The sequence below is a fragment of the Verrucomicrobiia bacterium genome, assembly GCA_035495615.1.
Lineage (GTDB): Bacteria > Omnitrophota > Omnitrophia > Omnitrophales > Aquincolibacteriaceae > DATJFP01.
The window spans coordinates 1-56,843 of sequence record DATJFP010000020.1 but is presented as its reverse complement, the minus strand read 5'-3'; the positions used below and the strand labels follow the sequence as shown (position 1 = coordinate 56,843).

General features: G+C 57.5%; 58 protein-coding genes (1 of these 58 running past the window's edge). 53 read left to right on the top strand and 5 right to left on the bottom strand.

Annotated features, from left to right (window positions below):
• The 5 genes from VL688_02440 to folE all read left to right on the top strand — a co-directional run.
• Positions 1–577: the 3' end of a polysaccharide biosynthesis tyrosine autokinase gene (locus VL688_02440; GenBank protein ID HTL46904.1), read on the top strand. The gene continues 1,247 nt to the left of window position 1, outside the view; the window shows 577 of its 1,824 coding nt (coding positions 1,248–1,824); the start codon falls outside the window, past its left edge; the stop codon is at positions 575–577.
• Positions 577–2,535, top strand: coding sequence for an O-antigen ligase family protein (locus VL688_02435; GenBank protein ID HTL46903.1), 1,959 nt, complete (start codon positions 577–579; stop codon positions 2,533–2,535). The genes VL688_02440 and VL688_02435 overlap by 1 nt, the downstream gene beginning before the upstream one ends.
• Before the next feature lie 125 nt (positions 2,536–2,660).
• On the top strand, positions 2,661–3,839 hold the full coding sequence (locus VL688_02430) for an aminotransferase class V-fold PLP-dependent enzyme (protein HTL46902.1): 1,179 nt from the start codon (positions 2,661–2,663) through the stop codon (positions 3,837–3,839).
• A gap of 10 nt (positions 3,840–3,849) precedes the next feature.
• Complete coding sequence (locus VL688_02425; GenBank protein ID HTL46901.1) at positions 3,850–4,872, top strand: Mrp/NBP35 family ATP-binding protein; 1,023 nt, start codon at positions 3,850–3,852, stop codon at positions 4,870–4,872.
• Positions 4,869–5,492 carry a GTP cyclohydrolase I FolE gene (folE, locus tag VL688_02420; protein ID HTL46900.1) on the top strand — a complete coding sequence of 208 codons (624 nt, stop codon included), beginning with the start codon at positions 4,869–4,871 and terminating at the stop codon, positions 5,490–5,492. The genes VL688_02425 and folE overlap by 4 nt, the downstream gene beginning before the upstream one ends.
• Here the strand turns inward: folE and lpxD are convergent.
• Positions 5,489–6,538 (bottom strand): UDP-3-O-(3-hydroxymyristoyl)glucosamine N-acyltransferase, encoded by a 1,050-nt coding sequence (gene lpxD, locus VL688_02415; protein ID HTL46899.1) that lies wholly within the window; start codon positions 6,536–6,538, stop codon positions 5,489–5,491. The genes folE and lpxD overlap by 4 nt on opposite strands.
• Before the next feature lie 154 nt (positions 6,539–6,692).
• Between lpxD and VL688_02410 the strand changes: the two genes are divergently transcribed.
• The 20 genes from VL688_02410 (at position 6,693) to mutL (ending at position 24,970) form a co-directional block, all read left to right on the top strand.
• The gene (locus VL688_02410; GenBank protein HTL46898.1) at positions 6,693–6,944 is read left to right on the top strand and encodes a hypothetical protein; all 252 of its coding nucleotides are present in this window, start codon (positions 6,693–6,695) and stop codon (positions 6,942–6,944) included.
• A 172-nt stretch (positions 6,945–7,116) separates the two neighbouring features.
• Entirely contained in the window at positions 7,117–7,335 is a 219-nt protein-coding gene (locus VL688_02405) for a hypothetical protein (GenBank protein ID HTL46897.1), read from the top strand.
• 87 nt (positions 7,336–7,422) lie between these two features.
• On the top strand, positions 7,423–7,719 hold the full coding sequence (locus VL688_02400; GenBank protein ID HTL46896.1) for an FmdB family zinc ribbon protein: 297 nt from the start codon (positions 7,423–7,425) through the stop codon (positions 7,717–7,719).
• Positions 7,716–8,225 (top strand): 2'-5' RNA ligase family protein, encoded by a 510-nt coding sequence (locus VL688_02395; protein ID HTL46895.1) that lies wholly within the window; start codon positions 7,716–7,718, stop codon positions 8,223–8,225. The genes VL688_02400 and VL688_02395 overlap by 4 nt, the downstream gene beginning before the upstream one ends.
• On the top strand, positions 8,222–8,797 hold the full coding sequence (locus VL688_02390) for a toxin-antitoxin system YwqK family antitoxin (protein ID HTL46894.1): 576 nt from the start codon (positions 8,222–8,224) through the stop codon (positions 8,795–8,797). The genes VL688_02395 and VL688_02390 overlap by 4 nt, the downstream gene beginning before the upstream one ends.
• A 93-nt stretch (positions 8,798–8,890) precedes the next feature.
• Positions 8,891–9,337, top strand: a complete 447-nt coding sequence (locus VL688_02385) for a hypothetical protein (protein ID HTL46893.1) — start codon at positions 8,891–8,893, stop codon at positions 9,335–9,337.
• On the top strand, positions 9,334–10,626 hold the full coding sequence (locus VL688_02380; protein ID HTL46892.1) for a glucoamylase family protein: 1,293 nt from the start codon (positions 9,334–9,336) through the stop codon (positions 10,624–10,626). The genes VL688_02385 and VL688_02380 overlap by 4 nt, the downstream gene beginning before the upstream one ends.
• A gap of 436 nt (positions 10,627–11,062) precedes the next feature.
• Positions 11,063–12,742 (top strand): ABC transporter substrate-binding protein, encoded by a 1,680-nt coding sequence (locus VL688_02375; GenBank protein ID HTL46891.1) that lies wholly within the window; start codon positions 11,063–11,065, stop codon positions 12,740–12,742.
• A complete protein-coding gene (locus VL688_02370) occupies positions 12,739–13,719 on the top strand; it encodes an ABC transporter permease (GenBank protein ID HTL46890.1) in 981 nt (326 codons plus the stop codon). The genes VL688_02375 and VL688_02370 overlap by 4 nt, the downstream gene beginning before the upstream one ends.
• Positions 13,716–14,705, top strand: coding sequence for an ABC transporter permease (locus tag VL688_02365; GenBank protein HTL46889.1), 990 nt, complete (start codon positions 13,716–13,718; stop codon positions 14,703–14,705). Before VL688_02370 ends, VL688_02365 begins: the two co-directional genes overlap by 4 nt.
• Positions 14,702–15,424 carry an ABC transporter ATP-binding protein gene (locus VL688_02360; protein HTL46888.1) on the top strand — a complete coding sequence of 241 codons (723 nt, stop codon included), beginning with the start codon at positions 14,702–14,704 and terminating at the stop codon, positions 15,422–15,424. The genes VL688_02365 and VL688_02360 overlap by 4 nt, the downstream gene beginning before the upstream one ends.
• Positions 15,421–16,203 (top strand): ABC transporter ATP-binding protein, encoded by a 783-nt coding sequence (locus tag VL688_02355; protein HTL46887.1) that lies wholly within the window; start codon positions 15,421–15,423, stop codon positions 16,201–16,203. Before VL688_02360 ends, VL688_02355 begins: the two co-directional genes overlap by 4 nt.
• A complete protein-coding gene (locus VL688_02350) occupies positions 16,200–17,135 on the top strand; it encodes a hypothetical protein (protein HTL46886.1) in 936 nt (311 codons plus the stop codon). Before VL688_02355 ends, VL688_02350 begins: the two co-directional genes overlap by 4 nt.
• Before the next feature lie 43 nt (positions 17,136–17,178).
• Positions 17,179–18,156, top strand: coding sequence for a sterol desaturase family protein (locus VL688_02345; protein ID HTL46885.1), 978 nt, complete (start codon positions 17,179–17,181; stop codon positions 18,154–18,156).
• On the top strand, positions 18,153–19,031 hold the full coding sequence (locus tag VL688_02340) for a creatininase family protein (protein HTL46884.1): 879 nt from the start codon (positions 18,153–18,155) through the stop codon (positions 19,029–19,031). The genes VL688_02345 and VL688_02340 overlap by 4 nt, the downstream gene beginning before the upstream one ends.
• The gene (locus tag VL688_02335) at positions 19,028–19,567 is read left to right on the top strand and encodes a hypothetical protein (GenBank protein ID HTL46883.1); all 540 of its coding nucleotides are present in this window, start codon (positions 19,028–19,030) and stop codon (positions 19,565–19,567) included. The genes VL688_02340 and VL688_02335 overlap by 4 nt, the downstream gene beginning before the upstream one ends.
• A gap of 13 nt (positions 19,568–19,580) precedes the next feature.
• A complete protein-coding gene (locus VL688_02330; protein ID HTL46882.1) occupies positions 19,581–19,916 on the top strand; it encodes a hypothetical protein in 336 nt (111 codons plus the stop codon).
• A gap of 13 nt (positions 19,917–19,929) precedes the next feature.
• Positions 19,930–20,460, top strand: a complete 531-nt coding sequence (locus tag VL688_02325; GenBank protein HTL46881.1) for a hypothetical protein — start codon at positions 19,930–19,932, stop codon at positions 20,458–20,460.
• Positions 20,461–20,519: 59 nt separating this feature from the next.
• A complete protein-coding gene (gene mutS, locus VL688_02320) occupies positions 20,520–23,180 on the top strand; it encodes a DNA mismatch repair protein MutS (GenBank protein HTL46880.1) in 2,661 nt (886 codons plus the stop codon).
• Positions 23,138–24,970 carry a DNA mismatch repair endonuclease MutL gene (mutL, locus tag VL688_02315; protein HTL46879.1) on the top strand — a complete coding sequence of 611 codons (1,833 nt, stop codon included), beginning with the start codon at positions 23,138–23,140 and terminating at the stop codon, positions 24,968–24,970. Before mutS ends, mutL begins: the two co-directional genes overlap by 43 nt.
• A 17-nt stretch (positions 24,971–24,987) precedes the next feature.
• On the opposite strand, the gene VL688_02310 is transcribed toward mutL, so the two are convergent.
• The gene (locus tag VL688_02310; GenBank protein HTL46878.1) at positions 24,988–25,467 is read right to left on the bottom strand and encodes a CBS domain-containing protein; all 480 of its coding nucleotides are present in this window, start codon (positions 25,465–25,467) and stop codon (positions 24,988–24,990) included.
• 154 nt (positions 25,468–25,621) lie between these two features.
• On the opposite strand from VL688_02310, the gene VL688_02305 reads away from it, so the two are divergent.
• The 7 genes from VL688_02305 to VL688_02275 are packed head-to-tail and all read left to right on the top strand — an operon-like array spanning position 25,622 to position 31,998.
• Entirely contained in the window at positions 25,622–25,816 is a 195-nt protein-coding gene (locus tag VL688_02305; protein ID HTL46877.1) for a CPXCG motif-containing cysteine-rich protein, read from the top strand.
• Positions 25,817–25,832: 16 nt separating this feature from the next.
• Positions 25,833–26,240 (top strand): response regulator, encoded by a 408-nt coding sequence (locus VL688_02300; GenBank protein ID HTL46876.1) that lies wholly within the window; start codon positions 25,833–25,835, stop codon positions 26,238–26,240.
• A gap of 7 nt (positions 26,241–26,247) precedes the next feature.
• Entirely contained in the window at positions 26,248–27,813 is a 1,566-nt protein-coding gene (locus tag VL688_02295; GenBank protein HTL46875.1) for a DUF4301 family protein, read from the top strand.
• Position 27,814: 1 nt separating this feature from the next.
• Positions 27,815–29,356: an AAA family ATPase gene (locus VL688_02290; GenBank protein HTL46874.1), complete on the top strand. Its 1,542-nt coding sequence runs from the start codon at positions 27,815–27,817 to the stop codon at positions 29,354–29,356.
• On the top strand, positions 29,346–29,786 hold the full coding sequence (locus VL688_02285) for a secondary thiamine-phosphate synthase enzyme YjbQ (protein ID HTL46873.1): 441 nt from the start codon (positions 29,346–29,348) through the stop codon (positions 29,784–29,786). The genes VL688_02290 and VL688_02285 overlap by 11 nt, the downstream gene beginning before the upstream one ends.
• 28 nt (positions 29,787–29,814) lie before the next feature.
• Complete coding sequence (locus tag VL688_02280; protein HTL46872.1) at positions 29,815–30,036, top strand: hypothetical protein; 222 nt, start codon at positions 29,815–29,817, stop codon at positions 30,034–30,036.
• 42 nt (positions 30,037–30,078) lie between these two features.
• Positions 30,079–31,998: an IGHMBP2 family helicase gene (locus tag VL688_02275; protein ID HTL46871.1), complete on the top strand. Its 1,920-nt coding sequence runs from the start codon at positions 30,079–30,081 to the stop codon at positions 31,996–31,998.
• On the opposite strand, the gene VL688_02270 is transcribed toward VL688_02275, so the two are convergent.
• Positions 31,995–32,684, bottom strand: a complete 690-nt coding sequence (locus VL688_02270) for an HAD-IA family hydrolase (GenBank protein HTL46870.1) — start codon at positions 32,682–32,684, stop codon at positions 31,995–31,997. The two genes, VL688_02275 and VL688_02270, sit on opposite strands and share 4 nt — an antisense overlap.
• 54 nt (positions 32,685–32,738) lie before the next feature.
• Between VL688_02270 and VL688_02265 the strand changes: the two genes are divergently transcribed.
• The 10 genes from VL688_02265 to VL688_02220 all read left to right on the top strand — a co-directional run bounded on the left by VL688_02265 (position 32,739) and on the right by VL688_02220 (position 43,833).
• On the top strand, positions 32,739–34,607 hold the full coding sequence (locus VL688_02265; GenBank protein HTL46869.1) for a lipase maturation factor family protein: 1,869 nt from the start codon (positions 32,739–32,741) through the stop codon (positions 34,605–34,607).
• Between the two features lie 182 nt (positions 34,608–34,789).
• A complete protein-coding gene (locus tag VL688_02260) occupies positions 34,790–37,408 on the top strand; it encodes an EAL domain-containing protein (GenBank protein ID HTL46868.1) in 2,619 nt (872 codons plus the stop codon).
• Between the two features lie 69 nt (positions 37,409–37,477).
• Positions 37,478–38,593, top strand: coding sequence for an FAD-dependent oxidoreductase (locus tag VL688_02255; GenBank protein HTL46867.1), 1,116 nt, complete (start codon positions 37,478–37,480; stop codon positions 38,591–38,593).
• Positions 38,590–39,459 (top strand): cation diffusion facilitator family transporter, encoded by an 870-nt coding sequence (locus VL688_02250; GenBank protein ID HTL46866.1) that lies wholly within the window; start codon positions 38,590–38,592, stop codon positions 39,457–39,459. The genes VL688_02255 and VL688_02250 overlap by 4 nt, the downstream gene beginning before the upstream one ends.
• Positions 39,459–40,133 carry a two-component system response regulator RppA gene (rppA, locus tag VL688_02245; GenBank protein HTL46865.1) on the top strand — a complete coding sequence of 225 codons (675 nt, stop codon included), beginning with the start codon at positions 39,459–39,461 and terminating at the stop codon, positions 40,131–40,133. Before VL688_02250 ends, rppA begins: the two co-directional genes overlap by 1 nt.
• Positions 40,130–41,614, top strand: coding sequence for a HAMP domain-containing sensor histidine kinase (locus VL688_02240; protein ID HTL46864.1), 1,485 nt, complete (start codon positions 40,130–40,132; stop codon positions 41,612–41,614). The genes rppA and VL688_02240 overlap by 4 nt, the downstream gene beginning before the upstream one ends.
• Before the next feature lie 137 nt (positions 41,615–41,751).
• The gene (locus VL688_02235; GenBank protein HTL46863.1) at positions 41,752–42,102 is read left to right on the top strand and encodes a hypothetical protein; all 351 of its coding nucleotides are present in this window, start codon (positions 41,752–41,754) and stop codon (positions 42,100–42,102) included.
• Positions 42,080–42,577 (top strand): PTS sugar transporter subunit IIA, encoded by a 498-nt coding sequence (locus VL688_02230; GenBank protein ID HTL46862.1) that lies wholly within the window; start codon positions 42,080–42,082, stop codon positions 42,575–42,577. Before VL688_02235 ends, VL688_02230 begins: the two co-directional genes overlap by 23 nt.
• A gap of 173 nt (positions 42,578–42,750) precedes the next feature.
• Entirely contained in the window at positions 42,751–43,092 is a 342-nt protein-coding gene (locus VL688_02225) for a hypothetical protein (protein ID HTL46861.1), read from the top strand.
• A gap of 9 nt (positions 43,093–43,101) precedes the next feature.
• Positions 43,102–43,833, top strand: a complete 732-nt coding sequence (locus VL688_02220; protein HTL46860.1) for a hypothetical protein — start codon at positions 43,102–43,104, stop codon at positions 43,831–43,833.
• A 6-nt stretch (positions 43,834–43,839) separates the two neighbouring features.
• Here the strand turns inward: VL688_02220 and VL688_02215 are convergent, their stop codons facing one another.
• Complete coding sequence (locus tag VL688_02215) at positions 43,840–44,547, bottom strand: trypsin-like peptidase domain-containing protein (protein ID HTL46859.1); 708 nt, start codon at positions 44,545–44,547, stop codon at positions 43,840–43,842.
• Positions 44,544–44,912, bottom strand: coding sequence for a hypothetical protein (locus VL688_02210; GenBank protein ID HTL46858.1), 369 nt, complete (start codon positions 44,910–44,912; stop codon positions 44,544–44,546). Before VL688_02210 ends, VL688_02215 begins: the two co-directional genes overlap by 4 nt.
• A 92-nt stretch (positions 44,913–45,004) precedes the next feature.
• Between VL688_02210 and VL688_02205 the strand changes: the two genes are divergently transcribed.
• From VL688_02205 to VL688_02155, 11 genes are all read left to right on the top strand, one after another.
• Entirely contained in the window at positions 45,005–46,531 is a 1,527-nt protein-coding gene (locus VL688_02205) for a hypothetical protein (GenBank protein ID HTL46857.1), read from the top strand.
• Positions 46,485–47,003, top strand: a complete 519-nt coding sequence (locus VL688_02200; GenBank protein ID HTL46856.1) for an HIT domain-containing protein — start codon at positions 46,485–46,487, stop codon at positions 47,001–47,003. The genes VL688_02205 and VL688_02200 overlap by 47 nt, the downstream gene beginning before the upstream one ends.
• A gap of 126 nt (positions 47,004–47,129) precedes the next feature.
• The gene (locus tag VL688_02195) at positions 47,130–48,701 is read left to right on the top strand and encodes an HD domain-containing phosphohydrolase (protein HTL46855.1); all 1,572 of its coding nucleotides are present in this window, start codon (positions 47,130–47,132) and stop codon (positions 48,699–48,701) included.
• Between the two features lie 119 nt (positions 48,702–48,820).
• On the top strand, positions 48,821–49,492 hold the full coding sequence (locus tag VL688_02190; GenBank protein ID HTL46854.1) for an OmpA family protein: 672 nt from the start codon (positions 48,821–48,823) through the stop codon (positions 49,490–49,492).
• Positions 49,493–49,505: 13 nt separating this feature from the next.
• Positions 49,506–49,949 (top strand): hypothetical protein, encoded by a 444-nt coding sequence (locus VL688_02185; GenBank protein HTL46853.1) that lies wholly within the window; start codon positions 49,506–49,508, stop codon positions 49,947–49,949.
• Between the two features lie 38 nt (positions 49,950–49,987).
• Positions 49,988–51,472 (top strand): UDP-N-acetylmuramoyl-L-alanyl-D-glutamate--2,6-diaminopimelate ligase, encoded by a 1,485-nt coding sequence (locus VL688_02180; GenBank protein HTL46852.1) that lies wholly within the window; start codon positions 49,988–49,990, stop codon positions 51,470–51,472.
• Positions 51,456–52,862, top strand: coding sequence for a UDP-N-acetylmuramoyl-tripeptide--D-alanyl-D-alanine ligase (gene murF, locus VL688_02175; GenBank protein HTL46851.1), 1,407 nt, complete (start codon positions 51,456–51,458; stop codon positions 52,860–52,862). The genes VL688_02180 and murF overlap by 17 nt, the downstream gene beginning before the upstream one ends.
• A gap of 102 nt (positions 52,863–52,964) precedes the next feature.
• Positions 52,965–54,047 carry a phospho-N-acetylmuramoyl-pentapeptide-transferase gene (mraY, locus tag VL688_02170; GenBank protein HTL46850.1) on the top strand — a complete coding sequence of 361 codons (1,083 nt, stop codon included), beginning with the start codon at positions 52,965–52,967 and terminating at the stop codon, positions 54,045–54,047.
• Positions 54,047–55,324 (top strand): UDP-N-acetylmuramoyl-L-alanine--D-glutamate ligase, encoded by a 1,278-nt coding sequence (gene murD, locus VL688_02165; protein HTL46849.1) that lies wholly within the window; start codon positions 54,047–54,049, stop codon positions 55,322–55,324. Before mraY ends, murD begins: the two co-directional genes overlap by 1 nt.
• A 30-nt stretch (positions 55,325–55,354) precedes the next feature.
• Positions 55,355–56,455 carry a putative lipid II flippase FtsW gene (gene ftsW / locus VL688_02160; protein ID HTL46848.1) on the top strand — a complete coding sequence of 367 codons (1,101 nt, stop codon included), beginning with the start codon at positions 55,355–55,357 and terminating at the stop codon, positions 56,453–56,455.
• A gap of 16 nt (positions 56,456–56,471) precedes the next feature.
• The coding region (locus tag VL688_02155) for a glycosyltransferase (GenBank protein HTL46847.1) at positions 56,472–56,843 on the top strand (372 nt) is incomplete at its 3' end.

Here is a 56,843-nt window from a genome sequence, read left to right as displayed (position 1 = left end):
GCACGAAGGAAAGTCCTTCGTCAACCACAACATCGCGGCGTCTCTCGCGCTGGACGGCAACAAGACGCTGCTCGTCGACGCGGACTTGAGGCGGCCGGTCGTGCACCGCAGCTTCCGCCTCGACAATGCCACCGGGCTTTCCAACTATCTGACGAGCAGTGTTTCCTTCGAGTCGGTGACGAAGCAGTCTTTCGTCGAAAATCTGACCATTATTCCCAGCGGCCCGATCTCGCCGAATCCTTCCGAAATTCTCGGCTCGGAACGCATGAAGCAGTTTCTGGAGGAGGCCCGCAAAAGATTCGACCGCATCATCATCGACTGCCCGCCGCTTACGGGCATCGGAGACACCTACGTCATCGGCAATCTCATCGGACATGTCATCCTGGTCGTGGCGGCAGGAAAAACGCCTTCCGACCTGATCAAAAAGACCATGCCGCAGCTCGACAAGTCCGGCATCAAGATCATCGGGGTCGTTCTGAATCAGGTGGACATGGACAAGGAGCGCCTAGGCGGCTACTCCAAGCATTACTATCATACGTACACGCGCTATTACAGGCGGTCGGACGGAGGGGATTGATGGCGTGGTCAGCCCCCCTGATCCGCGGCGTCTTCAGAATTTATCTCTGCCTTGTCGTCACCGCGGTCCTTCTCTCCCTGGGCAACCTGTCGTTTCTCGCTTCAAACGGGCTCCATTTTGTTTCCGGAATCGTTCTGCTTCTTTACTTCCTGCTGCGCGTGGCGGAAAGAAAACGCGTCCATCCTTCGCTGCTGCTGGGCAGCTTTGCCGCGCTGCTCTTGTGGCTGACGCTGCAGCAGGCGGGTATCGCGCTGGGTTTTCCGCTTTTTGAAATCCCGTCCGCCTGGTCAAACTGGTTCTCTTTTTTCGGCCTCCTCGCGACCGGGGTCATCGTTTACGCCGTGGCTCTGGAAACGTTTACAAGCCGCGAAGAGCTTGCTTTTTTCCTGAAGTACCTGCTTTTTTCTTCCACCCTGCTCGCGGTCTACTTTATTTACATCTTCTACACATCAGGCGTATCCGTGGAAAAGATTCAGCCGCCTTTTCCGCTGTTGAGCTATCTCGGGCCGCTCAGCGGCATCAGCCTGCAGCCGAACAATCTCGTGGACCTTTTCATCCCCGGATTTTTCGTCGCGCTGTCGCTGATTTTTTATAACTACCGCCGCAAACTCAATCATTCCGATCCCGGAAAAGCTTACAGCGAGATCATTCTTCAGCTCTGCTGTGCCTGCGTGCTGCTAGCCGCCGTGCTTTTTACGAAATCGCGCGCCGGCATTCTTTCGTTCTTCGTCGCACTTGCCTTTTATTTTGTGAATTTTTATCTCTCCCAGCACAGGAAGCGTGGCCCGGTCAAATTTTTGGCATTTGTGTTTGTCATAGCGATCCTTTTTGTCAGCGCGCTTGGCTTGAAGGACGTGGTTCGGGAGCTGGGGACCCTTAAGGAAACATGGGGCACGGAAGTCCAGACCATGGGGGTGCGCAGCATGACGATGGGCGCCAGCTGGCAGCTTGTCCGAATCAAAGGCTGGTTCGGAGTGGGGCTGGGCAATTTTCAGATGGGATGGCTTTTGTTTCACGAGCCGCCGTTCACGGCTTTTCCCATGCGTTCCTATAATGATTTCCTGTGGCTCTGGGCGGAAATGGGAGTTCCCGGCATGCTTTTTTTGATGGGAGGCTTTTTGCTCCTGCTGCTGAAAGGATTGCGCACGGCTTTCAAGACGTCCAGCTGTTTTATTTCCTACACGATCCTCGCTTCGTTGTCGACGCTTGCCTCTTACATGGCGCATTCCATGGTCGATCCGACGCTGTACGTCGAAGCCCTGTTCGTCATGCTCTGCGCCATGCTGGCGGCCGGAGCGGCGTGCATTCATCTCGAAACGCTGGAAACCCAGGAAGAAGCGGTGATCCAGCCGCAATCTAAAGCGAAATTAGGCGTGCCCTTGGTGCTCTTCGCGCTTTCTTTGCCGGTGACCGTTTTTACCGTAATGCAGGTCATGGCTTTTTTTACGGCAGGGCATTCGGATGACATTGCCGTGCTGTCCCGCGCCATGCAGATGGATCCGACCAATCCGAATTATCCGCGGCAAATCGCTTTCCGCTATTACGCGGACTATGCGCAAAAGAAGGATCCCGAGGTCTTCAAGAAAGCCTTGAGCGCCCTGGATGAAGCCATTCGCCGCGATCCTTTCAATCTCAACTCATACCGCAAGCGTGCCGAGATGTTCTTGTCGAGCGGCGACCTGCAGGGCGTGAACCGCTCCATCGAACTGATGCAGGAGAGGCTGCCGGACTTTTATCAGGGAGAAATGACGGCGGCGGCCTTTTACATGGATGCGGCCATGGCCTCGGCGGCGGAACAGGCCGCGAAATTCAAAGCGCTTGCCCTTCGTTACTATGCCCGGGCCTTGGATCTCAATCCCGCCGCCTCAAAGTGGCGCGATCTCTATCCTCTCATGGCCGAAGCCTCCTCGCAGGAATTCGAAAATCTTCTTACGCAAAAAGCCCCTCCCGCCGCCTAGAGTGCCCCCAGGCTTGACATTGCCGGAGCGCATGGCATAATGATGGTTTAAATTCTTCAGGTCAATCCTAACCCCATTGGTTACAAGGGTTAAGAAAAACAAAAACGGTTCAGCCCCGCTTCCTTATGAAAACCTACTACCTGGACAACAATGCGACGACTCCCTTGGCCGAAGCTGTTTGGCGCAAGATGGAGCCGTTTCTGAAATCGGAATACGGAAATCCTTCCAGCCTGCATCATCGCGGGCGTGGGCCGGCCAAGGCCTTACGCGAATCCCGGGCCATGACTGCCGCACTGCTCGGAGCCGCTGACGAACGGGAGATCATCTTCACCAGCTGCGGGAGCGAGAGTAACAATGCGGCCATCCTTTCCGCCCTGGCGACGGCGCCGGAAAAACGCAGGATCGTGACAAGCGCCGTGGAGCATTCCAGCATCCGCAAGCTTTGCCGTTTCCTGGCGAAAAAAGGTTATGACGTCGTAGAAGTCGGCGTGAGCGCTCAGGGATTTTTGCTGATCGATGAGCTGCGCCGCGTGCTCGACGACAAGACGGCCATTGTTTCCCTGATGCTTGCCAACAACGAAACGGGCGCGCTTTTCCCGATCGACGAAATCGGCGCGCTGGTCAAAGAACGCGGGGCTCTTTTTCATGTCGACGCCGTGCAAGCCGTGGGCAAATACCTTCTCAACGTCAAGCAGAGCCCGGTTGATTTTCTCTCGCTTTCCGCGCACAAGCTCTACGGCCCCAAAGGCGTCGGCGCGCTTTACGTGCGCCAGGGAACGCCCTTTCAGCCTTTTTTGATGGGCGGCGGGCAGGAGCGGGGGCGCCGGGCCGGCACCGAAAACGTGGCTGGCATCGTGGGGCTCGGAGCGGCCTGCGAGCTTGCGCTTTCGGACCTGCCGAAAGAAATCGAACGCCTCAAGAAACTGCGCGCTTCTTTCGAAGAGACGCTTTGTTCGCAGTTTCACGCGGTCGTGAATGGGGACCTGACGCGCCGGCTGCCCACGACCAGCAATCTCCGCTTCCCGGGCATGGACGCGGAAGCGTTCATGATGGCGCTGGACCAGCGGGGAGTCTGCGTTTCCAGCGGATCCGCATGCATGAGCGGTTCGCCGGAACCTTCTCACGTCCTGAAAGCCATGGGGCTTACGGACGAAGAAGCCAATTCTTCCCTCCGTTTCAGCTTTGGCCGTTTCACGACCGAGCACGACATCCAGGACGTCGTCAAGATCATCCGCGAGACGCTGGATTATTTCAAGGAAGTTGATCGCGGATCGCGGCTTAATTCCAACAAGGCAGCTTTGTAAGAGGATGCAGATGACACGGGATGAAATTTTAACGGCGCTCAAAGCAGTCATGGACCCTGAGCTCAAGCGGGACATTGTCGCGCTCGGCATGGTGCGTGACGTCCAGTTCGAAGGCAGCAAGGTGTTTGTCCAGCTTGAGGTGACGTCGCCGTCTGCGACTTTTCGCGAGAGTTTGAAAAAGGCCGTCCGCGACAGCCTGATGAGTTTGAAGGGCGTGGAGGACGTGACCGTGCAGTTCGCGGCCGCGACAAAAGCCGGCACGCCTTTCGCCGCGAAATTTCCCATTCCGGGCATCAAGCACATCATCGCCGTGGCCAGCGGCAAAGGTGGCGTGGGCAAGACCACGGCTTCCGTTAATCTGGCGCTTGCCTTCAAAAATCTGGGCTACCGCGTAGGCCTCATGGATGGCGACATTTACGGGCCGAATGTTCCGCTGATGCTGGGCGTGTCCGCGGATGCCCGCCCGCAGGTGAGCAGCGAAAACAAACTCATTCCCCTCGAAGCGTACGGCATCAAGATGATCTCGATGGGCGTTCTTGTTCCGGCCGACCAGCCCATGGTCTGGCGCGGGCCCATGCTGCACAGTGCGGTCACGCAATTCCTGCAGAAAGTCGATTGGGGCGAGCTTGATTTCCTTTTCGTCGATCTGCCGCCCGGCACGGGCGATGTCCAGCTTTCGCTCGTCCAGACCGTACCGCTGACCGGGGCCGTCATCGTCACGACGCCGCAGGAAGTCGCGCTGATGGACGTACGCAAAGGCGTGCTCATGTTCCGCAAGACCGAGGTTCCGATCCTCGGCGTCGTGGAAAACATGAGCGGCGAGATTTTCGGCAAGGGCGGCGGAGAAAAAGCCGCGGCCCAGTTTGAAGTTCCTTTTTTAGGCTCGGTGCCGCTGGACCCCCAAGTGCGCATCGGCGGTGACGCCGGCAAACCCGTCACCGCGGTCGATCCGGACCTGGAGGTCAGCAGGGCCTTCAGGCATGCGGCAGATCTGCTCGCCGGCAAACTTCGAAAAGCGGAGGTTCCGTCATGAATTCGGATCACGATCCCGTTTATTTTCCTCATGAATTGAAAGTAGCGAAAGACGCGGAAAAAATAGCCCGCATGCAGGAGCTTGTTCACGAACTGCTGCAGAATTTGGGCGAGGACCCGTCTCGGGAAGGCCTTGCCAAGACGCCCCGGCGGGTGGCGGAGGCCCTGTCTTTTCTGACGCAAGGCTACGACTACGATTTGGACAAGGTGCTGAACGAGGCGATTTTTGCGGAACCTTACGACGAGATGGTCGTGGTGAAAGACATCACGCTTTTTTCCCTCTGCGAGCACCACATGCTGCCGTTTTACGGCAAGGCGCATGTCGCCTACATTCCGAATGGAAAAATCCTGGGGCTGAGCAAGATCCCGCGCGTCGTCGAGATCTTTGCCAAGCGGCTGCAGGTGCAGGAAAGGCTGACGAGCCAGATCGCTGATGCCCTCATGAAGGCCTTGAATCCGCGGGGGGTCGGCGTCGTGATCGAAGCTCTCCATCTTTGCATGGCTATGCGCGGGGTGGAGCAGACCAATTCGTACACGATGACGAGCGCGATGCTCGGAAGTTTCCGCGAATGCGACCGGGCGCGGGCGGAATTTCTGAGCCTGATCGGGAAAAAGGGTTAAGCTTTCGCGTCCTGGGCGGACTTATTTTCCAACTCTTCGAGCCGCTTCCTCAAGGCCTTGATTTCCTCGAGCATTTCCGCGGAACGGAGCTGCGCGGCAATCTGCCGGCGGGCTTCGGCGTAAGGGCGGGCGGGTTCGCCGAAAAAGACTTGTTTGGCCGGGACTTTCTTGCCGCTGGGAAAACCCGAACCGGCGCCCACCATGGTCCAATCTCCGATTTCGACATGATCTCCGAAACCGGCCTTGCCTCCCACGGTCACGTGATTTCCGATCTTGGTGCTTCCGGAAATGCCGGTCTGGGCTGAAATCACGGTGTGCTTTCCGATGCTCACATTGTGGCCGACCTGGACCATGTTGTCGATTTTAGAGCCTTCTCCGATGCGGGTTGAGCCGATCGTGGCGCGGTCGATGGTCGCGCAGGCGCCGATCTCGACGTTGTCTTCGAGGACGACATTGCCGACCTGCGGGATTTTCTGCTGTCCCTGCATCGTGGATACGTAACCGAAACCGTCCGCGCCGATGACCGAACTCGCATGGATGACGACGTTCTTGCCCAGCACGGTGTCATGATAGAGTTTCACTCCGGAATGCAGGACCGTGCCCGCGCCGACTTGGCAGTTTCTGTCCACATAGCATTGGGCGCGGATCACGACGTTGTCTCCGATCACCGCATGATCCCCGATGTACGCGAAGGGTTCCACCGTGACGCCCTTGCCGATTTGGGCGGAAGGGGACACAAAGGCTTGTTCGGAAACAGTCCCGGGATAAGTGCGGGGAGGAAAGAATTTCTCTAAAAGCCTGGCCCAGGCCAGCTTGGGCTCGTCGACCTGGATGAGCGTCTTGGCGGAGGTTGTGACGCTTCTGGGAACGATCAGGCAGTCGATCTCCGAAGATTCGAGCTTCTGGGCCAGAACCGGAGTCTGAGCAAAGGTAATGTAGGCTTTCCGGGGAGTTTCGCTGTTGGTGATGCCTTCGATCCGGATGTGGGGGTCGCCGATGACCGTGCCGCCTACGAAGTGGGCGAGTTCTCCTACCGTGGATGTCATAGTCGGGTGAGTATAACAACGGCCCCGGCCTTTGTCAATCAAGGCGGGCAGTATCATTTTGCTTGTTTTTTTTAAATTCGATTTGTATAATGCCATGCTTTTTGTGAAATTGCCTGACGTTTTCATCTGTTTCGTAAGAGAAAAGCAGTCCGAAATGCCCAAAAAACACAGTCAGTTCTGGGAAAAATTCAAAGCCCGCCTGAAAGAACGCTGGGAAGACCTCCAAGACGACGAAATCGATCTTTGCATCAACGATTTCGACCTTCTCTCCGTGAAAATCCAGCAGCGTTTCCATGAATCCCGGGACGTGGTTCAGGATTACGTCGACAATCTCTGGTTTGAGATCTTTGTCCGCAGCGCCCGCCAGACCTACCCGCAGGAACAGGGCTCGCCGGCCCTTTTTTAATCTTTTAACTCCTTTCCTTTTCGTCACTTGTGCCCATCTGTCAGGGATTTTCCTACATTTTCTATTTTAAATTCTTGGCAAAATTCTTTCTCCTCCTTTGATCTCCGCCTAACAATTAAGTATACTTTTTATCAAAACCTCATCCCTAAACCTATCGCTTTAAGGAGACTCTATGGCAAATGATGTGGAAGCCCAGAAGCAATTCGAGGCGGAACTCCAGCGGCTGACGCAGGCCCAGCAAGAAGAAATGAAGAAAAAATGCAATCCTCTCTTCGCCAAGATGCATGGCATGTCCGATGAAGAAATGGCCGATTTGAAAAACGAACTCCAAAAAGTCCATGACATGCAGAAACAGGAATTGGCCCGCAAATTCGGCGTTTCCCTTCCTTGAACTGATCCCGGTCCAATCCCGGCAGCGATTTTCAATTGCAGGTTTATCGTTTAAAAATATAATAATCCCTCTTTAAGGGAGATTCTCATGCCGACTTACGAATACCTTTGCGAGTCCTGCGGTCACCGGTTTGAACAGTTCCAGTCGATCAAGGCCGAGCCCCTCAAAAAATGCCCGGCCTGCAAAAAGAAGGTGAAACGTCTTATCGGCGGGGGCGCGGGGATCATTTTTAAGGGCTCGGGGTTCTATCAGACCGACTACCGTTCTTCTAAATATAAGGAAGCGGCAAGCAAGGACGCTCCCGCCCCCCAAGGCGGCTGCGGGCCCGAGAGCTGCAAGTCCCCGGAAGTCTGCAAGCCGGCACCCAAAAAGAAAAAGGGATGAACCGCCTCCGGGGCTATTCCCTTTGGCTGGATCCGGCAGACCCTGCCCAATCTTTTTTTTCCGGCCTTATCCGCTCCCTGAGTTCGGCCTTCCAAACCCCTGTCTTCGAACCCCACGTGACGCTCGCAGGACAAATCCTGCTCCCGGAAAAAGAGGTCCTTTCCAAAGCCAAGGCGCTCAGCGCGGGGCTTAAGCCTTGCGAATTAACTTTCGAAGGATGTGAAACGAGCGCCGCTTATTTTAAAGCGTTGTTCCTGGCGCGGCCGCAGCCGATGGCCTGGCTCAGGGCCGCACGGGACATGGCCGTAAAACTCTTTCAAATGCCCGACGCTTCGTATGACCCGCATCTCAGCCTTGCCTACGGCGAAGGGATCGAATTCAAAGAAAAGTTTCCGGCTTTGAAATTTCCGGTCCGGGTTCCGATCGAGAGCTTGTCCGTCATGAAAACGGAAGGGCCGGTCCCGGAGTGGAAGCCGACGGGTCGTTATCTGCTGGGGGAGGCATGATGCGCAGGATTTTTTCCGTAACGTTTCTCGCTGCGGCTTTTCTTTTTCATGGATGCGCGAAAAAGGATGGCCTGCACAAGGAATATTACAAAAGCGGCAAGCTGATGGCGCAGACCAACTACGAGGACGGCAAGCTGCACGGCAAAATGACGTCTTATTACGAAAACGGAAAAGTCAAAGAAGAGCTCCATTACACCCACGGCCAGAAAGACGGCGAGTACAAATCCTACTACGACAACGGCAACATGGAATCCCAGGCCACCTACGTGAAAGGTAAAATTCACGGCACCAACCGGCAGTATTATCCCACGACCAAACCCAAGGCCGTCCTCGAATACCGCATGGGCCAGCTGCAGGGGCCTGCCAAATGGTTTTACCCCACGGGAAAGATCCAGGCCGAAGGCACGTACCGGGACGGATTGCGTGAAGGCGAAACCAAGGGCTACGACGAGCAGACCGGGGCTCTGGCTTACATCGAGACTTACCGCAAAGACAAAAAGATCCTCCGGAAGGAAGTCGACGTGGACGGGAACGTGGTCCGGGCCCAGCATTCCGACTCCTCTTGGGGCTGACCCGGATAAGCCTTGAAGAGCACCGCCGCCACCTGTTAGTATCCTTTTAGTCCAGGAGAGGAAGAGTCCGGGCACCGGCCTCGAAACGGGAGCATGGTTCACAAAGACAGGCTTTTTCTGGGGTTTGCTTTCTCGCTGTCGGTCGTCATAGGAGCTGCCGCGGCGTTATCGCTGAAGCCCGCGGACGTTCAAACCGTCGAATACCAATTCCTGAATCCTTTAACCGGGAAGATCGTGGATGTGAAATTACTCGCCCGCGATGAAGAAGATTTCAAAAGCATTCTGACCAAAGACACGGGCGTCCTGGCGCTCCGTTCTCCCGCCACGGCCAACCCGCTCCGGGAAAACTCGCGCTTCATTCACCTGAATACCCGCACGGAAACTCCCGTTCAGCCTTACCTGTCCTTTTTCTTCCGCGGCTTCATTTTGATTTGGATGATTTATTTTGCCGTTAATTACCTGGTCAAACATTTGATCGTGCGGGAATTCCGCGAGACTTTGAACCGGGAACGAAAGACACGAAGGGGAAGGAAACGATGAGACAAAAACGCCGCGCCGTTCCGATTTGTTTGCTGGCCATGGGGGCCTCTTTCTTTCTTTCCGTGCCGCGTCCGGTTTTCGCCGAGGCCGTGCAAAATCCCGCCCAGGTGCTGAGCGAAGACGACAGGACGTATCTCCTCGGCGTTTACAAAGACACCTGGAAATACATTGCCGACCACGTGGAAAAACTGACGGGGCTGCCTTACGATGCGAGCAACCGCCAGCCGCCGACGTCTTTATCCAACATCGGTTTTTACCTGGCGACCACGTCGATCGCCTACCGCACCGGCCTGATCTCGGCCAAGGAAGCGGAGCAGCGCGTCACGCAGTGCCTGGACAGCCTCGACAAGATCGAAAAATGGCGCGGCTTTCCCCGGCCGTGGGTGCTCATTCGGACTCTGCAGCCGACCTTCGGCGACGAATTTACTTACGGCCCGCATGTCTCGGTTCTGGTCGGCGGCCTTCTCGTCGCGGAATCGACATTCCCTGAAATCGTTTTTGCCGACATCGCGCCGCGCATCCGCAAGATGCTGGTCGCCATGGATTTCAAAAGCCTGTACGAGCCCCGCAACGGCTGGCTCAAAGGCGGCTACAACGTGAAAAACCAGGACTTCGCGGTTTATCAGTCCTGGGGCCACTGGTACTACAAACATTTCGCGTCCGAGATCCGGCTGCTCAGCTATTACATGATCGCGCGCGGGCTCGTCCCCAAAAGCCACTGGTTCAGCCTCATCCGTCCCATGCAGCAAATGGAAGGTGAGACTTTTTTCGTTTCGGGGTTGGAAGAAGGCGGGCTTTTCGTCCAGTACCTGCCCGGTCTTTTCCTCGATGAACGGGGCACGGAAATGGGGGACTCGCAAAAGGCCTATGCCGCGTACCAGATCAAGCACGCCACGAAGATCGGCGCGCCTATATGGGGCTGGTCGTCCTGCCTGACGCCGCAGGGGAAATACCTGGCTTACGGCGAATTGCGCGACGACATCGTGACGCCTTATGCCTCGATGCTCGCGTCCATCTACTTTCCGAAAGAGGCCGTCGAAAATTTAAAGAAGATGGAAGGCATGGGGCTGCGCCCCAAACGCGAGACGACCGCCGGCGAGATCTCTTACGGCTTTCTCGATTCCGTGAGCTGGAAGACGGGGGACCTGGCCAAGCATTACCTGACGCCGAACCAGGCCATGGGCTTTCTTTCGCTGGCCAACCTGCTTTTCGACGGCGTTGTGTGGAAGAGTTTCAAGGAAGTGCTCCCCGCGGAAGGTGTTCTCCAGGAAGTCCCGCTGCGTTCTTAAATCACAATCCCCAAAAAGACAAAAAAAAGGCCTGGCATTGCGCCAGGCCTTTTTTCCAACAAGAAAATAACAAAGAAGTTACTTGCGCTTCTTCGTCGCCTTCTTTTTCTTGGCTTTCTTTTTAGCTGCCATTTAAGGCTCCTTTTCGTTTTGATTAATCTCGGAACACACGGGTGACGTGATTCCGATAGTTAATCTACGGCTTCTTCTAGATTATTTTTAACTTTTTTTCAAGAAAAAAATCAAGGTTTGCAAAAATAAATTCCAACGGCGTTTTCCCGGCCGGATTTTTTCGGCGGGTCTTGCGATTGTTTTTCGCGCGGTCGCGTATTACACTAGGCCTGTTTTTTCCACGTTTCGCACAAAAAGGAAAAGAAAATGACGTCGAAGCTTCAATCTATCGCGCTGCCGCGCACGCGGCTGTGGATCGGCCTCGATGCCTAAAGCGCGCGCCGCCGCCGTGGTTTTGGGATTTTTCCTGCTCGCCCCTGCCGCCCCGCAAGCCGCTGCCGGTGATAAGCCGCCCAAGACCATGGTCTTTTCAGTCCCTTCCGATCCCAAGACCTTTAATGAGATGGTGGCGCAGGAAACAACGTCCTCCGCGGTCACGCAATTTCTTTTCCAGGGCCTGACCCGCTACAATCCCGCGACCGGCGAGGTGCTGCCGCTTCTCGCCGAACGCTGGAGCGTTTCCGCGGACGGCCTGGTCTGGACCTTCGATCTGCGGCAAGACGTGAAATGGTCCGACGGCGAGCCTTTTACCGCGGAAGACGTCCTGTTTACTTTCAAGGATCTGATCTACAATCCCAAGATCGTGACGCCGGCGCGCGACATCTTCACGCTGCAGGGCAAACCGATCGAAGTGCGGCAGGAAGGCCCTTACCGGATCGTCTTTACGCTGCCGGTTCCGTTCGCGCCATTTCTCCTGGCCTTGAACCAGGCCATCATGCCCAAACATGCGCTTGCCCCATCCGTAACTGACGGAACGTTTTCAAGCGCGTGGGGTACGGATGAAAATCCGGACCACATCGTGGGCACGGGCCCTTACCGCCTGAAACGCTACGTGTCCGGAGAGCGCATCGAACTCGTGCGCAATCCTTTCTACTGGCGGAAAGACAGCCAGGGGCAGGCGCTCCCTCGCGTGGACAGGATCATGCTGGTCGTGGTCCCCAGCGCCGAAGGACGGCTTCTCAAATTCCTCCAGGGCGAAACCGACGCGTACGGCGTGACCGGCGACGACTATCCGGTCCTGAAAGAGAAGGAAAAGCAGGGACGCTTTATCCTTTATAAAACCGGACCCGGCTTCGGCTCTAATTTCGTGGTCTTCAACCAGAACGCCAAGGACCCGGCAAAGAAGCGCTGGTTTCAAAACAAAAAATTCCGCCAAGCCATGGCGCACAGCCTGGACCGGCCCAGCATGATCGACATCATTTACAACCGGCTCGGCGCGCTGCAGTGTTCGCCGGAAAGCCCGTCCACGCCCGTTTTCTACAACCCGGCCGTGAACTGCTACGATTACGATCCTCAGGCCGCACTTTCCCTTCTGAAAGAAGAAGGCTTCGAAGACCGGAATAAAGACGGCATTCTCGAAGACGCGGAAGGGACACCGCTCGAATTCGTCCTTCTGACCAACGCGGACAATCCCGAGCGCCTGAAAATCGCGCAGATGATCCGGGAAGATATCGCGCGGCTGGGCATCCAGGTCCATCTTCTTGCGCTGGATTTCAACGCGCTGGTTTCGAAACTCATGGTCACGCAGGACTGGGACGCGGTCCTCATCGGACTGACCGGCGCGCCGGACCCGCATTTCGGCGCCAACGTGTGGCGCACCACCGGCAGCCTGCATTTTTGGGAAAGCAAAGAAAATCCGCCGCCGTCCCAGCAAAGGATCGACACAATTTTCGAGCAGGCCTCCGAGATCCTCGACAAAGACGCGCGGAAAAAACTCTACGACGAATGGCAGGAAATCGCGGCCGAGGAGCTGCCGCACATTTATACGGTCCTGCCCGAAGTGATTTATGCGGTGAACAGCCGGCTGATGAACATCAAAGCGTCCGCTCTGGAAGGGCCGTTTTATGAAATCGACGAAATCGACGTGGCGGAGAGGCCCGCATGAACTTCTCATCGTTCCTCTTCAAACGATTCCTGGCCGTGCTGCCGCTGGTTTTCTTTTTGCCGCTCATGACGTTTGTGCTCATGCATTACGTGCCGGGCAATTATTTCGACAGCCTGCGCCTGAACCCGCAGATTTCTCCGGACACCATCAAGCGTTACGAAGAGCTCTATCATTTGAATGAACCCGTGCTCATGCAATACGGCCACTGGCTGAAAAGCATCCTGCGTCTGGATTTCGGCTATTCGTTTTCTTACAAGCAGCCGGTGCTGAACCTCCTGGCCTCCCGTTTCTGGAACACGCTTGCGCTCACCGGAACTTCGTTTTTACTGGCCTGGTTCCTGGCCGTGGCGCTGGGGCTGAACGCGGGGCTCAAGCGGGGAGGGCTGCTGGACAAAAGCTGCCGGCTGATGGCCTACCTGGGACTTTCCATTCCTGGATTTTTCCTTTGCCTCCTCCTCATGGCCGCGGCCGCGACGTGGACGCGCCTGCCGCTCGGAGGCATGGAGTCCGCGCTCTATGAAGACCTGTCCTTCGGCCACAAAATCCTGGACCGGCTGAGCCACATGGTGATCCCGGTTTCGGTGCTCACGTTTTCGTCCTTTGCGTATCTCTTCCGGTTCATGCGCGCCCAAACGCTCACCGTGACCGAAAAAGACTTTGTCTTTTACCTGCGCACGCTGCGGGTGCCCGAACGCAGCATCCTGTATAAGCACGTGGCGCGCAACGCCGTCAATCCCATGATCACGCTTTTCGGCCTGGAACTGCCCGCGCTGTTCAGCGGCGCGGCGCTGGTCGAGATTTTCACGGGCTGGCCCGGCCTGGGCTCCATGATGCTCCAGGCCGTGCGCGCGCAGGACTTGTTCCTTGTCCTCGGCAACATGATGATCTTGTCGGTCCTGCTCGTCGCCGGAAACCTGATCGCGGACATTCTTCTCGCGACGCTCGATCCGCGCATCCGTCTGGAGGGCAAATCATGAAGAAAGCCGGAACCGCTTCATGGCTTGCGGTGCTTTTTCTGGGCGGCATTATCTTTCTCGGCGCTGCCGCCCGCTGGGCCGCGCCTTATGCGCCCAACGACGAAAACCGGACACTGCCGTACCATCCCCCGGCGAAGATCCATTTCCGCGACGTCCAGGGTCATTGGAGCCGCCCGTTTCTGTATGCGACCACGCCGCGCTTTGATGAAAACAACCGGCGCTTCTACGACGAAGACACGAGCCGCAAATACCCGCTTCGTTTCGGCCTGTGCCCCTGGCTTCAGGTGGATGCGCCGGCCCGGCTTTTTCTCCTGGGCACGGATTCCCGCGGCCGCGATTTATTTTCGCGCATTCTCTACGGCGGACGCGTGTCGCTTTCGATCGGTTTTCTCGGAGCGCTGCTGGCGGCGCTCGCCGGATGGGTGATCGGCGCGATTTCCGGCTATTACGGCGGCCGGACGGACGCGGTGCTCATGCGGCTCGCGGAGTTCTTCATCATGGTGCCGGGATTTTATTTCCTGCTGGCGCTCCGCAGCGCGCTTCCGCCCACCCTGGGCTCGCGTGACGTTTATCTGATGACCATTCTCGTCCTCAGCCTGATCGGCTGGGGCGGCATTGCCCGCGTGGTGCGCGGCCTTGTGCTTTCGCTTAAACAAAGCGAATTCATTCCGGCGGCGAAAATCCTGGGACGTTCGGATGTAAATATTCTTTGCCGGCACGTTTTGCCGCACACGGTGCCGTACCTTCTCGTGCTGCTCAGCGTTTCCATTCCGTCTTACATCATGACCGAATCCGCGCTGAGCGTCCTGGGCCTGGGCATCCAGGAACCGGACATCAGCTGGGGCAACCTGCTCAGCGAATCGCTCTCGGTCGCGCACCTTTATTTGAGGCCGTGGGCGCTTTTTCCCGGCCTTTTTCTCTGCCTCACGGCCTGGAGCTTCAATGTGCTGGGCGACACGATGAAACAAGGAAAGGGGGCAGGGTGAAAAATCTTGTGCAGGCGCGCGGCCTGGAGCTTGTTTATAAAACGGAAAAAGGCGGGCAGGCGGCCGTGGGGCCTTTGAATCTCGACATCCGCGAGCATGAAGCCCTCGGCATCATCGGCGAATCCGGCGCCGGCAAAAGCACGCTGGGCTTTGAACTTCTCGGACTTTTGAACCATAAAAACGGCATGAGGACCGCGGGCACGCTCGAAACGTCGCTGCGTCCGGAAGATATCGCGTTTGTGCCGCAGGACCCGCTGTCATCGCTGGACCCGCTTTTTTCCATCGGCAGCCATTTGAAAGAAGCCGGAGGCACGAGGGAAACAATCGCCGAGACGCTGCAGAAAGTGCATCTGCCGCTGGAAAATATCAGCCTGCGCAGTTACCCCCATGAGCTAAGCGGCGGCATGCGCCAGCGGCTGATGATCGCGCTGGCGCTTTTAAGGCGGCCGAAGCTCCTCATCGCGGACGAACCCACGTCGTCGCTCGACATGACGCTGCAGGCCGAGATCATGAAACTGTTCGGCGAGATCCGCGGCCAGGGCCTGACTTTTCTTTTCATCACGCACCACGTTCTTCTCGCGGCGTCGTTCTGCGACCGCCTCGCGGTGATGAAGGACGGCAAAATCGTGGAGACCGGGACGCCGGAAGAAATCATGGAAAGGCCGAAACAGCTTTATACGGCGAAGCTTGTCGCGGCCGTGCCGGCGCTGAAATCATGACGGACGCTTATTTCGAGCTCAACAATGTGACCCGTTCCTTTCGCGTGCGCGGAAGCCTCTTCAGGGCCGGGAAGCAATTCCAGGCGCTGGACGCGGTGTCGCTGCCGTTGCGCGCGGGCGTTCTGACCGGGCTGGTCGGGGAAAGCGGGTCCGGGAAGACTACGCTGGCCCATCTGCTCACCGGCCAAAGTCGTCCCACGGCCGGTGAAATCCTTCTCGAAGGCCGTCCGCTGTTCGGCCTGCGGCGCCGGGATTATGCCCGGCGCGTCCAGATGATTTTCCAGAATCCCTATCTCTCGCTCGATCCTCTGTGGAAAGTGGACAAGATCCTGCAGGAAGGCATCCAGGAATTATCGTCCGGAGAAAGGCGGCAGCGGATCTTCCGCGCGCTGGAACAGGTTCATCTTCCGTCAAATTACTTGTCGCGCTATCCCTCGGAGTTGAGCGGAGGCGAGAGGCAGCGCGTGGCCCTTGCCCGCGCGCTGGTGGTACGGCCCGAATATTTGATCCTCGACGAGCCCACGTCGCAGCTCGACGTTTCGGTCCAGGCGCAGATCGTGGAGCTCCTGCGACAGATCCGGCCTTCGCTGCGCGGCGGCATGCTTTTTATTTCCCATGACCTTGCGCTGGTGAGCCAGCTCGCGGAAGAAGTCGTTGTGCTGCGGCACGGCAAAGTCGTGGAGCAGGGAGCGACGTCCGCGGTTTTGGGCCGCCCCGCGGATCCGTACACGCGGCAGCTCATCCAAAGCGTGCCGGTCTGGAAAGGAAGGCGGGGATGACGCGGCTTCTGGGCGGTTTTATTTTCTCGCTTTGCCTGCTCGCCACCGCGAACATCGAAATGCCGAACCCGACTCCGGATTGGGCCGGCGAATTTTCGGAAATCATCACGCACGCAGGCATGAAGCTCCAGGATGTCGCCGCCAAAAGACCGCACAAGCTCAAGGCCATGAACGATTCGGTGCGGGACATGGCCCGCGCCGCGCTCGGCATGGCCAGCCATCAGCCGCCGGAAGAATCGGAGCAGCTCCTGGAATCCTCGATCCATCATTATCCGGACAATGCCTTCGCCTACCTTCTCCTTGCGATCGTGAAAAACGCCCGCGGCGATCCCGAGGCCAACAAGTTGTTTGAATCTTTCCTGCTGAGAAGCCGCACTTATACCGAATTCGAGAAGCCTTTCCTTTCGTGGGATGAGTTTCATAAGCTCAGGCGGGTGGTGTATGCGCTCCTGGAAAGCCGCGGCGTTTCTTTCAAGGGCCGCGAAAAAGAAATCCAGGTCCGGATTCCGTTTGTCGCGCTGGCCGAATACATCCGGCATCCTTCACGCGAGGACAAGGTCATGAACGTGGGCTTTATCGCGGTCATTTTCGGCGGCCTGATCGGCATTGCTTTGGCTTCGCTGATGGGCGCGGATTTTTCGCTCCCGTTCCTGCGGAGCCTCGTGATGTTTTATCTCGCGGTGTGGGCGGCTTACGGCGTCTGGCTTTTTGATCTGGCATTCGGGCTGCCGGGCGGATTTTCGCGCTTCCAGGCCGTGCCGCTCGTGCTGAAGGCAAGCGCCGGGCTTTTATTCCTGCGCGAGCTTTGGCATTTTTACATGCGCCGCCGCGTCCGCCTTGCGGAAGGCTACGAACGGTGCCCGTATTGCCGTGAGGTGATCGTGAAACTGCTCGTGGAATGCCCGCGCTGCCGCAGGCGTCTTGCTCGCTGACCCTCCGTTACCCGAGGCCTGACCTTATGTTATACTTTTTGGCATGAACGAAATCTTACACCGTTTGTGGATTGGCGCGGCCGTTCCGCTTTTTCATCCGTTTTCTCCGTCCGAGCGGATTTACTGGCTTTACATGGTTTCGTCCTACCTTCTCGCGTTTTTCGTCTTCCTTCTGGACGCATCGCTTCGCACGGGCGGCCGCGGCGGCTTCTGGGGTTATGCCTTCCCGAAAAGCGTTTACCTTCATCCTTCGGCGGTCCTGGATTATGCGTACTTCCTCGTCTACAAAATGTTTTTCTTCCTCATCGTCGTCCCGTTCCTGATCACGGACGATTCGGTACGGAATTTCTTTTCGGGCGCGTTCGGCAAGATTCATGCGCCGCTCGCGCTTGCCGCGCCGCCGGGCGCGGCGGCCACGGTGCTATACAGCCTCGCGGCTTTCATGGTCGCGGACTTCGGCATCTTTCTCGCGCATTACCTCCAGCACAAAGTGCCGGTGCTCTGGGAATTCCACAAAGTCCACCACTCGGCCGAAGTGCTGACGCCGATCACGGTGTACCGGATGCATCCGGTGGACGATATTCTGACCGCGACGCTGGTCAGCGCTTTTGCCGGGGGTTTTGATGCCGCGTGGAATTTCGTGTTCCAGGGCGGAAGCCATCCCGCGATGCTGATGGGCGTGAACCTGTTTACGTTCGGCTATTATCTTTTCGGTTACAACCTCCGTCATTCGCATGTCTGGCTGTCGTACGGCCCGGCCGTGAGCCGGGTGTTCATCAGCCCCGCGCAGCATCAGATCCATCACAGCGCGGCCAAGGAGCACGTGGACAAGAACATCGGATTCGTTTTTTCGTTCTGGGACATGGCTGCCGGCACCCTGTGCATTCCGGACCGCAAGATGGACATTCAATTTGGGCTGCGGCACGGAGAAGAAAAAGAGTACAACTCGCTGGCCCGGCTTTTTTTCCTGCCTTTTGTTAAAACCGCCAGGCTTTTCACAAAACGCCGCAGCGCCGTATGAAAAAAACAATCTTCGCTTTGGCGGTTGCGGCAGGCGTTGCCTTCGGGGGCGCGCGTCTCTTTGCCGGCGGTCCCGCCTTCTGGGCCAAGACCGCTCATGCCGCCAAACCGGATGCGAAGCTTCCTTCGGTCTTTCTCGAAGACCTCACCTGGGTGGAGGTGCAGCAGGCGCTCGACCGCGGCATGACGACGGCGATTCTTCCCACCGGCGGCACGGAACAGAACGGCCCGCACATGGTGCTCGGCAAGCACAACAAGATTGTCCGCGTCACGTCGGAAAAAATCGCGCAGGAACTCGGCGACGCGCTGGTCGCGCCGGTCCTGGGCTACGTGCCGGAAGGCAAGCCGGGGGAAGGCCATATGCGATTCCCGGGAACGATCAGCATTCCTCCGGAAGTCTTCGAGCAGGTCCTCGAGCACGCGGCGCGCAGCCTCATCTCCAAAGGCTTCCGCGAAATCTATTTCCTGGGCGACAGCTTCGACAACCAGGAACCGCAGGAGCGCGTCGCGCAGAAACTGCGCAAGGAATTCGCGGCGCAGGGAACGAAGATTTACAACGTCTCGGATTACTACGGGCCCGGCAACGGCCAGATCGAATGGCTGAAGTCGCAGGGCGAGACCATGGAATCCATCGGCAAACACGCGGGCATCCGCGATACGTCCGAACTCCTGGCCGTCGATCCGAGCGGCGTGCGCCGCGATCTTGCCAAGCGCGACGGCGGCGGGCTTTCTTTCCTGACCGGCGTGGCCGGCGATCCCACGCGAGCCAGCGAAGAGCGGGGAGAGAAGCTCCTGGACTTGAAAATCCAGGCGGCTTTGAAACAAATCCGTGATCTCCGCAGCAGAACGCCCCAAACGTCCGCAAGCCCGTCATGATGCGCTATGTTTTTTTGCTGGTGATCGCGCTGGGTCTGGTGGCGTATTTGTTCGGAGTCCGCCGCCAATTCGACATCTTGTTCCAGCGTTTTGCCGCGCACCGCGCCTCCGAGGCCGCGGTGGTTACCGCTCCCGAAAATCCGGAGGAAGTGCTCGTCGCCATCCTGACCCAGTGGGACTTCGAGTCTTTCGAGAAACATATTCATCCTCAGCTCGCCAAGCGGATTCCCCACGAAGACCTGCGGGCGCTCTTCGAAGCCTCGGCGGTCCGGCTGGGGCCGTTGAAGGAATGGCGGGGATGCGGTTATACCTCCAATACTGAGGACGGAGTTCTGGTCTGCGATGCCAAGGCTCTTTTCATGGGAGGTGAAGCCGCGATCACGGCCAAGCTTGTGAAGGACGGCGGGGGGGTGTGGATCCTGGATCTCAGCGTCCAGGCGGAAGCGCTTGAGACGGTGCGAGCCGCAGCCGAAGCGGCTTCTGACGAAAAGGGCTGGAGCTCTGAAGTTTTCCGCGAAAATATTAAAGGGTTTTGACGATACATAGTTTATGCCCGACGACGAAGACCATCCCAAGCCCTCGGCTAAAAAGAAGAATCTGGACGGCCCGGACCCGCTGGGTTTGGACAAGTACACGGACGCATTCTATTATTTCGCGGGTTTTTTCTTCGTGGCTTTCGGTTTTTTCAAGGTGATCGTCGGATCCATGGCCTATCCCTACGGCAGCCTGCTGGACTGGGGCGTTCTCCGCAGCATGGCCATCGGCTGCTTTTACGCGTTTTGCGGCCTGGGGATTCTTGTCGTGCGGCCCAGCTTCGAATGGATGGCGGGCACCTTGTTCCTGATCCTTTTTCTCGAACTCATGCAAGTCGGCGGCGGTTATTAACTTTTCCTGAGTCATGGAACCCAAACTCGATTTCAAAGCCCAGGCGCAAAAAATGCTTTCCACGGTCTACGACGACCAGGAGCATGGCGCGCTTTTGGAGCTCATGCGTCAGAATAATCCCGGCCTCGCCGGCATTTCCAAGGACCAGTTTGCGCTGGAATACCTTCCGGTCAAGCTGGCACTGGCCGCCCGCGCCTGGGACGCGCTCTGCCAGGAGGCGGGCGCCGACGACGCGGTGACGCGTAAGCTTTTTTTTCAGGCCGTGATGGCCAATTTCCAGACACCCAAGATGACGGGCCTGGCTGCGTCGTTCAGCGATTATTTTTACGCGCCCGATGATGCGGAAGAAGAGTCGGTATCCGCCGTGCTCGCGGGCCGCCTGATCCAGCGTCTTGTTCCTGCGCCCGCTTCCGCGTCCGGCCGCCAGGCCGCGCTCGCGGCTCTCAGCCGTTCCATTCTCGTTCTCGTCGAAACGCTCGAGGCCTTCCGCAATTCCTTCGAAGACGAGTTCCACGATTTCATTCTTTCCGGCTTCGGCAGCTGATTTTCCTCAAAGAAGTTCTTTTGTCCGGTCTTGGGCTTCGGCTATAATGCTCCAACCTCATGACGGACCTTACCATGCCCCAGGACACGATCGAGCATCTCAAGTTGTCTCCGATGATGGAGCAGTACCGTTCCATCAAAAAAACCCTTCCAAAGGATACGATTCTCTTCTTCCGTCTGGGCGACTTCTATGAAATGTTCCTTGACGATGCCGTGCGCGCTTCCGAGATCCTGGACATTACCCTGACCGGAAGGGAAGGCGGCGAAGCCGGGCGCGTTCCCATGTGCGGCGTGCCCTACCATTCCTACCAGGGCTATGTCCGCGTCCTGCTGGAACACAACCTGAAAGTGGCGATCTGCGAACAGGTCGGTGATCCCAAAGCGGCGAAAGGCATCGTGGAAAGAAAGATTACCCGGATCGTGTCGCCGGCGACTTACCTGGAAGACGAAGCCAAGTCCAACAGCCAGGAATACCTGGCCTGCCTTGTCGCGGACGGCACGCAATGCGCGTTCGCTTACCTCGAGCTCAGCACCGGCGAATTTTACGTGCGCCAGATCCCGGCCGAGCGCATGCTGAGCGACCTCACGCTGCTCGCGCCGCGCGAAGTAATCCTTCCTTCAGGCGCAGCCAAGGACGAGAGCCTCCTGCGTTTTTTGAAGACGGGGCTCGGCGCCAGCGTCACGGTCTACGACGACTGGATTTTCGAACGCGACGAAGGCGCGCGGCTTTTGAAGGAATCGTTCAAGCTGGTTTCGGAAAAAAGCATTCCCTTCGCGGACCGCCCGCTCGCGGTTTCCGCGGCCGGCGCCGTGCTTTATTATCTCCGCGATCATCTTCACTCGCAGATCGGGCACGTGCGCGTGCCGGTCATGCTCGACACGAGTGAATACCTGGCGCTCGAACGCAGCACGCAGCGCAGCCTCGAGATCGTCACCACACAGCAGGGCAAAAAAGGCGCCGAGACCTTGCTCGGCACCGTGGACCAGACGCTGACTTCCATGGGCGGCCGCACGCTTTATCAGTGGATCACGCATCCGCTGCTTTCCGCGGCGGAAATCGGGAAGCGCCAGGACGCGGTCCAGGAGCTGGCCGCGAAGGCGGACGCCATGCAGGCTTTGCGCGAGCTCATGCGCGGCGTGAAAGACGTGGAGCGCACGCTTTGCCGCCTGAATTACGGCGTGGCCAATGCGCGCGACCTGCTCAACCTCCAGCTTTTCCTCACGCGCGTCCCTGAAATCCAGAAACAGCTGGCGGGGTTTTTCAACGTGCTCCTTGCCGACGTGCTCAAGGTCCTGAATCCATTTCCGAAGCTTGCGGAGCTGATCGGCCGCTCGATCGTCGAGAATCCGCCGCTTACGCTGAAAGAGGGCGGAATGATCCGCGACGGCTATGACGCGGCGCTGGACGAACTGAAGGCGATTTCGCAGAAAGGCAAGTCCTGGATCCTGGAATTCCAGCAGCGGGAAATCGAGCGCACGGGCATCAAGACGCTCAAGGTCAAATATTCTCAGGTGTTCGGCTATGCGCTGGAGATCAGTAAAGGCAGTCTGCACCTCGTACCGCCCGATTACATCCGGCGCCAGACGCTGGCGAATGCCGAGCGCTTTGTGGTGCCGGAACTGAAAGAATGGGACGAGAAAATTTCCGGGGCGCAGGACAAGATCAAGGCGCTCGAATACGAGATCTTCAGCCGGATCCGCGAAACAATCCTGCAGGAGCTTCAGCCGCTGCAGGCCATGTCGCGCGGCATCGGCGTGCTGGATGCGCTGGCGTCGCTGGCCATCACCGCGTTGAACAAACGCTGGGTACGGCCCACGGTCGTCGAAACCGGCGAACTCATGATCGAAGGCGGCCGCCATCCCGTGGTCGAGGCCATGCTGCCTTCCGGGAAATTCGTGGAGAATGACGCGTTTCTGGATAGCGCCGAAAACCAGCTTGTCGTGCTGACCGGTCCGAATATGGCCGGTAAATCCACTTACATCCGCCAGATTGGGCTGATCGTGATCCTTGCGCAGATCGGTTCTTACGTCCCCGCGAAAAGCGCGCGCATTGGGCTCGTGGACCGCATTTTCACGCGCATCGGCGCGAGTGACGACCTGGCCTCGGGCGAGAGCACGTTCATGGTCGAGATGGTGGAAACCGCAAACATCCTGCAAAAGGCGACGTCCCGCAGCCTTCTGATTCTCGATGAAGTCGGGCGCGGCACGTCCACGTTCGACGGCGTGAGCATTGCCTGGGCCATCTGCGAATACCTGGTGCAGGGAACGCATCGTCCGCGCACGCTTTTTGCGACGCATTATCACGAGCTCACGCAGCTTGAAGACCATTTTTCCAGCATCAAGAACTACAACATCACGGTCCGGGAAACCAAGGACGACATCATTTTCCTGCGCAAGGTCGTGCGAGGCGGCTCCGACCGCAGCTACGGCATCCACGTCGCGCGCCTGGCCGGTATTCCCCAAGTTGTGACCCAGCGCGCCCGCAAGATTCTCGACGTTCTTGAAAGCGAGAACACGGAAGCCACGCAGATCATCGAAGGCAAGAGAAACAAAAAGAAGGCCGAGACCCAGCAAACGCTTTTCGAATGGTCGCAGCAAAACCATCCCGTCCTGGAAGAGCTCCGGAACATGACGGTCGAAGGGCTCACGCCGCTGCAGGCGCTCAACAAGCTTGCGGAATGGACAGACCGGCTGAAGCCGGATTCGAAAGGCGGCGCGTGATGGGCATTATCCGCGTGCTTCCCGAGCACATCGCCAACAAAATCGCGGCCGGCGAAGTCGTCGAACGCCCCAGCTCCATCGTGAAGGAGCTTTTGGAAAATGCGCTGGACGCGGGGGCTACGGCCATCGAAGTCGAGATCAATCACGGCGGCCGCAGCTTCATCCGCGTGGCCGACAACGGATGCGGCATGAACGCCGAAGATGCGGAGCTGGCCTTCAAGCGCCACGCGACAAGCAAGATCACGGATATCTCCGACCTGGACGCGATCGCGTCTTATGGCTTCCGCGGGGAGGCCTTGCCGAGCATTGCCGCGGTCTCGCGTGTCAAGCTCGTCACGCGTCCTGCAAAAGCGAATGCGGCCACGGAGATTGCGATCGAAGGCGGCCATATCCTGCACGTCAAAGAAGCGCCTGCCGCGCCCGGCACATCGGTCGAGATCCGTGATCTTTTCTTCAATACGCCCGCGCGCCGCAAATTCATCAAGACCGATTCCACGGAAATGGGGCACGTTATGGATGTGGTCCAGAACTTCGCCCTTTCCTACCCGTCGCTGCGCGTGCAGTTCAAGTCTTCGGGCAAAACGATTTGGGACCTTTCTCCGGCATCGGATTTCATGGCGCGCGCGGAAAAAGTCCTGGGCGGCGACACGGCCAAACATCTTTTGCGTCTCGATGCCGAAGTTCCGGGCATCAAGATCCACGGCTTCATCGGCAAGCCGTACGTGGCGCGCGCCAACCGCTCGGGCCAGAGCTTCTTCGTGAACCGCCGCTGGGTGCGCTCGATCGGTCTTTCGCATGCGCTTCAGGCCGGCTACCACGGACTTCTGATGCACGGGCAATTTCCCGCGGCCGTTTTGTTTTTGGAGCTCGATCCCGCGAAAGTCGACGTGAACGTGCATCCCACGAAGCAGGAAGTCCGGCTTTCGCACGAATCCGAAGTCAAATCCCTGATCAAGAAGGTCGTGGCCGAGAGGCTGATCGAGGAAGGGGACATCAGCCCGGAGCTGCGCCCGTTCAAAGAGCCGGTTTCGGGTGAAATCCCGGCGGGCCTCCCGGCATTTTCCGGCAAGAGCGATCCCGTGTCGCTTTATAAATCCGAGCTCGGCACGATCCTGGAAGTAGGAGAGCCTGCCGTGATGTCCGGCGCGCCGGCCGCCAAGGCGCGTCCCGCGGAACCCGAGCCCATGATTTCCATCCGCAACCAGCTGAAGATCACCAAAATCCTTGGCCAAGTGCACGCGACATTCATCGTCACGGAAACGGAAGAAGGGTTCATGGTGATCGATCAGCACGCAGCCCACGAGCGCGTCATGTTCGAGGCGCTGCTCAAGAATTTCGACGGCGCAGGACCTGTCGCGAGGCAGAACTTTCTGATGGACGAGATCCTGGAGCTGCACCCGCGCCAGGTGGAAGTTCTGCAAAGTTCGCTGCCGCTGTTGCGCAAGGTGGGCTTCGAGATCGAGGAATTCGGGGAACGGGCTTTCGTGGTCCGGTCTTATCCGGCAATTCTCGAAAAGGAAGATCCTCTGGCATTTCTGAAGGCCTACGTCGAAGAACGCGAAGACGGACAAGTCAAGACGCGGCTGGAAGAACACCGCGAGGATGTAGCGGCGCTGATCGCCTGCAAGCGCCAATCCGTGAAAGCGCATGACGCGCTGACTTCCGTCCAGCTGCAGGCCCTCCTCGAAAGGCTCGCGCAGTGCGAGAATCCCTTCTCGTGCCCGCATGGGCGCCCTACCTTTTTCAAGAAGACATTTTCCGAGCTGGAAAGACAATTCAAGCGGAAGTAAGAGGGAAGAAGCAGCCCTTATTTCGCCGGCGTTTTGGCTTCCGGAGAGGCTGCCGCCTGGGGATGGCCTTTGGGAAGAATGCCCAGCGCCGCGCAGGTCACGTCGTGGCGGCCGATGACGCCGTGCAGCAGGGTCTGGTCTTCATTCATCACGGGAATCGTATGGATGTTTTTGTCGAGCATGAGGCCGACCACGACTTCGATCGGAGTGTCGGGGAGCACGCTGTACATCTTGCGGGTGTAAATTTCTTTGACCGTCATGGTCTTCTTGCTGAACATGAAGTTCGAAAACCAGTTCCTCTTGCCGCCCACCTTGCGTACGATGTTCATGACGTTGAAGAGATCCGTCACCGTGACGATGCCGACGATTTTATTATTTTCGTCGACCACAGGAACGCCGCCGATTCTTTTTTCCCGGAGAAGGGTCGCGAGATCCGTGATGAGCATGTCACGGTGAACCAGTACGGCGGTTTCAGTCATGAGGTCCTTCGCTAACATAACTTCTCCTTTTCCGGGATTTTGAAAGTCGAGGTTCCGGGCGCCCTTGTAGGGGCCGGGACTACCTAAGTAATTTACTCCATGTTTATCGGCATAGCAACCCTTCATCCTTGATAGAAAATAAGTTACAATACTAGGGACCCAGGAGGCGGCCATGCTTGAAGATGCCTTGGAGTTTGAATGCCCCTATTGCCTTGCGGCCATGAGCATTTCCGTGGACCTTACCGAAGGGCGGCGGCAGAAGTTCGTGTACGACTGCCAGACCTGCTGCCGGCCCATCCACCTCGAGGTGAGGGTGGGCGAGGAAGGGCTTATCGAGGATTTCCAGGCCCTGGCCGAAAATGAATAGACCGTAGGAGATATCCGTGAGCAAGAAAGCCAAGATTTTGGTGGCGGACGACGAAAAGTCGATTCTCAAGATGGTCGAGGCGCGCCTGAAGTCGAATCACTATGACGTCGTGACCGCCGAAGACGGCGTCCAGGCCCTGGAAAAAATCAAGGCCTCGAATCCGGACCTCATCATCCTGGATCTGGCCATGCCGCAGAAAAACGGGCTTCAGGTGTGCAAGGACCTGAAGCGCGACCCGCAGTATGCGGCATTCAAAAACATCCCCATCATCATCCTGAGCGCCTGGGTTCGCGACAAGGTCGGGGAAGAAAAGGCGCTCGCCGACGCGTACGTGTCCAAGCCGTTCGAGCCGGAAAGCCTGCTGAACGAAATCCGTTACCTTCTCGAAAATCACGGCAACATCAAACGCCCCGCCATATCCTGAAATCTTCATGGACTCTTCCAAAACCGAATCTCCATTGCTGACCGCGGACGACCTCAAAGAACTCAAGGCCCGCGGTGTTTCTCCCGACCGAGCGGCTTCCCAGCTCAAGGCGCTGACTGATGGATTTCCCTTCGTCGAGCTTGCCGCGCCCTGCGTCCCGGGAAAAGGGATCGAAGCGGTGAACGCCGCCGAGGCCTCGGCGCTTTCCGCGCTTTACGAACGCGAACGCCTGGCGGGCCGCGTCACGGTTTTTGTGCCGGCTTCCGGCGCGGCCAGCCGCATGTTCAAGTCCCTGCTGAGCGTTTATGGCCGCGATGCCAAAACTCCGGAAAAAAAGCCGTCCGAATTGCGCGCGGACAAATCCGACGACCGCGCGGTTGCGGAATTCGCAGCGCATGCCGCCGAATTCGCGTTTTGGGGAGAGCTTGCCGCGTCTTGCCGCAAGGCCGGAAAGGATCCCGAGCGCCTTCGCAAAGAAGCGTACGTTCCGCTGCTCGAACGGCTTCTCACGTCTCAAGGCTTGGATTATGCCAATCAGCCCAAGGGCCTGATTCTTTTCCATGACTATGGATCTTTTCAGCGTTCGGCTTTCGAGGAACATCTGGTCGAAGCCTCGCAATACGCGGCCGGTGCCAAGGGGAACGTGCGCCTTCATTTTACGGTATCGCCGGAACACGAAGACCGCATCCGCGAGCATGTCCAGAAAGTGCTGCCGCGCTGCCAGGCCGGCGGAGCGCGGCTCGAAGTCGGCTTTTCCAATCAGAAACCTTCGACCGACACGCTCGCTGTCGATTTGGAGAACCGTCCGGTGCGCGAAGCGGACGGCCGCCTGCATTTCCGGCCCGCGGGCCATGGCGCCTTGCTGGAAAACCTTCAGGATCTGAAAGGGGACATCGTCTTCATTAAAAACATCGACAACGTCGTGCCGGACCGGCGGCGCCAGCCTGTCCTCGACGCGCAGCGGCTGCTCGGCGGTTATCTCGTCAAAATGCAGCAGCGGATTTTTGAATTGCTGTGCGCCCTGAATGTGTCCGAAGTTCCGTCCGCGGTTTTGAAAGACGCCGCGGCTTTCGCGGAGTCGCTGGGCTTCGTGGTGCCGCAATCTGGCGCGGAGCAGAAGGCCTTTTTGATCCGGGCGCTCGACAGGCCTGTGCGCGTGTGCGGCATGGTCAAAAATGTCGGTGAACCGGGCGGCGGGCCCTTTTGGGTGAAGAACCGGGACGGCGCGCTTTCCAAACAAATCGTGGAAAAATCCCAAGCCGATTTGAAAAACGAGAAGCAGCGCAAGCTGCTGGAAGGGGCCACGCACTTCAACCCCGTCAACCTCGTCTGCGGCGTGAGGAATTGGCGCGGCGAGAGTTTTGATCTTGCCCGCTACGTGGACGCGGACACGGGTTTTATCGCGCAAAAATCCAAGGACGGCCGGGATCTCAAGGCGCTGGAGATGCCGGGTCTCTGGAACGGCGCCATGGCGCATTGGATCACGTTTTTCGTGGAGATCCCCCTGGAAACTTTCGCCCCCGTGAAAGAAGTGAACGATCTTCTCAAGCCGGAGCACAGGCAAAAGGTGTGATATGAGCGAACCGTCGGAATTCGAAAAGACGCAGAAAGAAATCATGGAAGCCATGAAGCGCATGCTGTCACAGGCCGCGCCGCAAAAAGACCCGCAGGCCGAGCGCGTGGAGAAAGACCACGAAGAGAATCAGAAAAAGAAGCGGCTCAAAATCCTGGATTTCCAGCTCAAGCCCAAAGACGTGAAGCAGCACCTCGACCGTTTCGTGATCCGCCAGGACGACGCCAAGCGCGTGCTCGCGACCGCGGTGTGCGATCACTACAATCACGTCCGGCTTTACGAGCAGGACCCGCAGGCGCACAAACATTACGTGAAACAGAATGTCCTGATGCTCGGGCCCACGGGCGTAGGAAAAACCTACCTCATCAAATGCCTGGCGGAACTCATCGGCGTTCCTTTCGTGAAAGCCGATGCCACCAAGTTCAGCGAGACCGGCTACGTGGGCGGGGACGTGGAAGACATCATCAAGGACTTGGCACGCAAGGCGGACGATGATCTCGAGCTGGCCAAATACGGCATGGTGTACATCGATGAGATCGATAAGCTGGCCTCGCCGCCGCACGCCATGGGGCGCGACGTAAGCGGCGCCGGCGTCCAGCGCGGCCTGCTGAAACTCATGGAAGAAACCGACGTGCCGCTGCGCGCCTCCCACGACATCCAGTCGCAGATCCAGGCCATGATGGAATACCAGCAGAAAGGCAAGCTGACCAAGCCTGTCATGAACACACGCCACGTGCTGTTCATCGTAAGCGGCGCTTTCGGCAGCCTCGCGCCGATCGTGGACCGGCGCCTCCGGAGCGCGAACATCGGGTTTGCCGCGCAGAAGACGGAAAGCGTTCCCGCCTCCCAGCTTTTCCGCAAATCGCGGACCGATGATTTCGTGCAGTTCGGTTTCGAGCCGGAATTCGTCGGGCGCCTCCCTGTCCGCGTGGTCTGCGATCCGTTAAGCGAGGACGACCTCTACACCATCCTCTCGGAATCCGAAGGCTCGGTGATCCGTCAGTACCAGGCCAGCTTTCTCGCTTACGGCATCCAGCTCGACGTGCGTGAAAGCGGCATGCGCGAGATTGCCAAACAGGCGGCGCTCGAAGAAACCGGCGCGCGCGGCCTCATCACGGTCTGCGAGCGGATCTTCAGGGATTTCAAATACGAACTTCCTTCGGGCCATGTGAAGCGTTTTACGCTCGACGCGCAGCTCGCGCGCGATCCTGCGGGCGTCCTGCGCGGGCTTCTGGAAGAGGACCGGCACGAGGCTTCGCAGAAACTCGCGGCTGAAATCGTCCAGTTTGAAAAGAATTTCGACGCGAAAAATGCGCTCGCCATCGAATTCGACGCCGCGGCCCGCGAAGCGCTGGCCGGTAAAATCCTCGATTCCGGCGGGGAAGCGGCCGTGGTCCTGGAAAAAATGTTCGGCAATTACGGTTATGGGCTGGGACTCATCCAGAAAAAGAAACCCCGCGGCAAATTCATCCTCACGGCCGAAGCTGTCCGCGATCCGGATCACGTGCTGGAGCGGTGGATCAAGGAATCTTATGAAGGCTAAAAGCGGCGAGTTTAAGGTCGAAAATTACAGCCTGGAGCTGCGCACGCAGGGTTTCTGCGACATTCACGACATTACGGACGCGGGCCGCGAAAAAGTCGCTTCCAGCGGAATCCAGAACGGCCAGGCGGTTTTTTTCGCGGTCGGTTCGACCGCCGGCATGACCACCGTGGAGTATGAGCCGGGCCTCATCCAGGACCTTAAAGTTTTCTTCGAGAAAATGGCACCGCAAAATGAGGTTTATCATCATGAAGAAACGTGGCATGATGGAAATGGTTTTTCGCACGTGCGGGCTTCTTTTTTGAAGCCTTCGGTAACGGTACCGGTCGTGGACGGCAAGCTTGCGCTCGGGACGTGGCAGCAAGTGGTCTACATTGATTTCGACAACCGCCCGCGCACGCGCGAGGTGATCGTGCAAGTGCTCGGGGTATGAAACCGAATGTGTTAGAATTGAGTTGGTTATGAGTCTGCCCTCTGACAGTCCTAAAAATAAGCTTTGGCTTGCCGCAGGCGCCTGCCTGTTTGTGTACCTCTTTTTCAGCCGCAGCATTTTTCTGTTCATTCCGGTGTTTGCCCTTGTCCTGCTCTCGCTCTGGAAACGGGGCGGCGGCGACCTGGGCGCGTGGGAAGACGACGATCCCGCGGACTGGTGGAAAAAAGGCAAGCGGTCGGAAGAACGTTAACCTTCCCATTTCCATCCTGCGCTTTCCGGCGAGGACCTGAGTTTGGAAGAAGAAATCCAGAAACATTTTGAGCGTCTGCAGCGCCTGATCGATCTCGAAGAAGCCGAAGAGGTCGAGGCCTTTCGCGAGGACTTCCTCAAGCTTTCCCCGGACGAACGCGAACATACGGGCAAAGCCCTTCTCTTTCTGAAAATCACAGAATCTCATTTCAGCCCCGCGGGCCACCGCCTCCTGACTTTTTCTTACCGTTCGGGCCGCGAACTGCCTGTCTTTTCTCTGGCAGTCGGCGACATCGTGAGCCTTTCTGCCGAAGGCGTGGAAATCATGCGCTATCCCACAGGCACGGTTTACGAAAAAGACCGCGAGAGCATTACGGTCGCGTTCGACTGGCTGCACGAAAACTGGCTGGACGAAACCGGCACCTATCACCTGAACCGCTCGGGAAGCCGTGCGACTTACAAGCGCATGGGCGAGGCCCTTGGAACCGTGCGCGATGCCGAGCATTCGCGTCTCGCGCTTTTCCGCGACGTGACGCTTGGCCTCAAGCCTCCTGAAAAAGGGGATCCGGTCCCGCTTTCGAAGCTCCCATTTTTCAATGCCAACCTGAACGAATGGCAAAAGAAGGCCGCGGTCATGGTCCTGGAATCGCCACTCGTATCGCTCATCCACGGGCCGCCGGGAACGGGGAAGACGACGGTCCTGGTCGAAGTCATCCGGCAAACCGTGGCCCAGGGGAAATTCGTTTTCGCGACCGCGCCAAGTAATACGGCCTGCGACAACCTGCTCGAATGCCTGGTGAACGCCGAGGTTCCGGTCGTGCGGCTCGGCCATCCTGCCCGCATCATGGAGCACCTGCGTGATTACACGCTCGACTTCAAGACCGCGCAGCACCCGCATTCCAAATGGATCGACGAGCGGGAACGCGAGATCGACGTGCTGTACCGCCGGCTCGACCGGCACAAAGAACGGCGCACGCTGCACGAAATGGAAAAGAGGGAAATCCGGGATCAGATCCGCGCGCTCAAAGCCGACGTGCAGGCCCTGGAATCCGAAGTGCTGCAGCAAGTCCTGGCCGAGGCGCGCGTTTTCGTGGGCACGCATGCCGGAGCCGCGGATTATCTCCTGAAGAAAAGGACCGTGGATCTACTTGTCATGGACGAGGCATCGCAGGCCACCGAACCCAGCTCCTGGATCCCGCTGCTCAAAGCGCAAAAGGCCGTGCTCGCAGGCGACCATTTCCAATTGCCGCCGACCGTGCGGTCTAAAGAAGCCGAGGAAGGCGGTCTGGCCGTCACGCTTTTCGAAAAGCTGCACAAGGTCCTCGGCGAGGAATATAAAACGCTTCTCCGCGTGCAGTACCGCATGCACGAAAAAATCATGAACTTTTCCTCGCGCCAGTTTTATCAGGGACAGCTCATTGCCGACGATTCCGTGCGGCGCCACGTGCTCGCGGATCTTCCGGGCCTTACGCGCGATCCGGAAACCGAGGAGGCTTTCGTGTTTCTCGATACGGCCGGCCGCGGCTTCGAGGAAAAACTGGAGCCGGGCAGCGAGAGCCGGTACAACCCCGAAGAAGCGGAACTCGTGGACGCGCAGGTGAAGCGGCTGCTCAGCCTGGGCGTCAAGCCGGAGGACATCGCGGTCATCAGTCCGTACAGCGCGCAGGTGCGCTATCTCACGCTGAAAATCGGGCAGCCGCGCATCGAGGTCGACAGCGTAGACGGATTCCAGGGCCGGGAAAAAGAAGTGGTGATCCTGTCGCTTGTGCGCTCTAACATGGAAGGCGAGATGGGATTCCTGGCCGATACGCGGCGCATGAACGTGGCCATGACGCGCGCCAAACGGAAACTTTTCGTGATCGGTGACAGCTCGACCTTGTCCGCGATTCCGTTTTACCAGAATTTCATCCAGTATTCGGAATCAATCGGGGCCTACCGCAGTTCTTGGGAATACGGCGGCTAGTTAAGAAGCGAAAGAAAACGCGGCAGATCGGTCAGGTCTTCAAAAATATGGGCGGGATCTTTTTCGCGTAAAGCCGCGGCTTTTGTCGAGCCGGTGCAAACGGCAATCGTATGCGCGCCGATGTTTTGCCCGGCTGTGATGTCGTGGATGGTATCGCCGATCACAAAGACATTCTGCGGCGGGATTGTTTCGCCCGCGGCTTTCAACCCCCGCTCGTAGGCTATGCGCGTCAATTCTTTGCGGCAGCGGGCGTCCGAGGCGTAGCCGCCGAAGCGGAAAAAGGAGTGGAGGCTTCCTTTTTTCAGCTTCATCAATGCCGCGGGTTCGAAATTTCCCGTGGCCAGGCCGATGATAAGGTCCTGTCGTCCGGCGAGAGCGCCGAGCAGTTCCCGGATGCCCGGCATGAGGCGGAAATTAAAAGCGCTTTCGATCTCGCGCTCGAAATGATGGTGATACCGGTCGCAGATCGTTTGATACTCCTGCGCGGAAAGCGGGCGGCCGAGCAGCCGTTCGCAGATTTCGTCGATGATGGCCGGGTCGGTTTTGCCATCGGGATGCAATTCGCCCCAGGAATCGGGAAAGCCGAACAGTTCCAGGATCGCGGCCTCGAGCGCGACCTTGCCCGTGCCGCCGGTCAGAAGCAGCGTGCCGTCGATGTCGAAAAGAAGCATTTTTTTGGCGGACATGGGGTGGTATTCTAGCACGACGCTTCCAGGAAACCAGAGAGATTCCGGGCCTTTATGGAACAAGGGACAGCAAAACCTGTTTTGATCTTCGACGGCGACTGCGGCTTTTGCCGCCGCTGGATCGCCGGATGGAAAGAAATGACGGGGGAGAAAGTCGAATACGCGCCCTATCAGGAAGCGGGCAGCCGGTATCCGGGCATTACCGAAGAACAATTCCGGCGCTCGGTGCACCTCATCGAAGAAGACGGCCGCCGTTCTTCCGGCGCAAAGGCGGTTTTCAAAACCCTGGCCTATGGCGGCCGCCGCGGATGGCTTTGGGCGTACGAGAAAATTCCCGGCTTTGCGCCGCTGGCCGAAGTCTTTTACCGCCTCGTCGCCGCCAATCGCGTCCTTTTTTCCCAGCTCACCCTTTTCTTTTTCGGGTCCGAAGCTCCGGAACAGAATTACCGCGTGAGCCGCTGGGTTTTTCTACGCGGGCTGGGACTCGTGTATGCCGTCGCGTTCTGGTCTTTCGACATTCAATTGGACGGCCTGATCGGCGAGAATGGCATTTTGCCGGCACGCGATTTCCTGAATGCCGTGGCCGAACGGTTCGGGGCCGAGCGATTTTATCTTTTGCCGACGTTCGCATGGATTCATGCCGACAATGCCTTCCTTCACCTGATCTGCAGGCTGGGCATTTTTTTCTCCGCCTGCCTGAGCGCGGGGCTGCTGCCCGTGGTTTCGGCCATCTTTCTCTGGGCCGCTTATCTTTCGCTGGTGGGCATCAGCCGCGACTTTCTCGGCTTCCAATGGGATATCCTGCTGATCGAAACGGGATTCCTCGCGCTTTTCCTGCAGCCGCTTCATTTCTGGAAAGAGCCGCCCGTCACGTACCGGCCGCCGCGCGCAGTCTTGTTCCTTTTCTGCTGGCTCGTGTTCCGGCTCATGTTTTCTTCGGGCTTCGTGAAGCTCTCGAGCGGCGACCCGGCCTGGCGCCACCTCACCGCGCTGAGCTACCATTACGAAACCCAGCCCTTACCCGCGTGGACAAGCTGGTACGTGCACCAATTAAGTCCCGCGTTCCAGCGCTTCTGCACCGGAACCATGTTCTGCATCGAGCTTGTCTTCCCATTTTTCATTTTCGGCCCGCATGTTCTGCGCCGGATCGGGGCCTTCGGCTTGATTGGGCTTCAGGCCGTCATCATGATGACCGGCAATTATTGTTTCTTCAATCTTCTTTCGATCCTGCTTTGCCTGTTTCTCATCGACGATGGAATCTGGGGAACAAAGCTGCTGAAAAAAATCGAAGAAGGGGAGCAGGCCTGGGACAAGCTCCGGGTTCCGGCGTTTTGGAAATCTTCGCGCGCGCGTCCCTGGCCTCGCTTCGTGCTTTGGCCCGCGGCGGCCTGCCTGTTTCTTTTGTCGCTGAATCCGTTTTCGCGCACGCTGGACGTGAAGATTCCCTGGCCCGCGCCGGTCCGGGCCATGATCCAGGCGGCGTATCCTTTTCATCTGACGAGCGGCTACGGCCTGTTCGCGGTCATGACGACCGAACGGCCGGAAATTACGGTGCAGGGATCACTGGACGGCACGAATTGGAAATCCTACGAATTTAAATACAAGCCGGGCGACTTGTCGCGCTCTCCGGTTTTTGTGGAACCGCATCAGCCCCGGCTGGATTGGCAAATGTGGTTTGCGGCGCTCGGCGGATACCAGAACAATCCGTGGTTCATGAATTTTTGCGCGCGTCTCATGCAGGGAAGCCCGGATGTTCTCAAGCTTTTGAAGAGCGATCCGTTTTCCGGCGCGCCGCCCCGCTACATCCGCGCCCTGATCAGCGACTACCGCTTTACCGATGCCGAAGAACGGTCCCGCACCGGGCACTACTGGAAGAAGGGGCCCGAAAAAATGTACCTGCCCGCTATTTCCCTTCGCCGTTAACCGCAAGTTCTTGCTTTTCAAGGGGATAGAAGGCCCGCAGCGCTTTCCGCCGCTTTGTCGGAGCCGTGCGCAATCTTACATAAATCCATGGGATTGTTTGACTTGTTGGATTTATGGGCTAGTCTTTATGTTAAGAACAGTACAGTAACCGATGACTCACTTTCCCACATAAGGGAATAGGAATGGCCCACAAACCGGCGCAGGTCGTCATCATCGGAAATGACGGGACGGAAACCACCCGCATTCAAAAGATTCTTTCCGATGACCCCCAATACCGATTCAAGGCGCATGTGTGCAAAACACTGGCCGAAAGCGCTTCCCTTTTGAAGACGGTCACGCCGCAGCTTGTTTTTCTTGATCTCGTCCTGCCTGACAGTCCCGAAGCTGAAATTTATCTGCAGTTGAAAGAATCTTTCAAGCAATCTCCCGTTCTCGTCTTTATCAAAGCAGGCCAGCAAAGCCTTGCCCGCGATGCGATGACGCTCGGCGCCCAGGATTATTTCGTCAAAGGCCAGTGGCAGCCGGATGTGATGCGCCATGTCATTCACCGCATCCTGGAAAAAAACCGCGAGCCGCGCGGCCAGCAAGCGCCGCTGGATTTCGAAGAAATGATCGCTTCTTTTTCCACCTTATTCCTCAGTCTTCACCACGATCAGCTCGAACAGGCTTTGCGCGAAGCCATCGCGCGTCTGGGAGATACGATCGACGCGGACCGTGTGCATTTGTACATTTTTACCCGCGAGGGTGAATCGACGGAATTTGTTTACGATTGGAATCAGGAGGACGCGCCTTCCCTCAGACCGGCGGATAAAAAAGTCTGCTTGAAAGACCTGCCTTGGCTTTACCGGAGGCTGAAAGCCTTCGAACCCATCACGATCACCAGTTCCGAAGACCTGCCCCAGGAAGCGAAGGAAGAGCTCGCCTACGTTGAGGCCCAGAAGATCCAGTCCATGGTCCGGATCCCGCTGAATTACCGGGGAAAGCTCGTCGGATGTCTGGGCTTGGATGCGGTCCAGCAGGTCAGGGTGTGGCCGGATTGGATGTGGCGGGACCTGAAGCTCATGGGGGAGCTGTTCGTAGGCGTGCATTACCGCAAAGAGACCGAAGATCGTCTGCAGAAACTCTCGCTTGCCGTCGAGCAAAGCCCGAGCATCGTCATGGTGACCGACTGCGAAGGGCATATCGAATACGTGAACCCGAAATTTACCGAAGTCACGGGCTATGCCCTGGAAGAAGTCGCAGGCAAGACGCCGAGTTTTCTGAATTCCGGCAAGATTCCAAGCGAAGAATTCAAGAAGTTGTGGCAAGTCATCAAGGAAGGCAAGGAGTGGCAGGGCGAATTCATCAACCGCAAGAAAAACGGCGAGCTCTACTGGGAAAAGGCCGTGATCAGCTCCATCCGCAACTCCGAAGGCAGCATCACGCATTTCCTCGCGGTGAAGGAAGACATCACTAAACGCAAATGGGCCGAAGAAACCATCCAGCACATGGCCTATTACGATCCGCTGACCGATCTTCCGAACCGCATGCTGTTTAATGACCGTCTTGGCCAGGCGCTTGCGCAGGCGCGCCGCAAAAACCAGCTGGTCGCGATCTTGTTCCTCGACCTCGATCGGTTCAAAGTCATCAATGATACGCTTGGCCATACCATGGGCGACCTGCTTCTGCGCTCCGTGGCGGAACGGCTGAAGAAGTTCACACGCGAAGGCGACACGATCGCGCGCATGGGCGGCGACGAATTCACGTTCCTTTTGACCGGCATCAACCAGGTCGACGAAGCCGTGAAAACCGCACAGAACATCCTGGATGTCCTCAAGCATTCGTTCAATCTCGAAGGCCATGAAGTGCACATCACGCCGTCCATCGGCATCAGCATTTTTCCCTACGACGGCAATGACGGCGTCACGCTGGTCAAAAACGCGGACGCGGCCTTGAACCGGGCCAAGGAGCAGGGGCGCACCAACTATCAGCTTTATACGCCGGTCATGAATGCCAAGGCCTTCGAACGCATGACGCTGGAAAACAGCCTGCGCAAGGCGCTGGAAAAAGGGGAGTTCACGCTTTACTACCAGCCGCAGGTCGACCTTGAGTTCGGCGAAATCGTCGGCATGGAAGCCTTGATTCGCTGGGAGCATCCAGACCTCGGTCTTGTTTCACCAGCGCAATTCATTCCCATGGCGGAAGAAACCGGCCTGATCGTCCCGATCGGCGAATGGGTGCTGAAGACGGCCTGCGCGCAGAACAAAAAATGGCAAGACCTCGGCTACCGCCCGATGAGGATCGCGGTCAATCTTTCGGCGCGCCAGTTCAACGAGAAGAACCTGGTCGAGATGATTTCCGGCGCTTTGAAAGAGACGCGCTTGGAGCCGCAGTGGCTCGACCTGGAAATTACCGAAAGCGTCATCATGCAGCAGCTCGAAACGACGATTGCCACGATGAGGGACCTGCACCATCTCGGCATCCAGATTTCCATCGATGACTTCGGTATCGGATATTCGTCACTCAGCTACCTCAAAAAGTTTCCCGTGCACACGTTGAAAATCGACCAGTCGTTCATCCGTGAAATCACCACCGACCCGGACGACGCCGCGATCACGGCGGCCGTCATCGCCATGGGGCACAGCTTGAAGCTGAAAGTCATCGCCGAAGGCGTTGAGACCATGGAGCAGCTGCAAATGCTCAAGTCGCTCAAATGCGACCGCATGCAGGGCTACCTTTTTTCGAGGCCGGTCCCGGCCCAAACCATCACGCCCCTCCTTATGGAAGGCTGGCACCTCAAAGAAACCGAAACCGGCACGTAACCTTCCTCAGACTCAAGCCCTTCGTAAACTTCCCTTCTTTTGATATACTTACTCCTTTAAGGAGCGGTCATGCCTTCTCAGCCAAACAAAGTAGACGTTTTGATTTTCGGGGCCGGTATCGCCGGGCTCGGCGTGGCCATGGCTTTGGCTAAAAAGGGCAAGCGCGTGCTGGTTGTGGGCCGGGACCTGGAAGGCGAGGCTTCGCCCCGCGCCGCGGGCATTCTGAATCCCTTTCTCGGGCTTGACCGGGGCAGCCCCATGCTGCCGCTGACCATGAAAGCCTTCCGGGGTTTCCCTTCTTTCATCCGCGAGATCGAGAAAAAAACCGGCTTGAAGGCCGGCTACAAAAAAAGCGGAGTCCTGTACGTCGCGCTGGACCGCGCGGAAACGGCCGGCCTCAGAAAAAAATACGAATGGCAGCGGAAATTGCCGTTGGGCGCGCATTGGCAGGAAAGCGCGGAATTGCACCGCCTGCATCCGGAGCTGGCTTCGGAGGTGAAGGCGGGTGTTTTTTACCGCGAGGTCTCGCGCATTCACCCAGGCAAAATGATGAAGGCCGTGACCGCCTATGCCCGCAAGCTCGGCGTCCGCATCTTGAAGACCGGAAAAGCGCCGCGGCTCGAACGCCTGCCGGACGGCACGTTTTTCGTGAAGGCCGGAGGGAGCGTTTACCGGGCACCGGTCGTAGTCAATGCCGCGGGCAGCTGGAGCCGCTCCAAAGATTTGTTCAGCGCCTTTCTTCCCGTGGAACCGGCTCGCGGCCAAATCCTGATTTTGAAAGGACGCTCCAAATTATCGACGATCCTGCATTCCGTGAAAGAAGGCTACATCGTTCCTTGGGAAGGCGGGCGCTACCTTGCGGGCTCTACGGTCGAGTTCGTCGGCCATAAGGCGGAGGTCACGGCCCAAGGCGTCCATTCCATCCTGCGGAGCCTGGACCGGATCTTACCATCGGTCCGGAACATGAAAATCGAGAGGTCCTGGGCAGGCCTTCGTCCTTACAGCGATAAACCGATTCTGGGAAAACATCCGCACATCAAGAATCTTTATTTCGCCACCGGCTATTTCCGCAGCGGCATTCTTCTGGGGCCTTATCTCGGCAGCCTTTTGGCCGAAATGATCGTGACGGGAAAGCAGCCCGTGGAGCTGCGGCGGTTTCGGGCCAAAGGCGGTGCCAAGGCATGAAAACAAACAGTACCACGAAGCCGCTGGAAATCGCCGTGGTTGTTTCGTGCTGCCTGGTCGTCTTTAAATTCATCGTGGGCATGGCCACATCTTCCATGGCCATCCTGGCCTCGGCCGTGGATTCGCTGACGGACGTGGGCATGTCCTTCATTAATCTGCTGGCCGCGCGCGAAGCGGTCAAGCCGCCTGACGAGCATCACGAATACGGCCACGGTAAGATCGAAAGTCTCGCCGGCCTTTTCCAAAGCCTGCTGGTCATGGCCACGGGCCTTTTTCTCATCTTCGAATCGTTCCGACGCCTGGCTTCCGGGGCAGCCCTGGAAAGAATTCCCGCGGGCATCCTGGCCATGGCGGTTTCACTGCTCGTGACTTTTTTTCTGAGTGGTTTTTTGAGCGCTTCCGCTAAAAGCGGGAAATCGCACATCTTGGAAACCGAGACCCTTCATTATTCGGGGGACCTTTGGACGGGCGTGGCGATCATCGCGGCGCTCGCGCTGGTTCAGGTGACGGGCGTCTCCGCATGGGACCTCCTTCTTTCATTTGTCGTGAGCGGCTATCTTTTCTGGAATGCGTCGAAAATCCTGAAGCGGTGCGTGGACGAGCTGCTCGACCGGAGCCTGGACACGGAAGAGCGCGCCAGCATCGAAAAAATTATTTTTGCTCATGACAACCGCATCGTGGGCATCCATAATTTCCGGGGGCGGAGGGTCGGCGAGCAGATCTTCGTGGATTTTCACATCGAGATCCGCTCGGAAAAAGATTTTGCCAAGGCCCATGGGTTGACGGAGTCCTTGATTTCGCACATCAAGCAGACCTACCCGAACGCGGACGTCACCGTCCATTATGATCCGGAAGGAGCGGAGTGATGAGGATCCTTGTCGTGGAAGACGAGAAAAAAATGTCGAGTTTCATCCAGCGCGGCCTCAAAGAGGAAGGCTATGCCGTGGACATCGCCGATGACGGCGAAAAAGGATGGGAATACGCCTCGGTCAACGAATACGACGTCGTCATCCTGGATTGGATGCTGCCCAAGATGGACGGGCTCACGCTGTGCGGGAAAATCCGCGAGTCCGGCTCCCGTGTTCCGATTCTGATGCTGACCGTGCATGACCGGATCGAAGACAAAATCAAAGGCCTGGATCAGGGCGCGGATGATTATTTGACCAAGCCGTTTGCCTTTGACGAGCTGCTGGCGCGGCTGAGGGCGCTGGCGCGCCGTCCGCGCGAATTAAAAGAACAGACGCAGCTCAAGGCAGGCAATCTTACACTTGACCTCGTCAGCCACCGCGTCTATGCGGGGAGCGAAGAAATTGCTCTTTCTCAGAAGGAGTTCGCGCTCCTCGAATTTCTCGTGCGCCGGAAAGGGCAGGTGGTCACGCGCTCGCAAATCGCCGAGCACGTCTGGGACCTGCACTTCGATCCCATGAGCAACACGATCGACGTCTATATCAATTTCCTCCGGAAGAAAATCGACGGTTCGAGGAAGAAAAGCCGCATCGAGACCTTGCGCGGCACGGGCTATCGCATCAGTGATTCATGACGGCCTTTTTCCGCACGGTCAAATTCCGGCTGACGCTCTGGTACGCTCTCATCCTCACCGTGTTTCTCGCCCTCTTCGCGTTCTGGATGCGCTCCGAGCTTTCGCGCGCGCTGTATCGGGACGCTGACAGCAGCCTTTTCAAGCAGGCGGTCGCCATCGATGATTCCCTGAGCGTGTATTGGCGCGACCTTGCCGAAAAAGGCCAGGAAAAGGAAGACGTGCTTTTCCCCGCAGCCGGAAGCGCGGGCGACACGGCAAAGCATGGGCGCGTCGCCAATCTGATCAAGGAATGGGAAAGATCGGAACAGCTTCTCGGCCGCTCGGATCTCATCGTGCGCATCCTTTGCGTGAACAAGTCTCTGGTCATCTCCAACCTCAAAGGATGGGAGAGAGAAGTCATCTTCCCGGATTTCGAGCGGGATTCTTCTTTCATGGAGCAGGGGAGATCGTACCAGACGATCCATTTCCGCAAAAAACCCGTGCGTCTTTATTATCACCGCGTGGACGTCCGCAAACACCCGCTGTTCGTCATCGAAGCCGGCTATCCGCTCCAGGACGTGCAGGCGACGCTCGCCCGGCTTGACTTCATCATGATCATCTGGATTCCTGTGGCCGTGGCCGCCGCCGGAGTCGCGGGCTGGTTTCTCGCGCGGCGCACGCTTCGTCCCATCGACCTCATGATCGAAAACGCCCGGCAAATCACGGCCGCCCACCTGAAGGGCCGTCTGGGACGTTCTCACGCGGGCGATGAATTGGACCGCCTGGCCGGGACGCTCAACGAGATGATGGACCGCATCGCCCTGTCCACCAAAACCGTCCAGGAATTCAGCGCGGACGTGTCGCATGAATTGAAAACCCCGCTGGCCATCATCCGCGGCGAGATTGATCTGGCGCTGCGCAAGTCGCGGACTCCCGAAGCGCTCGTCGAAACCCTGCGCGTGATCGAAGGGGAAGTGAACGGCCTCATCCGCCTCGTCGACGACCTGCTCCTCCTCATGCGCAGCGACTCGAATCAATTGCAATTCGAGAAAAAAAGGGTGAGCCTGCGCGAAGTCCTGGAATACGTGGCCCGGAGATTCGGCGAACGCGCCCACGAAAAACAAGTCGACATGAAAGTCGCGCCTTCTCCGGACCTCGAAATCGAAGGGGACGAGATATATTTGAAGCGACTTTTCAGCAACCTTGTGGATAACGCCATTAAGTTCACTCCCCAGGGCGGGGGCGTGGAATTAAAACTCGAAAAGCACGGCGCCTTGGCCCGCGTCGAGGTGCTGGATAATGGAATGGGCATCGACCCTTCCATGAGAGAGAAAGTTTTTTCAAGATTTTACCGGACGGACCAGGCCAGGACCCACGAAGGCGCCGGACTTGGTCTGGCGATTGCCAAAGTTATTTGTGACGCCCACCGCGGAAACCTTCATATCGACAGCCGTGCCCCTCACGGCACCGTCGTGCTCGTGGATTTACCCCTTCCCGCCTGAAGCTTCTGACTTCTTAAAAAAATTTAATCTGTTTTTAATCTGTCTTTAATCTTCCATTTGCTAACATTCGCATACAATTTAAAGCCTTTATGTTGGGCTTTAGCACGTGCACCTAGAGACGTAGAGGGAGTGAATCCATGAAAATCACGAATCAATTGTTAGAGCCGCTTTTCCAAAGGATCACAGCCGAATATCAGGATTTAAACCGAAGCGTCTCCGCCGGTGCCTATACGGACGAAGCTCTCGAACTTAAGAATTTTATTGAGAAAAAATTGCGGCAGCTCGATACCGTCCGCGTTTCTCTCTCTTACCTTCAGCAGGGTCTTTCCGAGGCCGGGGAATCTGATTTCGATCTCCGGGACATGCTGCGGCAGCACAAACTCGAACTCCGTTTTGCCCGCCGCCGCTGGAAGCGTCACCTTGTAAGCCAGGAAAGAATCCGCCGCAACCAGGAAAGGAGAGCGCATGTTCCAACATTTGCTGCATGAAGCCGTTGTGAAGACCGGCATAAAAGCCGCGGATCCGAAGGAAGCCTTCTCCCTTTTGCTCGAAGGTGTATCGGATTGGAAACAGGAAGCGGGAACCGAGAAGAATCTCCAGAAGCTTCTGTTGGCCCGTGAGACCCTTGGAACGACCGCCATGGGGTACGGCGTGGCTCTTCCGCATACTTTTTCGGAAGACATCACCGAACCGCAGGCTTTGCTGGGAATCAGCCCCGAGGGCATTGATTTTCAGGCGCTGGACGGCGAACCCGTGCACGTCATGTTTGTCCTTCTCCTGCCTGAGGAAAGCGCGGAAACGCGGAAAGTGAAGGGGCAGATTTTGAGGGAAGCCCATAAGTTCTTTTCGGATTCTTTCTGGGCAAGCGAACTTCGCAAAATGGAAAGCCCTCTGGACGTGCGTGAGTTTCTGGCCCGCGCCGGTAATTTCGCTCCTGCGCTGCAGGCCGCCAAAGTCTCGTAAGTCTTTTTGGAAAGCCCCGGGAATCTTTTGATCGCAGGATGGGGGGTCTTGCGGTTGAAAGCCCCGGGGTTTTCCTTTTCCCGCCGTTTCTCTAGACCCGCATCCCGCCTATGCTATAATTCCCACGACAAGCGAAACAGCTTTATCAGGTTTTGCAAATCGAAAGGATGCGTATGATCAAAAAGTTGTCGCCCCTCCTGGCATTTCTCTTCCTGTTTTCATCCCCTTTACGGGCTGTCGATCCTGCCGCCATGAAAGAGCAGGCGAACAGCCAGGTCATGGCCGCGGCCCAGCTCATGCAAAAGGCCACCGAAACGGCTCAGTCCAATCCCACCGCGGAAGGCCGTCAAGTGGCGATCTCGCTTTTTGTCGAGGCGGGACAGATGTTCGAACAGGCCGCCAACATTTACCAGTCGCTTGGACCGAATTATGCGGCCCCCGCGGACGTCCAAAATGCTCAGCAGGCCATGAAAGCCTGCATCGAAAACATTCAAAAGTTAAAACAGGCGAATTAAGGAGACCTTATGAAATCAGCAAAATTGATCCTGGCCCTCGCGATTGTGTCGTGCGTGCTTGGGCCCCGCATGGCTGCTGCTTTTACGGGGAGCTATGAAGAAACGATATCCGTCGGTGACAAACCCGTGGCCCATTTCCGGGTTTATTCCAAAGACAAAAAGGTGAGGACTGAGTTCTTGATGGAAGGGCAGTCCGAAATCATCGTGCGCAATGACAAGGGGACGTTCCGCTATTCGTCAGAGCAGAAGGCGGCCCTGAAACTGCCTCCGGTCGAAGATCAACCGACGCTTCTCGACCACCTGGACGATTACACGGGATTTCTGGCCAAGAATAACGCGGTCAAAAAGAATACGGAAACCATGAACGGCGTGCAGACCGACTTGTACGAATTCGTGGATCCCATGACCCAGAAGAATGCCCGGGCCTGGGTTTGGCAGGAAAAAGGATTCCCGGTCCGCATCGAGATCGAAGCACCGGAAGGGCTGCTGCGCGTTGACCTGGAAAAAATCCAGATCGGCGGCGACGTGGCGGATTCGCTGTTCGAAATTCCCGCAGACACGCGTATTATCGACGTCAATGAAATGTATAAGAACGCGGCCGCTCAGGCGGGCGCCCAGGGCGCTCCCGAGGGAACTCCGGGAACGCCGGCCGAGGCTCCTGCGGTGGATGCCGGAAAAGCTCCGGAAGGCGCGCAGGCGCCCGCTCCCGAAGCTCCCGCTCCGGCGCCGTCCCAGTCCTGACCGGACTCAAGGCAGCTTCGATAAGTATTTGCGGATGGTGTTGGAAGAAATGGCGAACGTCTGCTGCGACCCGGAAGTCTGGCCGGCCGCGGTGATTCCCACAACCTCGCCCCTCTCGTTCAGCACGGGGCTGCCGCTGTCTCCGGGATAAAGTTTGAAACTGATCTGAAGCACCGCGTTGCCGGGATCACCGGCAGCGCGGTTCTTTTTTTGGCCCAGGGCCGTGACTTCGCCTTCGCTGATGGTTTGCCGCAGAAGATCCGAGCTTCCTACCGAATAGACCCTGTTCCCGAGCTGAACCGCATCCGAATCGCCCAGGCTTAAGGCGGGCAGGGGCTTATCGATTTGGACTTTGAGGAACACCAGGTCTTCGCCCGGCTCGGCATGCAGGATTTCCGCTGGGAGCCGGGAGCCGTCGTAAAACTTTACGGTGATTTGCATGGCCCATTGCAGGACGTGGGCGTTGGTCACGATGATTCCCGAAGGATCCACGATGATTCCGCCGCCGGAAGTCTTGTACTGAAATGCCCGCAGCTTGCCCGGATCCACGCCGCCCGCCTCCACGTCCACGGAGACGACGGATTTTGACGCCGCGATCATCTGCGCGATCACGGAAGAGGCGTGCGCGGCAGGACAGAAACAAACCGCGAACAGAGTGAGGCTCAGGAAGACGCGGCCGAAGGGGATGGGGAAAACTTTTTTTTGTTTTTTCATGAGTTCATTTCAAGTTTAGCACATCCTGTTCGAGGAAAAATCGAGAGGAATTCCGCAAAAAAATAAAAAATCAAAATAAATTTTAAAAAATCCGCGGCGCAAAAAATAATTACTTGCTTTCCTTCAAGAGACTCGTAAGATAACACCACCTTTTGGGTCGTAGTTTGGTTGAAACGGGCCTGTTCTGATTTTTTTTCGATTGTTTTAATATTTTTGATTGACCCTCTCCCGACAGCCCCTTTTCCCCCAAGAGCAAATGATTCGTTAACCCCCGGCCGCTTTGAGGCCTTAACAAAGGGACGCTCGTTTGTCCACATTTGCTCGAGATCAAATTTCCCTTGCATTAAAAAAGCGTGTCGACGCATTTTCCCAGGGTTACCGGCAGAACGTGGGTATTATCGGTTCCTCCGGGCTGGGCAAAACCCACCTTCTGCACGATGCCTTCAATGATTTTTCGTTGTGCCGAGATTTTATCTGCATCTATGTCCACGCCGAAAGCTTCGATTCGGAGCAGCTGGTGGACCGCTGGGTGCGGTCCGTCCTCGCGAGCTACCTGAGCCATGCCGCCCATCCTCTGGAATCGCGCGATTTCAATGCGCTCCTGGCCGCCTGCGAAAGCCTGATCCCGCGGACGGTGGAAGCGGTGCTGCAGCTGCAGAAATCCATCCGTAAAGAGAGCCATGAGCAGGCCACCCGCCAGCTTTTCGCCCTGACCGGCGTCCTTTCCCAGGAAACCGGCAAAAAGGTCATCCTCATGCTGGACGAATTCCAGTGCCTGGAGAATCTGCCCGTGCATGACCCCTTCGGCGCGCTGGGCAAAGAGATCATGGTGGAAACAAACACGCTCTATCTCGTCACCAGCTCGCATCCGGAACGGGCCCGCGAGATCTTCCGGGAGAAGCTGTCGCTTCTCTTTGCCAATTTCGAGGTCATCGAACTGACGGCGTTTGACTTTCAGGAGACGGCGGATTATCTGGCTTTCCACTTTCCCAAGACGCAGTTCACGCGTCAGCAGAAGAAGTTTTTCATCACGATGACCAACGGCGAACCTTTATATCTGGATCTCCTCATGGACCGTCTGAAGTTTTACGTTTCTCCGGAACAGGACCAGTGGGTTTCTGACCGGCTGGTGTTCACCGCGTTTCACGAGGAGCTTCTCGACCACAAGGGCCGCATCGCGCTTCTCTTCGAAAAGATGCTGCTTCCCATCCTGCGCGGCAACAAAGAAAATGCGCCGTATCTGAAAACGCTCCTGGCCATCAGCGAGGGCCGGCACCGTCTGGCGGCGATCGCAGGTTTTATCGGGCGCAAGATGGCGGACACCAAGAAAATCCTTCAGCGCCTCGTTCAGGAAGACTGCGTTCGCAAGCGCGGCACCTTTTATACGATCGAAGACCGGCTCTTCCGTTTCTGGCTGAAAGAAGTTTTTGCCCGCAAGACGCATGAGTTCCAGCCCTGCGAAAAACGGGCGGGGGATGAACTCCATGAAGTTCTCCGGGAAGTCTTCGAGAGGATCCAGCACGAGGAAAACACACTCGTCTCCGTCCATGCGGAGAGGCTTTTCAAGGAATTCCGCAACGACGCCGTGGAAATCGACGGCAAGAAATGGAAATGCCCGCAGTTCAATGAAATCCACTACCGTCCCGGGCATGCCCGGTTTCCTTCGCTCATCATGCGCCAGCAGGGCGTGCGCTGGCTCTGCCAGATTGCCGAACATTACGTGCGGGAAGAAGACATCCTGGCTTTTCTGGAAGACGTGAAGCGTTCGCGTACCCGGATCCGCACCAAAATCCTTGTTGCCCTCGCGGGAATCGATCAGAACGCCCGTCTCATGGCCCAGACAGCCAATGTCCAGCTTTGGGGGCTCCGCGATTTCAACTGCCTCCTTGAACTGTACGATTTTCCCAAAATCATGATCTTCGATAATGAGGAAAAACATGGAGCGGTTATGGGCACCGTGGCGGAAAGCGTATATCCGTCCTAAAGGAAAGGCCCGCAAAGGCTGCGTCTTCTGCGGGCTTTTGAAAGCCAAAAGCGACGAACGGCATTACATCCTCGCGCGTTCGGCCAAATCTTTCGCCGTCCTCAATCTCTACCCCTACAACAACGGTCACACCCTGATTCTCCCGCTGCGGCACGTGGCGTCCCTGGACGATCTCACTTCCGAGGAAAAGCTCGATTGGCTTGACCTTTGCGGCCGGGTGCAGCAGGCCATGGAAAAAAAACTGAGGCCCCATGGCTATAACCTCGGTATCAATTTAGGCAGGGCCGCAGGCGCAGGCATTCCCAAACACCTTCACTTGCACGTCATTCCCCGCTGGAAAGGGGATTCCAACTTCATGCCCACCGTCGCGGGCGTCAAAGTCATTTCCGAATCCCTTCGCTCCGTTTACCGTGAGCTCGTCCCGGCCCTGCCTTCCCGCGGGAAGAAAAAGGCGGGGCGGAAGCGCCGCTGAGCGGCCGGAATTTCCTGAACAGCTTATAAAAGTGTTCCGGAGGGATGTTGCATTTCAAGGCGGACAAGGGTAAGATGGCTTCTTAGATATCCTCGAGTAAAGCTCTGGTTTAAAACAGGTTGAGGCATGTTGAAGGCGAAAAAAAGCGCGTCCGTCCTTGAAAGATTCATGCTGACCAATCCGGGTTGGCTGCCCGGCTACCGTTCCTTCAATCAGCTGTTCGCACGCCCTCTCGGCTGGCTCTTCCTTTTTGACAAAACCGACGGTAACCGGCTTCTCCGGCTGAACCGCAAAGACTACAGCGCCTTTTACGCCGCCTCCAAATCCAACCAGACAAGCCTCGAGGCCTTCCTCCATAAATACTGCGAAATGCTGGCCAGCCAGCCCGACCAGGTGGAGAAGATGCCGGGGTTCTATAAAGATGCGTTCGGCCGGCAGGGGCTCATTTTCCCGCTGATGCACTTGTCGAAGCTCAAAGGCTTCCTGATCCTGTGCGACCTTCATCTGCCGGCCAAGAAAATCGACGGTTACATCATGCCTTTCCAGCAATTCCTGTACAGCCAGGTCGAGCTTGCCTATAAAAACTTCGAGTTGAATAACTTCTATGAGACCGTGCATCCCCGCGCGCTTGCGCTCTCCACCATGCACTCAGTCCACCGCGTCATCAGCTCGTCCATCCGGCTCAAAGATCTTTTGCCCCGGATCGGCCGCCTGAGCGCGCAAGTCCTGAAAGCTCAAGGCTGCGCGATCATGCTGATGGACGCCACGCACGAGCACCTGTTTCCCGCGTTTTCGTTCGGCCAAAACAAAAAATTCATCCACAAGCAGCGCGTGCGCGTCGGAAGAGGGCTGGAAGGGCAGATCGCTTCGACGGGCGAGTTTCATTTGAGCCGCCGGTCCATTGCCGTGCCGTTCATCGAAGACGACATCGTCGGCATCATTGCGCTTTGGGACAAAGTGGACCGTCAGGCGTTTACGAAGATGGACCTGGAAATCCTCAAGTCCCTTTCCGAGCAGGCGGTCGTGGCCATCAAAAACGCCCAGCTCTTCGAAGAAACGGAGCAGCTCACGCTGGGAAGTATCAAAACGATCAATGACCTCCTGAAATTAAAGGGCGGGGCGGACCGGGTCCAGCTTTCCCTGCTCGGGGACATCGTGATGGAAGTGGGCAAAGAGCTGCAGCTTTCCGGCCGCGACATGATCCATATCCAGCGGGCCATCATGCTGCGCGACGCGGGCACGCTGTCGTTTCCTGATGAGATATGGAAGAAAAAGGGGAAACTGACCAAAAAAGAGTTCGAAATGATCAAGCGCATTCCCATGAGAGGCGCCAATCTGCTCAGCTCCATTTCTTCGCTGAAGCCCGTCCTTCCCATTGTGCTGCATCACCGCGAGCGTTTTGACGGCAAAGGCTACCCGCAGGGCCTGAAAGGGGAGGAAATCCCGATTGGGGCCCGCATCGTGGCGGTCGTCGATTCCTTTGTGGCGATGATCTCAGAGCGCTCGTACCGCGTGACCATGACCATCGAGCAGGCCCTGAGAGAAATCCAGGCCAACAGCGGCACCCAATTCGACCCTCACGTCGTCGATTGCTTTTTGAAGGTCGTCCGCAATAAAGACATCCTCGAAAAGTTGCGACAGACCAGCAAACAGGCGCGCAAGCTTTCCGCCGAACCCGCCGGTCCTTTTCCCGTCTAGTCCTCCGAAAATTCCAGCCCTGAAAAAACGCTTTTCGCCTTTCTTTTTTTTTGAAATCGTTTAAAATACGCCTAGTTTTTCGCATTCCTTTTTTAGACTATTCCTCAAGGGAGAAATCAATGCCGCCGCGCCATTGCGCCCATCATTTCAAGCCGGCTTTTGTGAGCTTTTTTCTCGCTGCCTCTGTCCTCCTCCCCGGATGTTCTTCGACCCAGCCGCGTCTGGCGCGAGTCAATCAGGAACAGGCGTCCACGATCCGCGCGCTCAACGAAGAAATCGCGCGGCTCAACCATGACCTCGATTCCATGTCCAGCACGCAGCGGGACGACCTGGCCAAAGCCAAGGCCGAGCTCGAGCAGTCCATGAAGGACGAGCTGGCCTCCGGCGACCTGGCCTTGTCGCTCCAGTCGCGCGGACTCGTCGTGACCGTGCTCGACAAAATCCTGTTCGATTCCGGAAAAGCGCAGCTCAAAGAGTCGGCCCTTTCCACGCTCGACAAGGTCAGCGATACGCTTTCCGGTAAAGTCGAAGGGAACAAGATCATGATCGAAGGGCATACGGACAATGTTCCCATCCGGTATTCGGGTTGGCGCTCGAACTGGGAGCTGTCCACGGCCCGGGCCACCGAAGTCATTCATTACTTCGTCGACGTCAAAGGCATTGATCCGCGCCGCGTGTCGGCCGTGGGGCACGGCGAGTTCCAGCCGATTGCCGCCAATGAAGACCCCATGGGACGGGAAAAAAACCGGCGGGTCGAAATCGTGATCTCGCCGCAGAAAGTGACGCCTTAATCCGCGGAGGCTTATGGCCCGGAAACTTGGAGCTGTTTTAGCCGTGATCGCCTTTGGCGGGCTTTTGTTCCCGGTCGTAGGCTACGGGGTGTACCGGCAGCTCGGAACGCGGCTGGACGCCCGCGTCGAAGGTCAATACGCGCCGGTTTTTTTTCGGCCGGTGTTTTACATCAAGAATCTCCGGCTGGAATGGGACAACAAGGTGAAAGTCCATTCCGGCGACGTGAAAGTCGAGTACGATCCGGCCAGCCTTTTGTCCGGCGCGTTGAACGTGCGCCTTTCGGGGCACAAAGTGCCCGTGACGCTCTTGCAGGATTGGGCGTATGCTGCCCAGAAGCCGGACCTGGTCCTTGACGATTTTTTCGCGGACGTGACTTTTGCATCGCGGGGATTGAAAGACATCAACGCTTTGAGGGCGGTTTCACCGGAAATTCAATTTCAACTGGAAAAGAAGTAGGGACCTAAAACGGATCGCGCTGCGATCGGGAGATTTCTGTGAGATTGGAAGCCTTGTTCGAAGGGATGACTCTGATCCGCAAGATCAACTGGGTTTCGCAAAAAAACCTCGGCAAAATCACCTCCGACTCCCGCGCCATCGAAAAAGGCGACGTGTTCGTGGCCTGTTCCGGATCGCGCATGGACGGGCATGATTTTCTCATGCAGGCCGTGCATGCCGAGGCGGCAGTCCTTGTCTTCGAGCGCATGCCCGAAGACCTGGTGATTCCTCCGGGCGTGACCGGCATCCAGGTGCCGAACTCCCACGCCTGCCTCACGGAGCTGCTCCACCGCCACTATCATCACCCGGACCAGCACGTGCGGCTCATCGGCACGACCGGCACCAACGGCAAGACCACGATTTCCTACCTCCTTCAAAAACTCCTGAGCAAAAAAGGCCCGGCCGCGTATCTGGGCACGCTCTGGTACGATCTCTCGACCAAGAAGCTTCCCGCGCCCAACACCACGCCGGGCCCCGAAACCCTGGTCCCCATGCTGGATGAAATGCGTCGCGTCAACGTGCGTTACTGCGTGATGGAAGTTTCCTCGCATGCGCTGCATCAAAGCCGGGTGCATGGGCTGCAGTTCGATCTTGCCATCTTCACGCAGCTCACGCAGGATCACATGGATTATCACCAAGACCTGGAACAGTACTACGAGGCCAAGCGCCTTTTGTTCAGCGCGCACCCGCAGCCGCGCCGCAGCCTCATCAATCTCGACTGCCCGTACGGCCAGCGGCTGCTCGAAGAATTTCCCAGCGCGCGCAGTTTCAGCCTGGTCCAGGAAGCGGATTACTGGGCCAAGGACATCGACGCCTCTTTCAAAGGAAGCAGCTTCAAATTTTGCTACAAGAACCGCGAAGTCCCGATCCAGATGAAGCTCCCGCTGCGCCACAACGTGGCCAACGCGCTTTGCGTGCTGGGCGGACTCGAGCTTCTGGGATATGACCCGGCGGATTTCCGCGAAGACTTCGCCGAAATTCCCGGCATTCCCGGACGCCTGGAACGCATTACGCCGAGCGGCGACTTGAACGTGTTCGTCGACTACGCGCATACGCCGGACGCCTTCGACAATGTGCTCCGCGAAGCGCGCAAATATGCGCCGGCCCGCATCATCACGGTATTCGGCTGCGGCGGCGACCGCGATCGCGCGAAGAGGCCGCTCATGACTCAAAGCGCGTGCCGCTATTCCGATCTTGTCGTCCTTACTTCCGACAATCCGCGCTCCGAAGATCCCGAAAGCATCCTGCAGGACATGAAAAAAGGCCTTCCCGTGGGAGATTCGGTTTGCCGCGCGCAGGAAATCCTGGACAGGGAACGCGCGATTCACGAGGCGATTTCCCTGGCCGAGCCCGGCGACGTGGTCATGATCCTCGGCAAAGGCCACGAGGATTACCAGATCCTGGGCGACAGGAAAATTCCTTTCGACGACCGGATTGTGGCCCGGGAGGCGTTGCAAAGGAAGGCCCGTGTTTTCCTTTCCTGAGGCCGCGCGTTTTTTAAACACCTCCTTAGAGCATCCCGATCCCTCTCTCTCCCCGCAGGGCATTTCGATCGATACCCGCACGCTGAAGCCGGGAGATTTTTTCCTGGCCCTGCAGGGCACCAAGGAAGACGGGCACCGTTATCTCGAAGAAGCTTTCAAAAGAGGCGCTTCCGGCGCTTTGATCTCCCGGTCCGTTTATCAAAAAGAGACTGTCCGGTTTCAAAATCCGTCTTTCAAGAATCTCCTTCCGGTGGCGGATACGGCCGAAGCGCTCGCGGAATTGGGGAAATGGCACCGCCGCCGGTTTTCCATCCCGGTCGTCGGCATTACCGGCAGCGTGGGCAAAACCAGCACCAAGGAATTTCTTTCATTTCTCCTGCGCGAAGCCGAAGGCAGCGAGGCGGTCCTCTCCAACCGCGGCAATTTCAATAACCAGCTCGGGCTTCCCATCAGCCTTCTTTACCTGGACAAGACGCATCGCTGCGCGGTCAATGAGCTCGGCGCCAACCATGCGGGCGAGATCGCTTACCTGGCCACGATCCTGCAGCCGACCGCCGGAATTTTGACGATGGTGGCGCCGGTGCATCTCGAAGGCTTCGGCTCGCTGGAAACGATTTACGAAACCAAGCTGGGACTCATCTGTTCGCTGCCCGCGGGGGCTCCGGCCGTGATCCCGGATCATGACGAAGTCATCGGGAAAGCCGTTGCCGCGCTCGACGTCAAAGCCCTGCGCGTAGGAACGACGGCGAAGGCCGATTACCGCGTCACCGACGCGCGCATGGAAGGCGAGTGGGTGAATTTCCGCTTGAACGGCCGCTGGGATTTCTCGTTTCCCGGCGCGGCGCCGTTCCTGGCCGTGAATGCGGCCATGGCGCTGGCCATGATGGAGGCCCTGGGCTATTCCCTGGATAAACTTCCTTCCCGCTGGGAACGCATGAAGCTTCCCGACGGCCGGTTCACGCCGAAGTCCCTGGGGCAGGGCATCCGCGTCATCTTCGACGCCTACAACGCGAGCCCGGAATCTTTCGACAAGGCGCTGAAAGCGTTTCACGATTGGGCCGGGCAGCGCCGCAAGATCGTGATTTTCGCGGACATGCTGGAGCTGGGCGGCGAAGCCGAGGCGCGGCACCGGGAACTCGGCCGCAAGATCGCCTCCGGAGGCTTTGACGCAGCCTTTGCTTACGGCAGCCTGGCGGAAAAAAGCATCGACGAGATCAAGCGCGCGGGCGGTCAGGCCGGGCATTTCAATGCGCCGGAAGCGCTGGCCGCGCACCTGGAGGATTTTTTGCAGCCGGAAGACCGGCTTTTGCTGAAAGGTTCGCGCGGCATGAAGCTCGAAAAAATCTTCGAAGCCCTGGAATCCCGCTCGCGGTTCAAAACCGCGCCTTGAAGCGGGAAAATTTCGGCGCGGCTCTGAATTTCCGAAAGCCGCATGCCGATAATTAAATTCTAAATCCGTTTCCCCAAACTCGAATGGAATGACGACGGCCCCATGTTTTATTTTTTACATCGCCTCACGGCTTACTCGATCGTTTTTAATCTTTTTCGTTACATCACGTTCCGATCCGCGGCCGCAAGCATCACAGCCTTCCTGATCAGCATCCTTCTAGGCCCCCGCCTCATCGCGTGGCTGAAAAGCCTGAGCGCGATGGCGCATCAGCAGCGCGAGCACGCGGAAAAAATCCACCAGCTTTACGCCCACAAAAAAACGCCGACCATGGGCGGTATCCTGATCCTGGCCAGCGTCGTGATCTCCATGCTGCTATGGGGCAATTACCTGAACCGTTTCACCTGGCTTTTGCTGTTCGTCACCGTCGGATTCGGCGGCGTGGGTTTTCTCGACGACTGGATCAAGCTGAAATCGAAAAGCTCGAAGGGGCTCAGCTCCCGGACCAAGCTTTACGGCCAGCTGGTTTTCGGCGCCATGCTGGGCGCGTACCTTTACCTCACCGGCTTTACGGACACGCTCCTGTATCTGCCCTTCCTCAAAATGCCGGTGCTGCGGCTCGGCGCTTTTTTCATGCCCTTTGTCGTGCTGGTACTCGTGGGGTCTTCGAACGCTCTCAATCTCACCGACGGTCTGGATGGACTGGCCATCGGCTGCACGCTTTTCGCAGTGGCGGCTCTGGCCATCATCAGTTACGTGTCGGGCCACGCGCAATTTGCCCATTACCTGGCCATCCCGCACATCCCGGATGCGGGCGAAATCACGGTCTTCTGCTCGGCTCTTTTGGGCGCGTGCGCCGGATTTCTGTGGTTTAATTCTTATCCCGCGGAGGTTATCATGGGGGACACGGGATCGCTTGCCCTGGGGGGCGCGTTAGGCGCCGTGGCCGTCCTTATTAAAAAGGAACTCGTGCTGGTCATCGTGGGCGGCATTTTTGTGTGGGAAGCACTGTCGGTCATCCTTCAGGTGGCCAGCTTCAAAATGTTCAAGAAGAGGATTTTTCTCATGTCGCCGTTTCATCATCATCTCCAGCTCAAAGGCTGGCCCGAATCCAAAGTCACGGTGCGGCTGTGGCTCATCGCCATGGTGCTGGCCGTCATCGGCCTTTCCACGCTCAAGGTGCGGTAATGGACGACTTGGGCCGGAAAGTCGCGGTGCTGGGCCTGGGAAAGAGCGGTTACGAAAGCGCGCTTTTCCTGAAGGAAAAAGGCTACTCGGTTTTTGTGTCCGAGATCAAAGACACACCGCCCGTCCTCGAGCTCGGCCGCGAACTCGAAAAACGGGACATTGCCTATGAAACCGGCGCGCACAGCCTGGAAAAAATCCTGGCCTCGGACTGGGTGCTGATCTCGCCGGGCATCAGCCCCGCGACACCGGTTTACCAGGCCGTGTCGGAACGCCGCCTGCCCATCCTGAGCGAGATCGAGATCGCAAGCCGCTACTGCCCCACGCCGCACGTCGTGGCTGTCACCGGATCCTGCGGCAAGACGACCGTGACGACGCTTTTGCGCCTGGTCTTCGAAGCCAGCGGACGCAAGGCCGTCAGCTGCGGCAACATCGGCAATCCCTGGGTGGCCGAACTCGCACGGCTCGGAAAAGACGACATCGTGGTCGTCGAGCTCAGCTCCTTCCAATTGCAGCATTGCATGCGGTTCCGGCCTTCGGTGGGCGTTTTGCTGAACATCACGCCTAACCATCAGGATTGGCACAAGGACATGGCCGAATACGCGGCCGCCAAGCTGCGCCTTTTCCAGAATCAGGTTCCTGCGGACCACGCCTTTATAAGAAGGAAAGACCAGGCCGCGCTTTTCCAGGAATATCCTTTCCACGGGCGCGTTCATTACCTGGACGAGAACGCGGCCAATCCCAATCATGACGCCGTACGGCAGGTCACGGCGCTTTTCGGCGTGAGCGCGAAGCAGGCGGACGAAGTGTTTGCCGGTTTCCGCGGCATCGAGCATCGGATGGAAGACGTGGGCACGCTGAACGGGGTGAGCTTCATCAATGATTCCAAGGCCACGACCGCGGCTTCACTGGCGTGGGCGCTCGAGAAATGCCGCGACCACAGCGTTCTCCTGATCGCCGGCGGCATTGCCAAAAGCCGCGATTTCGGCGACATCAAAGATTTAGTCGCCCGCAAAGCCAAGAAAGTTTTGATCCTGGGCAAGGCCGTGCCGGTGCTGCGCGAAGCCTGGGAAGGCGCCGCTCCGCTTCAGGAAGCGCGCAGCCTTGACGAGGCGGTCCGGGAAGCATCCCGGGAAGCCAAGGCCGGAGACACGGTGCTGCTTTCGCCCGCCTGCTCGAGCTTCGACATGTTTCAGAATTACGAACACCGGGGCAGGGAATTCAAACGCTGCGTGGCGGAACTTTTTTCCCGGTCCGAACCCCCCAAGGTCCGGATTTAAAATGAGGCGAGCCCGAGGGGGAGGCTGTTGATGTCGTTTCCTGGAAAGATCCTTTTCATTACCGTTTACATGCTGGTGTCGATCGGCGTCGTCATGACTTACAGCGCGAGCGCGATCTACGCGCAGCACGTTTATGGCAATTCCTCTTATTTTCTGATCCGCCAGATTGTTTACGTGATCTTGGGCACGGGCGCGCTTTTTTTTATGGCGGTCATTCCCATCAGCTTCTGGAAGAAGAACGCGCGGCTCGTCATGCTGACGGCTATCCTGATGATGATCGCGGTTTTCATGCCCTCGATCGGCCATTCGGCCGGCGGCGCGCGCCGCTGGATCAATCTCGTCGTCTTCAATTTCCAGCCCGTCGAATTCGCCAAGCTGACCGTCTGCATCTACCTCTCGGATTATCTCAGCCGCAAGCTGCAGTTCATCCGCAAAGGAAGCCTGACCATTTTCTTCCCGCCCGTCATCCTGGTCGGCATGCTCTGCGTGCTTTCGCTCATGCAGCCGGACTTGGGATCGTGTTTCATCATCGCGCTGACGACTTCCATTTTGTTTTTCCTCTCGGGTATCCGGCTCGCCTACGTGGGAACCGCGATCCTGGGACTTCTGCCGGTTTTGTATCTTCTGGTGGTGCGCGTGCCGTACCGCATGAGCCGCGTAGTCGCTTACCTGAACCCCTGGGACGATCCGCAGGGGAGCGGCTTCCAGATCATCCAGTCGTTCCTCGCGTTCGGCATGGGCGGGTTGAAGGGAGTGGGGCTGGGGCAGAGCACGCAGAAATTGTTTTACCTGCCGTCCAGCTACAACGACTTCATTCTCTCCATCATCGGGGAGGAGCTGGGGCTGGCGGGTGTCCTGGTCGTCATTATTCTCTATACGATCCTTTTTTTCTGCGGCATCGCGATCGCGGAAAGAAGCCGCCAGGATTATGAAAAGCTCCTTTGCATTTCACTCACGCTTCTCATCGTGCTTCAGGGCGTGATCAACATGATGGTCGCGACGGGTCTGATCCCCACCAAGGGCCTGCCGCTGCCGTTTGTCAGCTACGGCGGCACATCGCTTGTCTTCAACCTGGCCTCCGTGGGACTCATCCTCAGCGCGGACCGCCACATCCGCGGCCAGGCCAGCTGATTCAAAAGGTAGGAAGATGTCCGAAACCCAAAACGCCAAACCCGGCACGGTCCTCGTCTTCGCCGGCCCTTCCGGCGGCCATCTTTTTCCAGCGCTTTCCTTTGCCGAAGCCTGGAAGAAGCAGGACCCTTCGGCACGGCTCTTTCTGGTGACGAGCGAAAAGGCCGGGCCCCTTACAAAAGCCTTCACGCCGGGCATTTTCGAGGATGTCGTCTTCCTGAACAACTTCCCGTCCGTCCAGGGAATCTCTTTGAGAAGCGCCGGCTTTTTGTTAAAATTGGCCCGGGCTTTCGGTGCTTCTTACCGCCATCTTACCCGCCTCAAACCTGATTTAAGCGTCGGATTCGGCAGCTACGTTTCATTTCCCGGGATGCTGCTCAGCGCCTGG

Excerpts from the sequence above, each read along its gene's own strand:
- VL688_02400 (HTL46896.1), top strand. The coding sequence starts at position 7,423 with ATGCCGACTTACGAATACCTTTGCGAGTCCTGCGGTCACCGGTTTGAA.
- VL688_02290 (HTL46874.1), top strand. The coding sequence starts at position 27,815 with ATGAGCGAACCGTCGGAATTCGAAAAGACGCAGAAAGAAATCATGGAA.
- VL688_02260 (HTL46868.1), top strand. The coding sequence starts at position 34,790 with ATGGCCCACAAACCGGCGCAGGTCGTCATCATCGGAAATGACGGGACG.
- VL688_02200 (HTL46856.1), top strand. The coding sequence starts at position 46,485 with ATGGAGCGGTTATGGGCACCGTGGCGGAAAGCGTATATCCGTCCTAAA.
- VL688_02220 (HTL46860.1), top strand. The coding sequence starts at position 43,102 with ATGAAATCAGCAAAATTGATCCTGGCCCTCGCGATTGTGTCGTGCGTG.
- VL688_02340 (HTL46884.1), top strand. The coding sequence starts at position 18,153 with ATGAAAAAAACAATCTTCGCTTTGGCGGTTGCGGCAGGCGTTGCCTTC.
- VL688_02185 (HTL46853.1), top strand. The coding sequence starts at position 49,506 with ATGGCCCGGAAACTTGGAGCTGTTTTAGCCGTGATCGCCTTTGGCGGG.
- VL688_02215 (HTL46859.1), bottom strand. The coding sequence starts at position 44,547 with ATGAAAAAACAAAAAAAAGTTTTCCCCATCCCCTTCGGCCGCGTCTTC.
- VL688_02330 (HTL46882.1), top strand. The coding sequence starts at position 19,581 with ATGCCCGACGACGAAGACCATCCCAAGCCCTCGGCTAAAAAGAAGAAT.
- VL688_02345 (HTL46885.1), top strand. The coding sequence starts at position 17,179 with ATGAACGAAATCTTACACCGTTTGTGGATTGGCGCGGCCGTTCCGCTT.
- VL688_02305 (HTL46877.1), top strand. The coding sequence starts at position 25,622 with ATGCTTGAAGATGCCTTGGAGTTTGAATGCCCCTATTGCCTTGCGGCC.
- VL688_02195 (HTL46855.1), top strand. The coding sequence starts at position 47,130 with ATGTTGAAGGCGAAAAAAAGCGCGTCCGTCCTTGAAAGATTCATGCTG.
- VL688_02395 (HTL46895.1), top strand. The coding sequence starts at position 7,716 with ATGAACCGCCTCCGGGGCTATTCCCTTTGGCTGGATCCGGCAGACCCT.
- VL688_02385 (HTL46893.1), top strand. The coding sequence starts at position 8,891 with ATGGTTCACAAAGACAGGCTTTTTCTGGGGTTTGCTTTCTCGCTGTCG.
- VL688_02380 (HTL46892.1), top strand. The coding sequence starts at position 9,334 with ATGAGACAAAAACGCCGCGCCGTTCCGATTTGTTTGCTGGCCATGGGG.
- rppA (HTL46865.1), top strand. The coding sequence starts at position 39,459 with ATGAGGATCCTTGTCGTGGAAGACGAGAAAAAAATGTCGAGTTTCATC.
- VL688_02390 (HTL46894.1), top strand. The coding sequence starts at position 8,222 with ATGATGCGCAGGATTTTTTCCGTAACGTTTCTCGCTGCGGCTTTTCTT.
- murD (HTL46849.1), top strand. The coding sequence starts at position 54,047 with ATGGACGACTTGGGCCGGAAAGTCGCGGTGCTGGGCCTGGGAAAGAGC.
- VL688_02270 (HTL46870.1), bottom strand. The coding sequence starts at position 32,684 with ATGTCCGCCAAAAAAATGCTTCTTTTCGACATCGACGGCACGCTGCTT.
- mraY (HTL46850.1), top strand. The coding sequence starts at position 52,965 with ATGTTTTATTTTTTACATCGCCTCACGGCTTACTCGATCGTTTTTAAT.
- VL688_02325 (HTL46881.1), top strand. The coding sequence starts at position 19,930 with ATGGAACCCAAACTCGATTTCAAAGCCCAGGCGCAAAAAATGCTTTCC.
- VL688_02230 (HTL46862.1), top strand. The coding sequence starts at position 42,080 with ATGTTCCAACATTTGCTGCATGAAGCCGTTGTGAAGACCGGCATAAAA.
- VL688_02240 (HTL46864.1), top strand. The coding sequence starts at position 40,130 with ATGACGGCCTTTTTCCGCACGGTCAAATTCCGGCTGACGCTCTGGTAC.
- VL688_02265 (HTL46869.1), top strand. The coding sequence starts at position 32,739 with ATGGAACAAGGGACAGCAAAACCTGTTTTGATCTTCGACGGCGACTGC.
- VL688_02355 (HTL46887.1), top strand. The coding sequence starts at position 15,421 with ATGACGGACGCTTATTTCGAGCTCAACAATGTGACCCGTTCCTTTCGC.
- VL688_02210 (HTL46858.1), bottom strand. The coding sequence starts at position 44,912 with ATGCGTCGACACGCTTTTTTAATGCAAGGGAAATTTGATCTCGAGCAA.
- VL688_02285 (HTL46873.1), top strand. The coding sequence starts at position 29,346 with ATGAAGGCTAAAAGCGGCGAGTTTAAGGTCGAAAATTACAGCCTGGAG.
- mutS (HTL46880.1), top strand. The coding sequence starts at position 20,520 with ATGACGGACCTTACCATGCCCCAGGACACGATCGAGCATCTCAAGTTG.
- VL688_02310 (HTL46878.1), bottom strand. The coding sequence starts at position 25,467 with ATGTTAGCGAAGGACCTCATGACTGAAACCGCCGTACTGGTTCACCGT.
- VL688_02280 (HTL46872.1), top strand. The coding sequence starts at position 29,815 with ATGAGTCTGCCCTCTGACAGTCCTAAAAATAAGCTTTGGCTTGCCGCA.
- VL688_02425 (HTL46901.1), top strand. The coding sequence starts at position 3,850 with ATGACACGGGATGAAATTTTAACGGCGCTCAAAGCAGTCATGGACCCT.
- VL688_02410 (HTL46898.1), top strand. The coding sequence starts at position 6,693 with ATGCCCAAAAAACACAGTCAGTTCTGGGAAAAATTCAAAGCCCGCCTG.
- VL688_02250 (HTL46866.1), top strand. The coding sequence starts at position 38,590 with ATGAAAACAAACAGTACCACGAAGCCGCTGGAAATCGCCGTGGTTGTT.
- VL688_02190 (HTL46854.1), top strand. The coding sequence starts at position 48,821 with ATGCCGCCGCGCCATTGCGCCCATCATTTCAAGCCGGCTTTTGTGAGC.
- VL688_02435 (HTL46903.1), top strand. The coding sequence starts at position 577 with ATGGCGTGGTCAGCCCCCCTGATCCGCGGCGTCTTCAGAATTTATCTC.
- VL688_02405 (HTL46897.1), top strand. The coding sequence starts at position 7,117 with ATGGCAAATGATGTGGAAGCCCAGAAGCAATTCGAGGCGGAACTCCAG.
- VL688_02375 (HTL46891.1), top strand. The coding sequence starts at position 11,063 with ATGCCTAAAGCGCGCGCCGCCGCCGTGGTTTTGGGATTTTTCCTGCTC.
- folE (HTL46900.1), top strand. The coding sequence starts at position 4,869 with ATGAATTCGGATCACGATCCCGTTTATTTTCCTCATGAATTGAAAGTA.
- VL688_02350 (HTL46886.1), top strand. The coding sequence starts at position 16,200 with ATGACGCGGCTTCTGGGCGGTTTTATTTTCTCGCTTTGCCTGCTCGCC.
- VL688_02335 (HTL46883.1), top strand. The coding sequence starts at position 19,028 with ATGATGCGCTATGTTTTTTTGCTGGTGATCGCGCTGGGTCTGGTGGCG.
- mutL (HTL46879.1), top strand. The coding sequence starts at position 23,138 with ATGGACAGACCGGCTGAAGCCGGATTCGAAAGGCGGCGCGTGATGGGC.
- VL688_02295 (HTL46875.1), top strand. The coding sequence starts at position 26,248 with ATGGACTCTTCCAAAACCGAATCTCCATTGCTGACCGCGGACGACCTC.
- lpxD (HTL46899.1), bottom strand. The coding sequence starts at position 6,538 with ATGACATCCACGGTAGGAGAACTCGCCCACTTCGTAGGCGGCACGGTC.
- VL688_02225 (HTL46861.1), top strand. The coding sequence starts at position 42,751 with ATGATCAAAAAGTTGTCGCCCCTCCTGGCATTTCTCTTCCTGTTTTCA.
- VL688_02370 (HTL46890.1), top strand. The coding sequence starts at position 12,739 with ATGAACTTCTCATCGTTCCTCTTCAAACGATTCCTGGCCGTGCTGCCG.
- VL688_02235 (HTL46863.1), top strand. The coding sequence starts at position 41,752 with ATGAAAATCACGAATCAATTGTTAGAGCCGCTTTTCCAAAGGATCACA.
- ftsW (HTL46848.1), top strand. The coding sequence starts at position 55,355 with ATGTCGTTTCCTGGAAAGATCCTTTTCATTACCGTTTACATGCTGGTG.
- VL688_02365 (HTL46889.1), top strand. The coding sequence starts at position 13,716 with ATGAAGAAAGCCGGAACCGCTTCATGGCTTGCGGTGCTTTTTCTGGGC.
- VL688_02255 (HTL46867.1), top strand. The coding sequence starts at position 37,478 with ATGCCTTCTCAGCCAAACAAAGTAGACGTTTTGATTTTCGGGGCCGGT.
- VL688_02430 (HTL46902.1), top strand. The coding sequence starts at position 2,661 with ATGAAAACCTACTACCTGGACAACAATGCGACGACTCCCTTGGCCGAA.